The organism is Bacillus sp. OTU2372 (genome assembly GCF_038440275.1).
In the GTDB taxonomy this organism is placed as follows: Bacteria; Bacillota; Bacilli; order Bacillales; family Cytobacillaceae; genus Neobacillus; species Neobacillus bataviensis_B.
In genome coordinates this window covers 57,672-115,342 of the sequence record NZ_JASATK010000007.1, presented here as the reverse complement: position 1 = coordinate 115,342, position 57,671 = coordinate 57,672, and the positions used below count along the sequence as shown (strand labels likewise).

General features: G+C 39.7%; 56 protein-coding genes, 1 riboswitch and 3 other annotated features (2 of these 60 cut by a window edge). Of the genes, 48 read left to right on the top strand and 8 right to left on the bottom strand.

What is annotated here, in order from left to right:
- Both mdh and AAHB15_RS13695 read left to right on the top strand, forming a co-directional pair.
- Window positions 1-367, top strand: the 3' end of a protein-coding gene (gene mdh, locus AAHB15_RS13700) for a malate dehydrogenase (protein WP_335571941.1). 572 nt of this gene lie to the left of the window's left edge; 367 of the gene's 939 nt are visible here — the last part of the coding sequence; its start codon lies beyond the left edge, outside the window; it ends in the stop codon at window positions 365-367.
- Between the two features lie 85 nt (window positions 368-452).
- Entirely contained in the window at window positions 453-929 is a 477-nt protein-coding gene (locus AAHB15_RS13695; protein WP_335571940.1) for a MaoC/PaaZ C-terminal domain-containing protein, read from the top strand.
- Window positions 930-1,354: 425 nt separating this feature from the next.
- Here the strand turns inward: AAHB15_RS13695 and AAHB15_RS13690 are convergent, their stop codons facing one another.
- Window positions 1,355-1,651, bottom strand: a complete 297-nt coding sequence (locus tag AAHB15_RS13690) for a nuclease-related domain-containing protein (RefSeq protein ID WP_342042616.1) — start codon at window positions 1,649-1,651, stop codon at window positions 1,355-1,357.
- A gap of 196 nt (window positions 1,652-1,847) precedes the next feature.
- Here AAHB15_RS13690 and AAHB15_RS13685 point away from each other — a divergent pair, with 196 nt between their 5' ends.
- The 13 genes from AAHB15_RS13685 to thrS all read left to right on the top strand — a co-directional run bounded on the left by AAHB15_RS13685 (window position 1,848) and on the right by thrS (window position 17,113).
- The gene (locus tag AAHB15_RS13685; protein ID WP_098532766.1) at window positions 1,848-2,567 is read left to right on the top strand and encodes a response regulator transcription factor; all 720 of its coding nucleotides are present in this window, start codon (window positions 1,848-1,850) and stop codon (window positions 2,565-2,567) included.
- A complete protein-coding gene (gene pnpS / locus AAHB15_RS13680) occupies window positions 2,564-4,000 on the top strand; it encodes a two-component system histidine kinase PnpS (RefSeq protein ID WP_335571938.1) in 1,437 nt (478 codons plus the stop codon). Before AAHB15_RS13685 ends, pnpS begins: the two co-directional genes overlap by 4 nt.
- Complete coding sequence (polA, locus tag AAHB15_RS13675; RefSeq protein WP_342042615.1) at window positions 4,001-6,637, top strand: DNA polymerase I; 2,637 nt, start codon at window positions 4,001-4,003, stop codon at window positions 6,635-6,637.
- A 15-nt stretch (window positions 6,638-6,652) separates the two neighbouring features.
- On the top strand, window positions 6,653-7,480 hold the full coding sequence (gene mutM, locus AAHB15_RS13670; RefSeq protein ID WP_335571936.1) for a DNA-formamidopyrimidine glycosylase: 828 nt from the start codon (window positions 6,653-6,655) through the stop codon (window positions 7,478-7,480).
- A 206-nt stretch (window positions 7,481-7,686) separates the two neighbouring features.
- Window positions 7,687-8,322: a sporulation membrane protein YtaF gene (gene ytaF, locus AAHB15_RS13665; RefSeq protein WP_335571956.1), complete on the top strand. Its 636-nt coding sequence runs from the start codon at window positions 7,687-7,689 to the stop codon at window positions 8,320-8,322.
- A gap of 19 nt (window positions 8,323-8,341) precedes the next feature.
- Complete coding sequence (gene coaE, locus AAHB15_RS13660) at window positions 8,342-8,947, top strand: dephospho-CoA kinase (protein WP_342042614.1); 606 nt, start codon at window positions 8,342-8,344, stop codon at window positions 8,945-8,947.
- Window positions 8,948-9,122: 175 nt separating this feature from the next.
- Window positions 9,123-10,154, top strand: coding sequence for a glyceraldehyde-3-phosphate dehydrogenase (locus AAHB15_RS13655; protein WP_342042612.1), 1,032 nt, complete (start codon window positions 9,123-9,125; stop codon window positions 10,152-10,154).
- Window positions 10,155-10,322: 168 nt separating this feature from the next.
- Window positions 10,323-10,712, top strand: coding sequence for a hypothetical protein (locus tag AAHB15_RS13650; RefSeq protein WP_098532754.1), 390 nt, complete (start codon window positions 10,323-10,325; stop codon window positions 10,710-10,712).
- A 170-nt stretch (window positions 10,713-10,882) separates the two neighbouring features.
- Window positions 10,883-11,344: a transcriptional regulator NrdR gene (gene nrdR / locus AAHB15_RS13645; RefSeq protein ID WP_144564449.1), complete on the top strand. Its 462-nt coding sequence runs from the start codon at window positions 10,883-10,885 to the stop codon at window positions 11,342-11,344.
- 59 nt (window positions 11,345-11,403) lie between these two features.
- Window positions 11,404-12,801, top strand: a complete 1,398-nt coding sequence (locus AAHB15_RS13640) for a replication initiation and membrane attachment family protein (protein WP_335571933.1) — start codon at window positions 11,404-11,406, stop codon at window positions 12,799-12,801.
- A 10-nt stretch (window positions 12,802-12,811) separates the two neighbouring features.
- Entirely contained in the window at window positions 12,812-13,738 is a 927-nt protein-coding gene (dnaI, locus tag AAHB15_RS13635) for a primosomal protein DnaI (protein WP_335571932.1), read from the top strand.
- A 141-nt stretch (window positions 13,739-13,879) separates the two neighbouring features.
- On the top strand, window positions 13,880-14,761 hold the full coding sequence (gene ytxC, locus AAHB15_RS13630; protein WP_335571931.1) for a putative sporulation protein YtxC: 882 nt from the start codon (window positions 13,880-13,882) through the stop codon (window positions 14,759-14,761).
- 87 nt (window positions 14,762-14,848) lie between these two features.
- Window positions 14,849-15,095 (top strand) — a binding site (T-box leader).
- Between the two features lie 83 nt (window positions 15,096-15,178).
- Window positions 15,179-17,113, top strand: coding sequence for a threonine--tRNA ligase (thrS, locus tag AAHB15_RS13625; protein WP_335571930.1), 1,935 nt, complete (start codon window positions 15,179-15,181; stop codon window positions 17,111-17,113).
- A 77-nt stretch (window positions 17,114-17,190) separates the two neighbouring features.
- Here thrS and AAHB15_RS13620 read toward each other — a convergent pair whose 3' ends face one another.
- Window positions 17,191-19,407 (bottom strand): glycerophosphodiester phosphodiesterase family protein, encoded by a 2,217-nt coding sequence (locus AAHB15_RS13620; RefSeq protein ID WP_342042611.1) that lies wholly within the window; start codon window positions 19,405-19,407, stop codon window positions 17,191-17,193.
- 354 nt (window positions 19,408-19,761) lie between these two features.
- Window positions 19,762-19,894: a sequence feature (ribosomal protein L20 leader region), on the top strand.
- A gap of 126 nt (window positions 19,895-20,020) precedes the next feature.
- Here AAHB15_RS13620 and infC point away from each other — a divergent pair.
- The 4 genes from infC to AAHB15_RS13600 are packed head-to-tail and all read left to right on the top strand — an operon-like array spanning window position 20,021 to window position 21,473.
- A complete protein-coding gene (gene infC / locus AAHB15_RS13615) occupies window positions 20,021-20,539 on the top strand; it encodes a translation initiation factor IF-3 (protein WP_176541431.1) in 519 nt (172 codons plus the stop codon).
- A gap of 19 nt (window positions 20,540-20,558) precedes the next feature.
- Window positions 20,559-20,759 carry a 50S ribosomal protein L35 gene (gene rpmI / locus AAHB15_RS13610; protein ID WP_098532742.1) on the top strand — a complete coding sequence of 67 codons (201 nt, stop codon included), beginning with the start codon at window positions 20,559-20,561 and terminating at the stop codon, window positions 20,757-20,759.
- A gap of 36 nt (window positions 20,760-20,795) precedes the next feature.
- Window positions 20,796-21,155, top strand: a complete 360-nt coding sequence (gene rplT, locus AAHB15_RS13605; RefSeq protein WP_098532740.1) for a 50S ribosomal protein L20 — start codon at window positions 20,796-20,798, stop codon at window positions 21,153-21,155.
- Between the two features lie 57 nt (window positions 21,156-21,212).
- Entirely contained in the window at window positions 21,213-21,473 is a 261-nt protein-coding gene (locus AAHB15_RS13600; RefSeq protein WP_335571928.1) for a DUF1294 domain-containing protein, read from the top strand.
- A 6-nt stretch (window positions 21,474-21,479) separates the two neighbouring features.
- On the opposite strand, the gene AAHB15_RS13595 is transcribed toward AAHB15_RS13600, so the two are convergent.
- Window positions 21,480-21,866, bottom strand: a complete 387-nt coding sequence (locus AAHB15_RS13595) for a sigma-w pathway protein ysdB (RefSeq protein ID WP_335571927.1) — start codon at window positions 21,864-21,866, stop codon at window positions 21,480-21,482.
- 110 nt (window positions 21,867-21,976) lie between these two features.
- On the opposite strand from AAHB15_RS13595, the gene AAHB15_RS13590 reads away from it, so the two are divergent.
- A complete protein-coding gene (locus AAHB15_RS13590) occupies window positions 21,977-22,468 on the top strand; it encodes a dUTP diphosphatase (RefSeq protein ID WP_335571926.1) in 492 nt (163 codons plus the stop codon).
- Window positions 22,469-22,539: 71 nt separating this feature from the next.
- Window positions 22,540-23,625 carry a M42 family metallopeptidase gene (locus AAHB15_RS13585; protein ID WP_098532733.1) on the top strand — a complete coding sequence of 362 codons (1,086 nt, stop codon included), beginning with the start codon at window positions 22,540-22,542 and terminating at the stop codon, window positions 23,623-23,625.
- Window positions 23,626-23,701: 76 nt separating this feature from the next.
- Here AAHB15_RS13585 and sspI read toward each other — a convergent pair whose 3' ends face one another.
- Window positions 23,702-23,908, bottom strand: coding sequence for a small acid-soluble spore protein SspI (sspI, locus tag AAHB15_RS13580; RefSeq protein ID WP_098526887.1), 207 nt, complete (start codon window positions 23,906-23,908; stop codon window positions 23,702-23,704).
- Between the two features lie 121 nt (window positions 23,909-24,029).
- On the opposite strand from sspI, the gene AAHB15_RS13575 reads away from it, so the two are divergent.
- From AAHB15_RS13575 to pheT, 3 genes are all read left to right on the top strand, one after another.
- Window positions 24,030-24,779: a TrmH family RNA methyltransferase gene (locus AAHB15_RS13575; protein WP_342042610.1), complete on the top strand. Its 750-nt coding sequence runs from the start codon at window positions 24,030-24,032 to the stop codon at window positions 24,777-24,779.
- Window positions 24,780-24,839: 60 nt separating this feature from the next.
- Window positions 24,840-25,145: a binding site (T-box leader), on the top strand.
- A gap of 71 nt (window positions 25,146-25,216) precedes the next feature.
- A complete protein-coding gene (pheS, locus tag AAHB15_RS13570; RefSeq protein ID WP_098526889.1) occupies window positions 25,217-26,254 on the top strand; it encodes a phenylalanine--tRNA ligase subunit alpha in 1,038 nt (345 codons plus the stop codon).
- A 54-nt stretch (window positions 26,255-26,308) separates the two neighbouring features.
- Entirely contained in the window at window positions 26,309-28,723 is a 2,415-nt protein-coding gene (gene pheT / locus AAHB15_RS13565) for a phenylalanine--tRNA ligase subunit beta (RefSeq protein ID WP_335571923.1), read from the top strand.
- Between the two features lie 45 nt (window positions 28,724-28,768).
- On the opposite strand, the gene AAHB15_RS13560 is transcribed toward pheT, so the two are convergent.
- Window positions 28,769-29,068, bottom strand: coding sequence for a 4a-hydroxytetrahydrobiopterin dehydratase (locus tag AAHB15_RS13560; RefSeq protein ID WP_335571922.1), 300 nt, complete (start codon window positions 29,066-29,068; stop codon window positions 28,769-28,771).
- A gap of 59 nt (window positions 29,069-29,127) precedes the next feature.
- The gene (rnhC, locus tag AAHB15_RS13555) at window positions 29,128-30,081 is read right to left on the bottom strand and encodes a ribonuclease HIII (RefSeq protein ID WP_342042609.1); all 954 of its coding nucleotides are present in this window, start codon (window positions 30,079-30,081) and stop codon (window positions 29,128-29,130) included.
- 150 nt (window positions 30,082-30,231) lie between these two features.
- Here rnhC and zapA point away from each other — a divergent pair, with 150 nt between their 5' ends.
- From zapA to AAHB15_RS13490, 13 genes are all read left to right on the top strand, one after another.
- Complete coding sequence (zapA, locus tag AAHB15_RS13550) at window positions 30,232-30,492, top strand: cell division protein ZapA (RefSeq protein ID WP_098526893.1); 261 nt, start codon at window positions 30,232-30,234, stop codon at window positions 30,490-30,492.
- 6 nt (window positions 30,493-30,498) lie between these two features.
- Window positions 30,499-31,041, top strand: a complete 543-nt coding sequence (locus AAHB15_RS13545; protein ID WP_098526894.1) for a CvpA family protein — start codon at window positions 30,499-30,501, stop codon at window positions 31,039-31,041.
- Window positions 31,042-31,125: 84 nt separating this feature from the next.
- A complete protein-coding gene (gene polX / locus AAHB15_RS13540; RefSeq protein ID WP_342042644.1) occupies window positions 31,126-32,841 on the top strand; it encodes a DNA polymerase/3'-5' exonuclease PolX in 1,716 nt (571 codons plus the stop codon).
- Between the two features lie 17 nt (window positions 32,842-32,858).
- Window positions 32,859-35,216 (top strand): endonuclease MutS2, encoded by a 2,358-nt coding sequence (locus AAHB15_RS13535; protein ID WP_335571920.1) that lies wholly within the window; start codon window positions 32,859-32,861, stop codon window positions 35,214-35,216.
- A gap of 20 nt (window positions 35,217-35,236) precedes the next feature.
- Window positions 35,237-35,644, top strand: coding sequence for a DUF350 domain-containing protein (locus AAHB15_RS13530; RefSeq protein ID WP_098526896.1), 408 nt, complete (start codon window positions 35,237-35,239; stop codon window positions 35,642-35,644).
- A gap of 434 nt (window positions 35,645-36,078) precedes the next feature.
- On the top strand, window positions 36,079-37,785 hold the full coding sequence (locus AAHB15_RS13525; RefSeq protein ID WP_335571919.1) for an AMP-binding protein: 1,707 nt from the start codon (window positions 36,079-36,081) through the stop codon (window positions 37,783-37,785).
- Window positions 37,786-37,974: 189 nt separating this feature from the next.
- On the top strand, window positions 37,975-38,559 hold the full coding sequence (locus tag AAHB15_RS13520) for a TetR/AcrR family transcriptional regulator (protein ID WP_098526898.1): 585 nt from the start codon (window positions 37,975-37,977) through the stop codon (window positions 38,557-38,559).
- 22 nt (window positions 38,560-38,581) lie between these two features.
- Window positions 38,582-39,355, top strand: coding sequence for an enoyl-CoA hydratase (locus AAHB15_RS13515; RefSeq protein ID WP_335571918.1), 774 nt, complete (start codon window positions 38,582-38,584; stop codon window positions 39,353-39,355).
- Between the two features lie 107 nt (window positions 39,356-39,462).
- The gene (locus AAHB15_RS13510; RefSeq protein WP_342042608.1) at window positions 39,463-40,236 is read left to right on the top strand and encodes an electron transfer flavoprotein subunit beta/FixA family protein; all 774 of its coding nucleotides are present in this window, start codon (window positions 39,463-39,465) and stop codon (window positions 40,234-40,236) included.
- Window positions 40,237-40,275: 39 nt separating this feature from the next.
- The gene (locus AAHB15_RS13505; RefSeq protein ID WP_342042607.1) at window positions 40,276-41,253 is read left to right on the top strand and encodes an electron transfer flavoprotein subunit alpha/FixB family protein; all 978 of its coding nucleotides are present in this window, start codon (window positions 40,276-40,278) and stop codon (window positions 41,251-41,253) included.
- 207 nt (window positions 41,254-41,460) lie between these two features.
- Window positions 41,461-41,775, top strand: a complete 315-nt coding sequence (gene trxA / locus AAHB15_RS13500; RefSeq protein WP_098526902.1) for a thioredoxin — start codon at window positions 41,461-41,463, stop codon at window positions 41,773-41,775.
- Window positions 41,776-42,062: 287 nt separating this feature from the next.
- On the top strand, window positions 42,063-43,835 hold the full coding sequence (uvrC, locus tag AAHB15_RS13495; protein ID WP_342042606.1) for an excinuclease ABC subunit UvrC: 1,773 nt from the start codon (window positions 42,063-42,065) through the stop codon (window positions 43,833-43,835).
- 66 nt (window positions 43,836-43,901) lie between these two features.
- A riboswitch (Lysine riboswitch) is annotated at window positions 43,902-44,079 on the top strand.
- A gap of 115 nt (window positions 44,080-44,194) precedes the next feature.
- Window positions 44,195-45,415 carry an aspartate kinase gene (locus AAHB15_RS13490; protein WP_342042605.1) on the top strand — a complete coding sequence of 407 codons (1,221 nt, stop codon included), beginning with the start codon at window positions 44,195-44,197 and terminating at the stop codon, window positions 45,413-45,415.
- Between the two features lie 131 nt (window positions 45,416-45,546).
- Here the strand turns inward: AAHB15_RS13490 and AAHB15_RS13485 are convergent, their stop codons facing one another.
- Window positions 45,547-46,026, bottom strand: a complete 480-nt coding sequence (locus AAHB15_RS13485; protein ID WP_335571913.1) for a YslB family protein — start codon at window positions 46,024-46,026, stop codon at window positions 45,547-45,549.
- 426 nt (window positions 46,027-46,452) lie between these two features.
- Between AAHB15_RS13485 and AAHB15_RS13480 the strand changes: the two genes are divergently transcribed.
- The 6 genes from AAHB15_RS13480 to AAHB15_RS13455 all read left to right on the top strand — a co-directional run bounded on the left by AAHB15_RS13480 (window position 46,453) and on the right by AAHB15_RS13455 (window position 52,885).
- Entirely contained in the window at window positions 46,453-47,064 is a 612-nt protein-coding gene (locus tag AAHB15_RS13480) for a succinate dehydrogenase cytochrome b558 subunit (RefSeq protein ID WP_335571912.1), read from the top strand.
- A 52-nt stretch (window positions 47,065-47,116) separates the two neighbouring features.
- On the top strand, window positions 47,117-48,868 hold the full coding sequence (gene sdhA, locus AAHB15_RS13475) for a succinate dehydrogenase flavoprotein subunit (protein ID WP_098526907.1): 1,752 nt from the start codon (window positions 47,117-47,119) through the stop codon (window positions 48,866-48,868).
- A 21-nt stretch (window positions 48,869-48,889) separates the two neighbouring features.
- Window positions 48,890-49,654, top strand: coding sequence for a succinate dehydrogenase iron-sulfur subunit (sdhB, locus tag AAHB15_RS13470; protein ID WP_342042604.1), 765 nt, complete (start codon window positions 48,890-48,892; stop codon window positions 49,652-49,654).
- A gap of 138 nt (window positions 49,655-49,792) precedes the next feature.
- Window positions 49,793-50,380, top strand: coding sequence for a class D sortase (locus AAHB15_RS13465; RefSeq protein WP_335571910.1), 588 nt, complete (start codon window positions 49,793-49,795; stop codon window positions 50,378-50,380).
- Between the two features lie 167 nt (window positions 50,381-50,547).
- Complete coding sequence (gene gerE / locus AAHB15_RS13460) at window positions 50,548-50,772, top strand: spore germination transcription factor GerE (protein ID WP_007087335.1); 225 nt, start codon at window positions 50,548-50,550, stop codon at window positions 50,770-50,772.
- Between the two features lie 256 nt (window positions 50,773-51,028).
- Window positions 51,029-52,885, top strand: a complete 1,857-nt coding sequence (locus AAHB15_RS13455) for a PAS domain S-box protein (RefSeq protein WP_335571909.1) — start codon at window positions 51,029-51,031, stop codon at window positions 52,883-52,885.
- A gap of 234 nt (window positions 52,886-53,119) precedes the next feature.
- Here AAHB15_RS13455 and AAHB15_RS13450 read toward each other — a convergent pair whose 3' ends face one another.
- Window positions 53,120-53,419: a HesB/YadR/YfhF family protein gene (locus AAHB15_RS13450; protein WP_335571908.1), complete on the bottom strand. Its 300-nt coding sequence runs from the start codon at window positions 53,417-53,419 to the stop codon at window positions 53,120-53,122.
- Window positions 53,420-53,662: 243 nt separating this feature from the next.
- Here AAHB15_RS13450 and AAHB15_RS13445 point away from each other — a divergent pair, with 243 nt between their 5' ends.
- The 5 genes from AAHB15_RS13445 to AAHB15_RS13425 form a co-directional block, all read left to right on the top strand.
- Window positions 53,663-54,112: a MarR family winged helix-turn-helix transcriptional regulator gene (locus AAHB15_RS13445; RefSeq protein WP_098526912.1), complete on the top strand. Its 450-nt coding sequence runs from the start codon at window positions 53,663-53,665 to the stop codon at window positions 54,110-54,112.
- Between the two features lie 16 nt (window positions 54,113-54,128).
- A complete protein-coding gene (gene racE, locus AAHB15_RS13440) occupies window positions 54,129-54,923 on the top strand; it encodes a glutamate racemase (protein WP_335571907.1) in 795 nt (264 codons plus the stop codon).
- Window positions 54,924-55,043: 120 nt separating this feature from the next.
- A complete protein-coding gene (locus tag AAHB15_RS13435; RefSeq protein WP_446715868.1) occupies window positions 55,044-56,105 on the top strand; it encodes a GerMN domain-containing protein in 1,062 nt (353 codons plus the stop codon).
- Between the two features lie 104 nt (window positions 56,106-56,209).
- Window positions 56,210-56,965 carry a ribonuclease PH gene (rph, locus tag AAHB15_RS13430; RefSeq protein WP_144564353.1) on the top strand — a complete coding sequence of 252 codons (756 nt, stop codon included), beginning with the start codon at window positions 56,210-56,212 and terminating at the stop codon, window positions 56,963-56,965.
- A 192-nt stretch (window positions 56,966-57,157) separates the two neighbouring features.
- On the top strand, window positions 57,158-57,671 hold the 5' portion of the coding sequence (locus tag AAHB15_RS13425) for an XTP/dITP diphosphatase (protein ID WP_342042602.1). The gene runs 98 nt beyond the window's last position; 514 of the gene's 612 nt are visible here — the first part of the coding sequence; it begins with the start codon at window positions 57,158-57,160; its stop codon lies off the right edge, out of view.

Here is a 57,671-nt window from a genome sequence, read left to right as displayed (position 1 = left end):
CTATGCGGGCGGTATTCCATTAGAAACGTTAATTTCTAAAGATCGTTTAGATGCGATTGTTGAACGTACTAGAAAGGGTGGCGGCGAAATCGTAAATCTTTTAGGTAACGGAAGTGCTTACTACGCACCGGCTGCTTCTTTAGTCGAAATGTGTGAAGCTATTCTTAAAGATCAACGCCGTGTATTACCATCCATTGCATACCTAGAAGGCGAGTTTGGCTATGATGGGATTTATCTTGGTGTTCCAACAATCCTTGGTGCAAATGGGATTGAAAAGGTAATCGAATTAGATTTAACTGCTGAGGAGAAGGCAGCATTAGACAAATCAGCCGAATCTGTCCGAAATGTAATGCAAGTATTAGTCTAATCATATTTTAGATTCGGGGATCACAAGCGGTCTCCGAATTTTTTTTATCAATAATGCGATCGCTTACATAAAGGGGGGTATTCTGATGTTATTAGGAAAAAAAAGAAAGCTAGGCCGAAGAATTGAAGAGATTAGTGTTGGTGAAAAGTTGTCAATAACGGAAAAAATTGAAGATAAGGATCTCCTATTATTCCTAGGACTGACTGATGATGCAAATCCACTTTATATACAGCATGATTATGCTACCCAAACGCCATTTGAAAGGCCGATCGTTCCAAGTATCATGCTAACAGGTATTATTACTTCCGCCGTATCAAAATATCTGCCCGGACCAGGCAGCTATATCTTAAAGCAAGAAATCGAGTTTCTTAAGCCTGTTTATCATTATGGGACAGTTGAGTTTCTATTTGAGGTGGTTGCGGTGAAACGATCAGAGCATGTAGTGGATATTCATGTCGTAGGTGTAAATGAAGCAAATGTAACGGTGATTGATGGGATGTTAAAGGTGTGCCCGCCGCATCGGCTAGAGGATATCCATGGGAAGGCTTTGGATAATTTTTGAATTTGAGTTATGAACAAATTTCTTCATGGACAATCTTAAAAGAAAAGAGGTAATTGCGGTCAAAGAAAGAAGGTTTCATTGACCGCCGAGAAGAAAAAGAGGCCCATAAGGGAAAAGAAAAAGGGTTTCATTGACGGAGGGATAGATAAAGGGGATAAAAAGGTCAATGAAAAAGATCATTGACCTTCTTTTCAGAATAAGGGCCTGCAGGGTAAATGAATATATTCTAATTGCTCAACATGGAAGGTAAGTAGCCTTTATAATCAATGCATTAATAACCTCATTTATGCTGCTCTAAGATCTTCACTCAAAATAACGTAATTTTCTGTCCCCTATCGATTTAAAGTTCTTTTTAAGTATCCGTCGAATGATCTTTTTTGAATCAATTATTCCACACCACTCAAATACACCTTTTGTAGTAATCCTCATACTCGGAAATAATAACCGAATCTCCTCTTCACTTCAAAAAGATAAATAATCTCTTGAAAAAGAATCAAAATATCAATCTGAAAAAATGTATTGTTAACCTCAAGGAGTAAATCATTTAAAATTAAGCAATCACTTTGTAGTTGCTCTCTTAATAAATCAAACTGGACCTCCCCTTCAAAACCTTTCTCTTTATATAGATAGTACTTTTCCTGTTCCGATGTTAAATCCATTTGATTATTTAAGATCCTTAGAACCTTTAACTCTTCTGGTACAGAACGTGGCTTATATGCCATATTACACATCCTTTCTTTTACAAATACTATTGTATAAAACAAAAATGGCGAAGCCAGCGAGAATTGTGAATTCTTTGTAAATTTTTTTACATGAAAGCGGTCTTATTTAACAAATATCGATCTTAGCCCATAAAACTAGATAATCCATATTCCTTATAGATATAATGAGGGTATCTAGTAAAATGGGGGTTATTTGATGAAAAATAAAGTACTAGTTGTCGATGATGAACAATCAATCGTGACCTTACTTCAATATAATTTAGAACAGGCTGGATTTGAAGTTGTTACAGCTATGGATGGGGCAGATGGAAAACGATTAGCCGAATCGGAGTCACCTGATATTATTATCTTAGACTTGATGCTGCCAAACATAGATGGAATGGATGTTTGCAAACAACTGCGTCAACAAAATATTATGACCCCAATCCTCATGTTAACTGCAAAAGACGATGAGCTTGATAAAATTATAGGACTCGAGCTTGGTGCTGATGATTATATGGTCAAGCCTTTTAGTCCGCGGGAGGTCATCGCCCGCGTCAAAGCCATTTTAAGAAGAACACAAATCCAAACAGAAACAGCAGCCGTAGACAATGATCAAACAGAAGAGCAGATTCAGATTGGGAAATTAACGATTTACCCAGGAAAATATGAAGCCTTTTTCCAAGAAAATCAATTGGAATTAACCTTGAAGGAATTTGAATTGCTCCTTTATCTTGGACAAAATAAAGGACGTGTATTGACCAGGGATCAATTGCTAAGTGCTGTTTGGAATTATGACTTTGCAGGCGATACTAGAATTGTCGATGTTCATATTTCACACCTTCGGGAAAAAATTGAAGAAGATACAAAAAAGCCTGCCTACATTAAAACGATCCGCGGCTTGGGCTATAAACTGGAGGGACCTAAAGGAGAATGATCAAGTTCCGCTCAAGGACTTTCATTGCATTAATTAGTTTACTTGTGGTTGTTTTAATTGGATTAGGTATATTGCTTGGGCAATTTTTTAAATATAATTTTTTAGATACGCTGAATGATAAAATAAAAGTAGAAATCTGGTGGCTTTTATCGGCTGGTTTCGGCACTGCAATAATTGTCACTGTGATTCTTGGAATCAGGATTACCACAAGGTACACAAAGCCGATTAAAGAGGCAACCGAAGTGGCAATTGAACTTGCGCATGGTAATTATCGTGCCCGTACAACAGTGAATAGGTTAAATGATACTGGAATGTTAGGTTCTTCAATTAACATGCTGGCAGAAAATCTACAGGAACTCACCAAAGTTCGAGATATGCAGCAGGACCGCTTGAGCGCTCTAATTGAAAATATGGGAGCTGGTTTAATCCTAATTGACAGCAGAGGGTATATTAATTTAATCAACAAGGGCTATATTGATATTTTTCATATCAATCCGAGTGAGTATCTAAATAAACAATATTATGAAGTTGTTGAATATGAAGAGATTTGTCAGCTTATTGCGGAGGTATTTCGTACGGAACAAAAAGTAAGTAAGCAATTACATTTACCTTTGCAGATAGAAAGAAAATATTTTATCGTTTATGGGGTTCCAATCATCGGTGCCAACAATGTCTGGAAGGGTGTATTGCTCGTATTTCACGATATATCCGAAATCAAAAAATTGGAACAAATGCGTAAGGATTTTGTTGCCAATGTTTCTCACGAATTAAAAACTCCAGTCACCTCGATAAAGGGTTTTACGGAAACCCTCCTAGATGGTGCGATGAATAACAAAGAAACCCTTCAATCGTTCCTCTCAATTATATTAAAAGAAAGCGACCGGCTGCAGTCACTGATTCAAGACCTTTTGGAGCTTTCAAAAATTGAGCAGCAAGGCTTTCAGTTAAATATTCAGTCGATTGATTTATATTCTCTTCTTCAAGATGTCCTAAAACTTTTGGAGGGGAAAGCTAATACGAAAAAAATTCAGTTCGAGTTTCACTGTAAACTGAACCAAGTCCGAATAAAAGGGGATTTGGATCGATTAAAGCAGGTGTTTATCAATCTAATCAATAATGCAATAACGTATACACCGGCTGATGGGGTGGTTAGTATAAACCTGCTAGACAGTGATGACAAGGTGCGTATTTCTGTAAAAGATACTGGAGTGGGCATCCGTAAAGAAGATATTCCCCGGATTTTTGAACGATTTTACCGGGTGGACCGAGCGAGAAGTCGAAACTCTGGTGGTACAGGCCTCGGCTTAGCTATTGTGAAACATTTAATGGAAGCCCATCACGGGAGCATAAGTGTAAAGAGTAAATTGGGCAAAGGCAGTGAATTTATCATTGAACTGCCAAAAGAAGTGATTTTGAAGGATGGTGAAAGTTAAATGGATAAGAAAAAGCTTGTGCTGATTGATGGGAATAGTATTGCTTATCGCGCCTTTTTTGCGCTCCCATTACTTAATAATGATAAAGGAATACATACAAATGCGGTTTATGGTTTTACAATGATGTTGATGAAAATATTGGAGGATGAAAAGCCGACCCATATGCTGGTTGCCTTTGATGCAGGTAAAACGACGTTTCGGCATAAAACCTTTGGCGAGTACAAAGGCGGCCGGCAAAAAACACCGCCTGAGCTGTCAGAGCAGTTCCCGTTCATTCGTGAGCTGTTGGATGCCTACGGTATTTCAAGGTATGAGCTCGAAAATTATGAAGCAGATGATATTATAGGTACGCTTTCGTTGACGGCTGAAAAGGATGGCTTTGAGGTAAAAGTCATTTCCGGTGATAAAGACTTGACACAGCTATCCTCGCCGATCACCACTGTCGGCATTACCAGAAAAGGAATAACAGATATTGAGGAATATACACCTGAGCATGTCGCAGATAAATACGGCCTGATTCCAGAGCAAATAATTGATATGAAAGGCTTGATGGGAGATGCATCTGATAATATCCCTGGAGTTCCGGGAGTAGGTGAAAAGACCGCCATTAAGCTTCTTAAAGAATTTTCTACCTTGGAAAACTTATTAGATTCCATTGACCAGGTAAGCGGGAACAAGCTGAAGGAAAAATTAGCTGAATTTAAAGAACAAGCTATAATGAGCAAAGAACTTGCGACCATTGAACGGCAAGCGCCGGTAGGAGTGGATTTGGATACGATTGCTTATGAAGGCTATACAAGAGAAAAACTAATCGGCTTATTTAAAGAATTAGGCTTCAACTCTTTACTGGAAAAGCTCGGGGATGAACCAATCGAAACAGTGGAACATGTGCTTGAGGATATCGACTACGTGATTCCAGAAGAAATTACGGAAGAGCTCTTTACTGATCTCAATTATTTCTATGTTGAAATGCTTGATGATAATTATCATTATGCCGATATTATTGGTTTTTCAATTGTGAATAAAAAAGGCCATTATTACTTGCCGACAGATCTAGCGTTAAAATCAGACGTTTTTAAAAAGTGGGCGGAGGATGAACAGAAAAAGAAAATTGTTTATGATGCCAAGCGCTCTGAGGTTTCTTTACGAAGATATGATATCCATTTAAAAGGAACTGATTTTGATATTCTAATGGCAGCATATTTGGTTAATCCATCGGAAAATATTGAAGATTTAGCCGCGATTGCCAAAAGGTATCAAATCCATAATATTCAATCAGACGAATCTTTTTATGGAAAAGGGGCGAAACGGAAGGTTCCTGAAACTGCAAAGCTTGCCGAACATCTTGTTCGAAAAAGCCTTGCCATGTCAGATTTAAGAGACAAACTCGAAGATGAATTAAGGGAAAATGAACAATACGAATTATTCGAGAAACTAGAAATGCCTTTATCGCTAATCTTAGCTGACATGGAATCTTGCGGTATTAGGGTAGAGCAGGATCGGCTGCAGATGATGGGGAAAGAACTCACACAGAGGCTCATTGAGATTGAGGAAAAGATATGTGAGTTAGCTGGTGAAAAGTTTAATATCAATTCCCCTAAACAATTGGGAGTGATCCTTTTTGAAAAATTAGGCTTGTATTCCTATAAGAAAACGAAGACTGGTCACTCAACATCAGCCGATGTATTAGAGAAATTAGCAGAGGATCATGAAATCATACAGTATATACTTTTATATCGCCAGCTCGGGAAGCTTCAATCCACTTATATTGAGGGACTGCTCAAAGTCATTAACCCAAAAACAGAAAAGGTCCATACAAGATACCAGCAAACATTAACAGCAACAGGCCGTTTAAGCTCAATCGACCCGAACCTGCAAAACATCCCGATTCGTCTTGAGGAAGGGCGGAAAATCCGGCAAGCATTTGTTCCTTCCGAAAAGGGCTGGGTCATTTTTGCAGCAGACTATTCGCAGATTGAATTGCGAGTGCTTGCCCATATAGCCGGTGATGAAAAGCTAATTGATGCTTTTAAGCACGATATGGATATCCATACGAAAACGGCGATGGAGGTATTTCATGTTGAAGAAGATGAGGTAACCTCTAATATGAGAAGACAGGCTAAGGCTGTAAACTTTGGAATTGTTTATGGAATCAGTGATTATGGACTTTCACAATCGTTAGGGATCACCAGGAAAGAAGCAGGACAGTTTATTGACCGTTATCTTCATACGTATCCAGGTGTTAAGGAATATATGGATGATATTATTCACTCTGCCCGACAAAAAGGGTATGTGACCACCTTAATGCAGAGGAGACGGTACCTTCCGGAAATTACTGCCCGTAATTTTAATTTACGGAGCTTTGCTGAAAGAACTGCGATGAACACTCCAATCCAAGGAACCGCCGCTGATATTATCAAAAAAGCTATGATTGATATGGACGAGGCCTTAAAGGATAAAGGTCTTCAAACACGTCTCTTACTCCAGGTTCATGACGAATTAATCTTTGAAGCTCCTGAGGAGGAGATTGAAATCCTGAAGAAATTAGTTCCTGATGTCATGGAAAATGCCCTTGAATTAAAAGTACCTTTGAAGGTTGACTATGCCTATGGCCCAACCTGGTTTGATGCTAAATAATAAGGAGGATCTACATTGCCGGAGCTTCCTGAAGTAGAAACCGTTAGAAAAACATTAAAACATCTAGTGCTTCATAAGGAAATTGCCAACATTACTGTCTATTGGCCTAAAATCATTAAAAATCCTGTTGAGGTGGAACAATTTATTGATGCCTTAAAAGGAGAAACAATCGTTGATATAGGCCGAAGAGGGAAATTTTTAATTATTTATACAGATCAATTTGCGTTGGTGTCTCATTTACGAATGGAGGGTAAATATGGTCTGTATCCAAAAGAAGAGCCTTTTGATAAGCACACACATGTGATTTTTCATTTTACTGATGATACCGAGCTAAGATATCGCGATGTGCGCAAATTTGGGACGATGCATCTCTATAAAAAGGGCGAAGAATTCGTACAGCCTCCATTGTTGGAACTTGGTCCTGAACCATTTTCGGAGGAGTTTACAAAGAAATACTTAGCTGAAAAATTAAAAAAGACTAATCGCAGGATTAAAACAGCCTTATTAGACCAAAAGTTGTTTGTTGGTCTTGGAAATATCTATGTTGATGAGGCTCTATTTCGTTCAGCTGTTCATCCTGAGCGGATTGCAAGTACGCTTAATGAAGAGGAAATATCAGTACTGCATGATGAGATTGTCGCGACCTTAAGGGAGGCGGTAACAAAAGGCGGCAGTACGATTCGTTCGTATGTAAACTCTCAAGGCCAAATCGGAATGTTTCAACTGGACTTATACGCATATGGAAGAAAAGGGGAAGCGTGTAAAAAATGCGGAACACCCCTAGAGAAAACCACTGTTGGCGGTCGGGGAACACACTATTGTCCGAACTGCCAGAGAATTTAATGTTTAACTTTGAAAACTGTCCAGCTCCAGCGCCTAGGGGCTCTTAGGTCTAAGCCAATCCGTCAAGAAGCTTAAAGAGCAACCTTCTCGCCGGCTCGTCTGTAGCCTTGCGCCCCTGTTCAAGGCGCTTCCGCTTTTCGTTAACATTGGATGGGCTCCTGCCATATACTATCGTAGTGATTACGGAGGAAGGAGCCCTAGACATCATGGTTCAGTTATTCTCACTTCTTATATTAGCTTTCGCTCTCAGCCTTGACAGCTTTAGCGTTGGCTTCACCTACGGGTTGAGGCAAATGGTTATGCCGCTTAAATCCGTTTTAATTATAGCTACCTGCTCGGCGGTCTCATTAATGATAGCCGTGTCAATCGGACATGGTCTGGAAAAGATACTATCACCGAAACTAACGGCAAGCCTTGGAGGGATCATCTTAATCGTCCTTGGTGCCTGTGTATTGTATCAGTTTTTTCGGCCTGAGAAAGAAAAAGAAGAGCTAACACAAGAAAAAACCATCGTTAACTTTGAAATCCGCTCTTTAGGAATCGCCATAAACATCCTAAAAAAGCCGATGTCTGCCGATTTTGACCAATCTGGAACCATTACAGGGATCGAAGCCTTAATGCTTGGCTTAGCCTTATCATTAGATTCTTTTGGTGCAGGGATTGGAGCAGCCATGCTTGGGTATTCTCCCTTTTCCTTAGCCTTTGCGGTCGCCGTCATGAGTTCTCTATTTGTTCTGTTAGGAATCAAAAGTGGCACATTTTTCCATAAATTTGACTGGATTCAAAAATTCACCTTCTTACCAGGAGTCTTATTAATCATCATTGGAGTTATGAAGTTATAAACCCAGAAAGGATTAGAACATGTCACTAGTTATTGGGCTAACAGGCGGAATTGCCAGTGGAAAAAGTACAGTTTCAAACATGTTGAAAGAAATGTCAATCACAGTTATCGATGCAGATGTAGAAGCCCGCTTAGCAGTAATGAAAGGTGAACCTGCTTATAAGAAAATAATTGCCGAATTTGGCGAGGGTATTCTTTTAGAAAATGGAGAAATCGACCGGCAAAAACTTGGCGCGATTATCTTTCATCAAGCTGACAAACGGAAGCGATTAAATGAAATCTCCCATCCGGAAGTAAGACGAAGAATGCTTGAACAAGTGGAGATTGCCAAAAGGAATAACGAAGAGGTTGTGGTCTTGGATATCCCCTTATTATTTGAAAGTAAACTAACCGCAATGGTTGAAAAAACGTTACTGGTTTATGTGGACATTGACATCCAATTGCAAAGATTAGTGGAAAGAAATAACCTAACCATCACAGATGCAGAAGCAAGAATCAGCTCTCAAATGCCCTTATCAGAAAAAATCAAGCTTGCAGATGCTGTAATTAATAATAATGGAACACTCGAAGAGACAAAGCAACAGCTCTTTACGGTATTAGATAAATGGGGCTTAAAACAAAAATAATCTATTGGAGAAGGCTTTAGCCTTCTTTTTTTGTTTAGAAAATGGTGTATCTGCACCTATTTAAAATTAATAAAAAAATTCCGCTATTTAATGATCACAATCAAACCTAAATATGTTATACTAATTACAACAATACTAGTTAATAGTATAACACTAATTCGGAAGGGGCCGTAAAATGAAAGCGAGAATTGCCATTAATGGATTTGGGAGAATTGGGAGGATGGTTTTTAGAAAAGCAATCCTTGAAAGTAATCTTGAGGTTGTAGCAATAAATGCGAGCTATCCGGCAGAAACATTAGCTCATCTAATTAAATATGATACAAATCATGGGCCATTTCAGGGGGATGTCATCCCTTTAGATAAAGAATTAATTGTCAATGGTAAAAGAGTTAAACTTATAAATAATCGTGTGCCTGAGGAATTACCATGGAGAGAACTTGGGATTGATATTGTTATTGAGGCAACGGGAAAATTTAATTCTCGTGAACAAGCTGCACTACATCTTGAAGCAGGCGCCAAAAAGGTTATTTTAACAGCACCAGGCAAAAATGAGGACGTTACCATTGTAATGGGAGTAAATGAAGATAGGCTTGATCTCACTCAGCATGATATTATCTCCAATGCCTCTTGTACTACAAACTGTCTTGCTCCCGTTGCAAAGGTGTTAGATGAAAAATTCGGTATTGAGTGTGGTTTAATGACAACCATCCACTCTTATACAAATGACCAAAAAAATATTGATAATCCACATAAAGACTTACGGAGAGCCCGTTCATGTGGACAATCTATCATTCCAACAACAACAGGGGCAGCCAAGGCTATTTCATTGGTACTGCCACAATTAAAAGGAAAACTCCATGGGATGGCATTGCGTGTGCCTACGCCAAATGTTTCGTTAGTGGACCTAGTGGTGGATTTAAAGTGTGATGTCACACTAGACGATATTAATCAGGCATTCTTAGAAGAAGCAAATGGCTCATTAAAAGGGATTTTGGATTTTACAATGGAACCTTTAGTATCTGTAGACTTTAATACAAACTCCCATTCTGCTATTATTGACGGCCTTTCGACGATGGTGATGGGAACGAGAAAAGTGAAAGTCTTAGCCTGGTATGATAATGAATGGGGCTATTCATCCAGAGTGGTCGATCTTGCCCTTTATGTGGCAGAGGGAATCGCCAAAATGTCGAAGGTGAAAGTCAGCTAACCATTTTTCCCAATCATTTATAAAAATGCTGTCGTTTGACAGCATTTTTTTAGTGGTTTAAAATAAAAAGCAACAAGAGGTGTACCAAATCGTACACCTCTTTTTATATTTTTATCAGAATGTTGTAAAATAGATAAAAAAGGAAGAATCCTGGAGGGTATGGCTACTATGGTGAATATTTTTACACGTTTTAAAAAACAAATCGAAACTTCTGATCGAAATACGGAAGACTCTTTAAAAACGCACTATTATAAGGCAACCTTTAATCAATTGTTTCAGTCTGTAGAAAAGTTATTTCATGATGATGCGGATTGCCGGGTAACTACAGTATCTAAAGATCATGGGGAGATTGCTGTTGAAATTAATAAACCGATCCCTTGCTTTCTTGTTGTAACCATTGTTTCTGTCAAACCATTGGAAACGGCAGTAGATTTTAATATTTCTTCCGAGAGTTTTTCCATCCTAGGCATGTATCCTCAGTTGAAAAAGAGGATTGAATCCTATTATGAAAAGATTAACAAACTACATAACCTTGTCGAAATAAGAAAAAACTCGTAATCCCCTACTTGTGTTAAAGTCTGCTTTTTTATAAGATAAACTTAAGGATTTTGTTCGGGATTATAGGCATGTTTTTTAGAAAAATATGAAACGTATCACGCCTTTGTCTTCGCCCCTTTGGGGGAAAACCAGTGGCAAGTTCTTTTATTCAGATTTGGAGTTGATTAACAATGAAGTGCCCTTCATGTCAAAATTACGGTACACGTGTGCTTGATTCCCGGCCTGTTGATGAAGGACGTGCAACACGGAGAAGAAGAGAATGCGAGGAATGCGGTTATCGGTTTACTACTTTTGAGAAGATAGAAGAGATTCCCCTGATTGTAGTGAAAAAGGAAGGAACAAGAGAAGAATTCAGCCGTGATAAAATCCTAAGGGGCCTGATTAAGGCGTGCGAGAAACGCCCTGTTGCTTTAAAGGAGTTAGAGGATATTACGCATGGAGTAGAGAAAGACCTTCGCAGCCAGGGCATTTCGGAAATCAAAAGTGAGGCTGTTGGCGAGATGGTTATGGACAGGCTTGCGCATGTAGATGAAGTTGCCTACGTACGATTTGCTTCCGTTTACCGCCAATTTAAGGATATCAATGTATTTATAGACGAACTAAAGGAATTAATAAAAAAGGAAAAATCGTAAAAGGAGCTAAAAATTTTGGCTCTTTTTCTTAATTTATACAGGGGAAGGGTTGAATTGATATGGCGCAGCATTGGCAGGAAATTCTTCCGATCGACCGTTATATGGTAGCAGCCGGAGGGCTGCTGCATGAATATGATCGGAAAGTGCTGACGTTTTTATATCAGCCTCTGATTGGGTCAACTTGCTTAAGTTTGTATATGACGCTTTGGGCAGAGCTTGAGGAAAATCGTCTTTGGTCAGAATCATCCACACACCATCTATTAATGAATCTCATGGGAATGAATTTAAAGGAAATTTACGAAGCACGCTTAAAGTTAGAGGGAATCGGGTTAATCAAGACCTTTGTCAAGACAGTTGATGAAGAGCGTTCCTTCATTTATGAGCTTCAGCCTCCTTTAAATCCGGAGCAGTTCTTTTTAGATGGAATGTTGAATATCTATTTGTTCCGAAAAATTGGGAAAAACCATTTTTCCCGGCTGAAACGGTTTTTTACTGATAAACAAAAGCCAAAGGAAGATGAATTTCAAAATGTAACAAAGGCATTCCAGGATGTGTTCGCCTCGGCCACACTTGGGAGCATGCAATATATCCAAGATGTTTCAGGGGAATTACAAACTGAAGAGGATGAACAATTTATTGGCCGTCAGGAGCAAAAGGGGATTCAAATGGATGTCGATACTTTTGATTTTGGTCTGCTAATGGCCGGATTAAATGAATCGCTTGTACCTAAAAAGGCATTAACGAAAAAAGTGAAAGAAGTCATTAGTAATCTTTCATTCCTCTATAATATTAATCCGATTGAAATGAAAAATTTAATTCTCGATGCTATTAATCCAAATAATGATATCGATCTCGAAGAATTACGAAAAGCAGCAAGGAACTGGTATCAATTTGAAAATAATGAGCAGTATCCAAGCTTAGTAGAACGGACACAGCCGCCAAGGTACCGAGTCCAATTGGACGAGCCAAAGACGAAGGAAGAAATGTTGGTCCGTTCGTTAGAAACTACCTCTCCCGTTAAGGTATTTAGAGATGCTTCACACGGAATTGAACCATCTGATGCCGAATTGAAAATTATTGAAGATGTGATGTTCAAGAAGAAATTACTGCCTGGTGTTGTAAATGTTCTCATCCAATATGTCCTGTTAAAAGCAGATTCGAAATTTACTAAGAATTATGTTGAGCAAATTGCCAGCCATTGGGCGCGTAAGGAAGTTAAAACTGTAAAAGAGGCAATGGAATTAGCTAGAAGTGAACATAGTAAGTACCTTTCTTGGGATAAAGAAAAGAAAAGCAGAAAAGCCTCTAATAAAAAGCCTATTAGGACAGAGCTCTTGCCCGATTGGTTTGATAAAGAACCAAAGAAAGAACCTGCAGAAGGTCCAGAAGAAAAAAATCCTGATTTAGAGGCTAAAAAACGTGAAATCGAAGAAATGTTAAAAGCAATCGAAGATTAAGAGGTGACATATGGAAAAGATAAACCGAACACTAAAACGGATAGCCTCAAGTGAAAACTTTCAAAAACGATACGAAAAAATGCGACAAGAAACGCTTTCGCACCCTGCTGTTAAATCGTTTATATTGGAACATCAAGATGAACTGAACAAGGATTCAATCGAAAAAGGCTTAAATAAGCTATATGAGTACATTAATCAAAGTAAAGAATGTAATAAGTGTGAGAGTCTTGATGGCTGTATCAATATGATGAAAGGATACCACCCGGAGTTAGTATTAGTAAGAAATACAATTGATGTCCGTTATGAAAGATGCCCAAGAAAAATAATGGATGAAGAAAAAAGGAAAAATGAAAAGTTAATTAAAAGTTTATATGTGCCTAAAGATATTTTGAATGCTACGTTTGAGGATTTAGAACATGATGATAATCGAATCGATGCAATTCAAAAATCACTTTCATTTATTTTAAACTATGAACAAGGGAAGCCGGCAAAGGGTTTATTTTTATATGGAGAATTTGGAGTAGGGAAATCATATTTACTTGGCGCCATTGCTAACAAGCTGGCCAAAAAACAAATTTCCTCGATGATCGTTTATGTCCCGGAATTATTGCGAGAAATGAAAAGTTCAATAGCCGATTCCACCTTAAACGAAAAAATTGAGGCCCTGAAAAAAGAACCGATTTTAATGCTGGATGATATCGGGGCGGAGGCTATGTCAAGCTGGACAAGGGATGAGGTTCTTGGACCTATCCTGCAGTTTCGGATGCTGGAAAGCCTTCCTACCTTTTTTACGTCAAATTTTGATTTAAAAGGGCTCGAGCACCATTTAACCTATAGCCAGCGTGGTGAGGAAGAGAAAATGAAAGCCCGGAGAATTATGGAAAGAATCCGTACCTTGAGCCAGCCTGTTTTAGTAGATGGGCCGAATAGGAGATAATATTAGTATAAATGGATTGCCGGTACTTCCGGCGGTCCTTTTTTTTATTTAAATAACATTTCTGCGGCCTAGCGTACTTCTATTTTGGCCAAGTCCCCCATATACATTAAACAGAGATTTTTCTAAAAAGGGGGGATTTGGTTGGCGGAAATTATCTTCCAAAGCAAGAAGGATGCGAAGCGGTTTTATAACCACTTGCTAACGTATTTACCATGCATTTCTGATGAAAAAACTATTCTTCTAATAGAAGATCGACATATAGTACAAGTTCTAGATGGCAGCTTTTCTAATGAAATGTTTCAAAAGGTGAAAACAGCCTTTTATCATTTTATTACCACCGTGAAACGTAATGACTGGTTTCGAGATATTATTAAGAATCACTATTTTTTTCACAATGAGGAAGAACAACAGCAGATTATCGAAATTATTTATTCCATCCTGGAAGGTCAAAGAGAGGACCTTGCCGTTTTCTTAAAGGAAGCCAATAATGAGACGTCTTTTATTGAGGATGCAGTTGATCAAATTTTTCACGGAAATGTTTCTTTATCCTTCGATTCCTTGCTAAAATTTCGCTTGCGGCCATACCTGCAGATGCTCGAAGAATATGTAGAACTCGCCATTGATGAATACAAAATGGAGCAGGAATATCAAATGTTTATCCAAATGCTCCGCGACTTTTTGGTAAAGCGGGAGCCGAAAATGGCCACCCTTCATGTATTATTTGACGAGGAAATTACGTTTTACAATGAGGAGCTGGCAGAAATTAAACGGGCGGAATTAACGAGAATGATTGACCGGAAATTATTAGTCAATCATCCGGTTTATGTTGATTCTGTTTCAATCGCACCACTCTTATCAATTGCTCCTACGTCTATTTATCTTTACACGAATAACCCGGATGAGCCGCTGGTAAGAACAATCAAAAATATTTTTGAAGAACGGGTGACGATTAAAAATTATACTGCCCTAAGAAGTTTGAAAAAATTGACAGCGGAACCAGGGTCATCAGAAAATCATGCATAAAATCATAAAATAATGTCAATATTTAGTTTGATGTACCTTGCATTTTTAAAAGTAAATCATTATAATAACGTACATAGCAAATATGTAGTAAAAGTAATGATAAGGACAACAGTATTTCTTTACGGTTTTTAGAGAGGAAGACCACCGGCTGAAAGTCTTCTAACACGGAATGAATACTTACCACCTTTAAACTTCAACAGTGAATTTTTCTTTTTTAGAAATTAGTAATTGTTGACGGTCTACAGCCGTTACCTGACCAAAGTCATTTTTAATTGTATTTATTAAAAATGAAAAATTGGGTGGAACCACGTGTTAATCAAAACTCGTCCCTATTCCTAGGGACGGGTTTTTTTATTTTTTAAAGCAGCCTACAAGGGCATAATGTCCAGGGCGCAAACAATTAAAGGAGGAGTTAATATGTCAGATGTTGTTAAGATTTCGTTTCCTGATGGGGCAGTAAAGGAGTTCCCTAAAGGGACAACAACAGAAGATATTGCCGCTTCCATCAGCCCGGGCCTAAAGAAAAAGGCAATTGCCGGTAAATGGAACGGACAAATGGTGGATCTTCGCCGTCCTATTCTAGAAGACGGTTCTATAGAAATTGTTGTACCTGACTCAAATGAGGCGTTGGAGGTATTGCGCCACAGTACAGCACATCTAATGGCACAAGCGGTAAGAAGACTTTATCCAGATGTCAATTTAGGTGTCGGCCCGGTTATTGAAGGCGGCTTCTATTATGACATGGACCTTGATGTATCGTTAACACCAGAGGATTTGCCAAAGATTGAAAAGGAAATGGCGAAAATCGTCAATGAAAATCTTGAAATTGTTCGTAAGGAAGTCAGCCGAGCTGAAGCGGTACAGCTTTTTAAAGAAGCTGGAGATCCTTACAAGCTTGAACTAATTGAAGCGATTCCGGATGAAGAAACAGTAACAATCTATGAGCAAGGTGAATTTTTCGATCTTTGCCGTGGTGTTCATGTCCCTTCTACTGGAAAAATCAAAGAATTTAAGCTATTAAGTATTGCAGGTGCTTATTGGCGTGGCAACAGCGATAATAAAATGCTGCAGCGTGTTTACGGTACTGCCTTCTTCAAGAAGGAAGACTTAAAAGAGCATCTTCGTTTATTAGAAGAAGCGAAAGAGCGTGATCATCGTAAAATTGGGAAAGAATTAAGTCTTTTTACAAGTAACCAATTAGTTGGTCAAGGCTTGCCGTTATGGCTTCCTAAAGGGGCGACTATCCGCCGTGTGATTGAACGTTACATCGTTGATAAAGAACAGCGTCTTGGTTATGACCACGTGTACACTCCAATTATGGGAAGCGTAGATTTATATAAAACTTCAGGTCACTGGGATCATTATCATGAAGACATGTTCCCGATTATGGAAATGGATAACGAGCAATTAGTGCTCCGCCCAATGAACTGTCCGCATCATATGATGGTGTACAAAAACAGCATGCACAGCTATCGTGAGCTTCCAATTCGGATTGCGGAGCTTGGGCTAATGCATCGTTACGAAATGTCAGGGGCATTAGCAGGATTACAGCGTGTCCGTGGGATGACATTAAATGATGCTCATATTTTTGTCCGTCCAGATCAAATTAAAGATGAATTCAAACGTGTTGTGAATTTAATTCTAGAAGTATATAAAGACTTTAATATTAACGATTATTCGTTCCGTCTTTCTTACCGCGATCCGCAAGATACTGAAAAGTATTTTGATGATGATGCGATGTGGGAAAAAGCACAAAGCATGTTGAAGGAAGCAATGGATGATCTTGGTCTTGATTATTTCGAAGCTGAAGGAGAAGCAGCCTTCTATGGTCCTAAGCTCGATGTGCAAGTAAGAACTGCACTTGGTAAAGATGAAACATTATCAACTGTTCAATTAGACTTCTTACTGCCTGAACGATTTGACTTGAATTATGTCGGGGAAGATGGCAAGCAGCATCGTCCTGTTGTTATTCACCGCGGCGTTGTATCAACAATGGAACGGTTTGTTGCTTACTTGATTGAAGAATACAAAGGTGCATTCCCTACTTGGCTTGCTCCAGTTCAGGTTCAAGTGATTCCAGTTTCTCCTGACGCTCATTATGAATATGCGAAACAGGTTCAGGAACAACTGCAAAATGAAGGCTTCCGTGTAGAATTAGATGGCCGTGATGAAAAGATCGGTTATAAAATCCGTGAAGCGCAAATGCTGAAAATACCATATATGCTCGTTGTTGGTGACAAAGAAGTGGAAGACAATGCTGTCAACGTCCGGAAATATGGAGAACAAAAATCAGAAACAAAGCCATTTGTTGATTTCCTTGCAGGACTTCTAGCAGAAGTAAAACGCGGCTAAGCTTAGTTTGAAAAAATACCACAGCCTTTTTGGGCTGTGGTATTTATTTTGAAAATATTCATTTAGAACTCGCTATTTTAGTCCTCTAGCTGGAACGTATGAGTAAAATGTGTCTTCCCGTTTTCATCTTGGATTTCAACAGTAGCCTGCTTATTTGCAGGGTCCATCTTAAACACACCGAAGTTGAAAAAATTACCTTCTGCGTATAATCTTTCAGGGCCAAAGGTTGTGTCCAAGGTGCCAGGATTAATTTTTACTGCGCCGATTGGACCACTGATGAGCTCATTATAGTCCGTTTTTCCATCTTGATTGGCATCATATTTAATGATTTCCGCAAAATGGACATCGGTGGTGACGAAAAAGACGTTTTTAATTCCTTTTTCGATAATGAAATCTGAGATTTTTTTGAACTCGTTCTCATAGCCTGTTGGGTCATTTGGATTTACATTGTCCCCATTTGCCCATCCATCCCTAGCCATTGCTTTTCCTGTTGGTACGGAGATTGGCACGGAAGTCGCTACCAGTTTCACTTTTGCATCCGACTCGAGAAGCTGCTGCTCCAGCCATTTTAACTGTTCATCACCTAGCATCTGTTTATCCGGTCCGTCAGCCTGTGTGTTAGGTGAGCGGTAACCGCGGTTGTTCAGGATAATCATATCCATGGTATTACCCCAAGAGTATTTATGATAAAGCTTGTCCGCTGAACTGCGCTCACTTGAAATCGGCCAATAGTCCTTAAACGCTCTTAATCCGGTTGGAGTAAGCTCCTGAGAAGGACCTGAAAAGTCATTGGTCACTTCATGATCATCCCAAATCGAGAACGTCCCTGTATTTTGCAAAAGACTGCGCAAACCAGCATCTGTACGGTTTTCTTTATATTTAGCCCAGAAATCCTGAACTGTTTTAGAAGGAGGGTTAGGGACAGCAGGTGTTTTATTATCTGCATAAATGGTGTCCCCGCTGAATAGGAAGAAGTCTGGATTTAAAGCAGACATTGCCTTGAAAGATTTATATGGCGGAATCTCTCCCTGGCCGCCAGTATCTCCACCCCAAACCATTGTCATTGGCTTTAAGCTGTTTTCCTCCGGTGCAGTTTTAAAGGATCCGGTAACCCTATACTTACTGGAAAGTGCATGAGCACGATAATAATATTTTGTATCGGCTTTTAAACCGTTGACCTCTAAATTTACCGTAAAATCATCCTCTTTAGAAGCATGACTGGTTTTTACGATTGTATCATTTTTAAAATTGCTGTCAGTTGAAATTTCGAATTGGACTTCTGCTTCTCCATTTGTACGAGCCCATAAAATGGCTGAAGAATTGGTTATATCACCACTTGCCACTCCATGTGAAATAAATGGCTTTTTTAATAAATCGTCCAACAGGTCAGGATTATTTGTGAATTCTCCATCAACACCAAGAGAGAGCATGGATACCAAATCGTCCTGAGAATTTACGGTCCAAGGATGGACGAGAAGTTTGTTTTGATGAGCAGCCTCCATGAGTTTTGGAACAACAAGCTCTTTGCTAGGACCTACACCTGCAGCATAATCAGAGATTCTCTGCATCTCTTGGTACACATCTTTGCCTGCCAGCATGGTCCCGGTATAAAGCTGAATCAGCTTTACTTTAGGAGCGAGGGTTTTTAACTTCCGCAGGCTATCCTCGCTAAATGATTCAAGAAAAAGCTTTTCATCATCCAAGGCATTGGTTCTTTTTAAGATTTCGATTACTTTCTCTTCCATACCGGGGTATACGTTTGGTGCTTTTGTTTCCATGTAAAGACCGACTTTTCCGTTTCCGTGTTGTTTGACAAAATCTATTGCTTCTTCAAGAGTTGGGACCTTTTGTCCGATGTACTCTGTTTTTGCTTTGTCTGGATATGCTTTATTGAACCATGAGCCCGCATCAAGTCGTTTGATTTCATCAAGTGTAAAATCCTTAACCCTCCATGGTGCACGGTCCGGATAGAGGTCCTTTGCATTAGTTGTTCGTGCCAAGGTTTCATCGTGCATAGCGATTAACTGGCCATCTTTGGTCATTTGTAAATCGAATTCCACATAATCCGCCTTCATCGTCATTGCTTGCTTATAGGCTGCAAGTGTATGTTCTGGACCGTATGCAGATGCCCCGCGATGAGCAATAACGGCTACATCAGAATTAATCGGGCGTAATGTAGATTGTCCATTGTCAGTAGCTGTAGTTTCAATTGGGTGAGCAAATACGGCTAAAGGAGCAGCAGAAGTTACCGAAAATGACAAACAAGCAAGACTGGCGATCAAACCTTTTTTCATTTCATATTCATCTCCTATAAGTTTATGTATTTCAAACATAAAACTATAGGAGATTTGTAAAGTGGGAATTACTAGAATATTAATCTTCTGTAAAAGGAGTATAAACAGTACCTTTTACCTATCAAACCCGCCTGTCGACAGCCTTTCGTGGAAGATTGTTGATTTAATAGCTGGTTGATAATCATGAATGAACAAGAGCATTTGGAAAGGCTATAACAGCATTTTTAGAAAAAAACTATTGAATAATTTTTGGTTTCTTGCTACAATAAATTTCGTTGTCAAAGAAAAATAGTTCGTTTGACAAGGAATCTTAGCTATGATATAGTTACTAAGGTAAAATTGAATACTTATTTTTGGGAAAAGAAGAAGCACCCGCTTCTCACCTGATTGACGCTAGTTAAGCAGTTGGCAGGTTTTACGTGAACTTTTTGTTTATTACTTATGTTCTGTAAAGTGTGGGTGTATTCATCCGCACTTTTTTGTTTGTTTACTTAAGAAATAGCACTTTTAAAAGTAATTCATGCCTGTCAATCAAATTAGGGTGTCAAACAATAAGGTGATCTTATTCTTGTACCCAGACGTTGTATTCTTGATAAAACCTTGGAGGTGGCTAATTATTAGCAAAGATATGTTGTTAAATGAGGGCATCCGTGCTCGTGAAGTTCGTTTAATTGACCAGAATGGCGAACAATTGGGGATTAAAACCAAATTCGAAGCATTGGAAATTGCCGGAAGAGTAAATCTTGATTTGGTACTTGTTGCACCAAATGCAAAGCCTCCGGTAGCCCGGATTATGGACTATGGCAAATTCAAATTCGAGAATCAAAAGAAAGAAAAAGAAGCTCGTAAGAATCAAAAGATTATTACTACTAAAGAAGTTCGTCTAAGCCCAACGATTGATGAACATGACTTTAATACAAAGCTTCGTAATGCCATAAAGTTTTTGGAAAAAGGCGACAAAGTAAAAGCGTCAATCCGTTTCAAAGGCCGGGCGATTACCCATAAAGAAATCGGTCAACGTGTTTTAGACCGTTTTTCCGAAGCGTGCAAGGAAGTTGCAACGATCGAATCACATCCTAAAATGGATGGACGAAGCATGTTCCTAGTTTTAGCACCTAAAAACGATAAGTAATATAGGGAGGACTATTACAATGCCAAAAATGAAAACTCACCGCGGCGCTGCAAAGCGTTTCAAGAAAACTGGTTCTGGTCAACTTAAGCGTGACCATGCTTATACAAGCCACTTATTCGCTAACAAATCAACAAAAGCTAAGCGTAAGCTTCGCAAAGCAGGTCTTGTTTCAAAAGGCGATTTCAAACGCATTCGTCATTTACTAACTTACGTAAAATAATTATAAGTGATCGATTTATTATAGGAGGGAAATTCCATGCCACGTGTAAAAGGCGGTACTGTTACCCGCAAACGTCGTAAAAGAGTTCTTAAATTAGCTAAAGGTTATTACGGTTCAAAACATACATTATATAAAGTTGCTAACCAACAGGTTATGAAATCATTACAATATGCTTTCCGTGACCGTCGTCAGGTTAAGCGTGATTTCCGCAAACTTTGGATTACTCGTATCAATGCAGCAGCTCGTATTAACGGTCTTTCTTACAGCCGTTTAATGCATGGCTTAAAGCTTGCTGGTATCGAAGTAAACCGCAAAATGCTTTCTGAACTTGCAATTAGCGATGCAAATGCATTTGCTGAATTAGCAAATGTAGCAAAACAACAATATAACAAGTAATTTATAAATGCCATTCTCTTTGTGAGGATGGCTTTTTCTATAAAAGGGGAAAATGGAATGAAACTATTCTTTATAGCAATGCTTGTCATGAACTTAGTTGGCCTTTTGATTATGGGGGAGGATAAAAAGCGAGCCAAAAACCATCAGTATAGAATTAGCGAGAGGACACTCTGGCTTGTGGCGATCTTTGGCGGGGCGATTGGAACAACAGCAGGAATGCAAGCTTTCCGTCATAAAACAAAACATACATCCTTTAAACTTGGCTTTCCAATTCTTGCAATCCTAGAGTTTATTATCTTCTTAAAAATACTCATCTAGAAAGTATCATACACGGCTAGTCTGTAGAAATTCATTCACAGGACTTTTCCAATGGATTTCCGCATTCGGATATTTTTCAAGTATTTTTTCAGTTAAATAAACGAAGTCATCTTTGATAAGTCCTTTTAGTGCTGCGGTCTGATCGGGCCAAATCAAGATTGATATAACATCAAAGCTATCATCCTTTACACCCATATATTTTTCGCCAACAAACACTACGCCTTTATAGGTTACAAAAAAGTTTTTTCTAATATCTTCATCATCAAGAAATAAAAAACGTTTATGTTTACGTGCCGAATCAAGTTTTCGGGACGAATTGAATAATGATTTGATCCCCAAGTAAATGATTGATAAAAGTAAGAACAACAATATGAAACGCAGCAACCAAATCATGGCTATGCCCCCTGTAACCAACCTATTTTTACTTGTAATACGATTTGAGTAGAAAGAAGTTTCACCTATTTATCGTTTTAATATATTTTTCTAAAGAAGGAGTGCTGTTCATGGAATTAAAGAAACTTTTTCAAATGCAAAGGGCATTGGATTCCCATATTGAAGAAAAACACAAGCTTGAAAATGAGGATTTGTTTGACAGGAAGGTGCTTGCTTTATTGGTCGAAATTGGTGAATTAGCGAATGAAACCCGATGCTTTAAGTTTTGGAGTGTGAAACCCTCGTCACCCAAAGACGTGGTATTAGAAGAATTTGTTGATGGGGTTCACTTTATCTTGTCACTAGGGATTGAGTGCGGTTTTGATCAAGAGTCAATCGCTATAAAGAATCAAGAATCAGTAAGAACTGTGACTGAGCAGTTTCTCCATGTCTATGAATCCATTAATCATTTTCAAAAAAGTAAGGCTTTTGATGATTATGTAGAATTAGTGGAGTCATATCTAAAGTTGTCATCATTATTAGGATTTACGAATGAGGATATAGAAAAGGCATATTTTTCAAAAAACGAAGTAAATTATCAAAGACAACAAAATAATTACTAGCAGAAAATTTGTAGCGGGTCGAATTCGTTTTGTATAATTAAGGTTGTTCATACCTATTAGGGGGTTTAAGCATGGCGAAACTAGATGAAACATTAACAATGTTAAAGGACTTAACAGATGCCAAAGGTATTCCCGGCAATGAGCGTGAAGTGCGCGAAATAATGAAAAAATACATATCTCCATATGCCGATGAAATCACTTCTGATGGACTGGGCAGTTTAATCGCCAAAAAAGTTGGGAAAGAGGGCGGCCCCAAAATTATGGTAGCCGGCCATTTGGATGAAGTAGGCTTTATGATTACACAAATCGACGACAAAGGCTTCCTTCGTTTTCAAACAGTTGGCGGCTGGTGGGGACAGGTTATGCTGGCCCAGCGCGTAACGATTGTGACAAGAAATGGTGAGGTAACAGGTATTATCGGTTCTAAGCCGCCGCACGTTTTATCAGCAGAAGCCCGCAAGAAGCCAATTGAGATCAAAGACATGTTTATTGATATTGGTGCCTCAAGCCGTGAAGAAGCGCAGGAGTGGGGTGTTCGTCCTGGCGACATGGTTGTCCCATATTTTGAATTTACCGTCATGAATAACGAAAAAATGTTATTGGCAAAAGCATGGGATAACCGAATTGGCTGTGCGATTGCCATTGATGTATTAAGGCAATTACAAGGGGTGGATCATCCAAACGTTGTCTATGGTGTCGGTGCTGTTCAAGAAGAGGTCGGTTTGCGTGGTGCGAAGACTGCGACTTATAAAATTCAACCGGATATCGGTTTTGCTGTTGACGTTGGTATTGCTGGTGATACTCCTGGAATCACTGAAAGAGAAGCCATGAGCAAAATGGGGAAAGGGCCGCAAGTCGTGGTTTATGATGCTTCTATGGTAGCACATAAAGGTCTGCGTGACTTTGTCACGGATACTGCGGATGAGTTGAATATTCCATATCAATTCGAATCGATCCCTGGCGGTGGTACAGATGCCGGTTCGATTCACTTGACGCATAATGGTGTACCAGCACTTGCAATCACGATTGCGACTCGTTATATCCACTCACATGCAGCCATGCTTCATCGTGATGATTACGAAAACGCGGTTAAATTGATTGTTGAAGTCATTAAGCGTCTAGATCGTGAGACGGTTGATAAGATTACCTTTGAATAAAAGTTTGTAGTCCCTCGGTTAGTCTTAGCCGAGGGACTTTTAGAATAAAAAAGCCGCCAAATTGGCAGCCTGTAAATTACTTTACGCCTTTTTCAAGGGTTTCAAGCATTTCTTTCTTCTCATCTTCTGATGAATTTTGCCAAATCACTTCAAATAATACCCCAAGTCCTGGAAGCATCTTTTCTTCGCCACTTTGAATCGCATCAACAATGGTATCTTCTAATTGATCTTGAGTATTACCGGAAACGTTGTGAAGAATCGCATTTCTTAGGTTTAAGTTCATTTTAATACCCTCCTTTTGTTAACCTTCATTCACTATTATGATTTCTAGGTTTTGGTTTTATTATGTAATATATTTAGGATATAATGAGAAAATCATATGAGCATTCTAAAGGAGACCTGTTTTGAAATACATAGAATCTGTCAATAATCCTAAGGTAAAACAATGGAAAAAGTTACTGACAAAAAAAGAGCGCGATAAGAGTGGTACTTTTATAGTGGAAGGCTTTCATTTGGTTGAGGAGGCATTAAAGCAAGGCGAACAAGTTTTAGAAATCATTGTTTCCGATAAAGTAGGACTGCCTCCACGCTGGGATGCTGAATCTATTCCAGTTACATCGGTTACGGAAGAAATCTCTACCTCATTATCTGAAACGGAAGCACCTCAAGGGATTTATGCGGTTTGCCGCCAATCCAATCAAGAGGTTCAGAATGCCAAAACGCTGTTGCTAATTGATGCCGTCCAGGACCCAGGTAATCTGGGTACAATGATTCGTACAGCCGATGCGGCCGGGATTGATGCGGTTGTGGTGGGACGCGGCAGTGTTGATATCTATAACTCGAAGGTCTTAAGGTCAGCACAGGGAAGCCATTTTCATCTGCCAATCATTCGAGGAGACCTTCATGAATGGATTAACAAGCTTCAAGATAAAAATATACCGGTTTATGGTACAGCACTTGAAGGTGCATCAGCTTATACGGATATTTCTAGCGGTGCTTCGTTTGCCCTTATCGTTGGTAACGAGGGCAATGGTGTCGCCAAAGATCTACTTTCAAGTACAACCGCCAACCTATATATCCCGATTTTCGGGAAAAGTGAATCATTAAATGTTGCGGTTGCGACAGGAATTCTGCTCTATTATTTAAAAAAATAGGCGGAATACGTTTGACCTTTTGCAGAAAAACGTTATATAATAATGAACAATTGAAAAAAGTTAAAAACGATGACGGAGAAAAGTATCTAGTTATCGACCATTTTAGGGAGAAAGTGCCGTGACTGCAAGCACTTTTATGGTTCTAGATTAGAGAAGTTCACCTCCTGAGTTGGCATCGGGACCACAATATAAAAGCTGTAGCTTGATCGTAGATTACTGTCCAGCTACAGCGCAAGGGCGCTTCCGCTTTTCGTGTAAAGATGCATCGGCACAGGCCGTTATTCGAATGAAGCGAACACAATGTTTTTTTTACATAACGTGTGTTTACAAGGGTGGTACCGCGAATTAACAAACCTCGTCCCTTTCCAGGGATGGGGTTTTTTTGTTTTTTATGACTACCTAAAGTGACCAATTACCATTAAGGAGGAATAGATGATATGCAAGAACGATTAAAGGAATTGCAGGAAGAGGCTCTTCAAAAAGTTGAGCAGTCTGCCAACTTAAAAGAATTAAATGACATCCGCGTTGCTTACCTAGGTAAAAAGGGGCCGATTACAGAAGTACTACGCGGAATGGGGAAGCTTTCAGCTGAAGAACGTCCAGTCATGGGGGCACTTGTAAATGAAGTGCGTGAAATCATTGCTGCTAAAATCGAAGCCAAACAAAAAGGGTTAGAAGAAGCTGCCGTTTTAGAAAAATTAGCATCTGAAAGCATCGATGTGACCCTTCCAGGCAGTCCAGTCAGGGTTGGGAACCACCATCCGTTGACAAGAATTATTGAGGAAATTGAAGACCTATTTATCGGCATGGGCTATCAAGTAGCCGAAGGTCCTGAGGTAGAGCAAGATTATTATAATTTCGAAGCTCTTAATTTACCAAAAGGCCACCCGGCCCGTGATATGCAGGACTCCTTTTATATTACAGAAGAAATCCTTCTTCGTACCCATACATCACCAGTCCAAGCACGGACAATGGAAAAGCATGAAGGCAAAGGACCAATTAAAATTATTTGCCCTGGTAAGGTATACCGCCGCGATAATGATGATGCGACACACTCTCATCAATTCATGCAAATTGAAGGTCTAGTTGTCGGTGAGAACATCCGCATGAGTGACTTAAAAGGTACATTAGAGGTTTTTGCGAAGAAAATGTTTGGTGAAGATCGTGAAATTCGACTCAGACCAAGTTTCTTCCCCTTCACAGAGCCTTCTGTTGAGATGGATATTTCTTGTAAAATTTGTGGCGGCCATGGCTGTAATGTATGTAAGAAAACAGGCTGGATTGAGATTTTAGGTGCAGGGATGGTTCATCCGAACGTGCTTGAAATGGCCGGCTACGATTCTAAAAAGTACACTGGATTCGCATTTGGTATGGGACCTGAGCGAATTGCGATGTTGAAATACGGTGTCGATGATATCCGTCATTTCTATACCAACGATGTACGATTCTTAAAACAGTTTTCAAAACACGAGTAAAACTAAATGCTGAAGCCCCTAGGCGCGGAAGCTGAATAATAGGAGGTTGGCGACATGTTCGTATCATATAAATGGCTGCAGGATTATATTGATTTAACAGGCGTAACAGCAGCTGAACTTGCTGAAAAAATTACAAAAAGCGGTATTGAAGTAGAAGGCGTAGAGGTCCTTAACGAAGGCATTAAAGGTGTAGTTATCGGTCATGTCCTTGAACGTGAACAGCATCCAAATGCTGATAAATTAAGCAAATGTTTGGTAGATATCGGAGCAGAACAGCCCGTTCAGATTATTTGCGGTGCACCGAATGTGGCACAAGGTCAAAAAGTAGCGGTTGCTACAGTGGGAGCTGTACTTCCTGGTAATTTTAAAATTAAAAAAGCGAAGCTTCGCGGAGAAGAGTCTAATGGAATGATTTGCTCCCTTACAGAGCTAGGTATGGAAGGGAAAATCGTTCCGAAAGAATATTCCGAGGGCATCTTTGTTTTTCCGGCAGAGACGGAAGTTGGCGTTGATGCATTAGCACAGCTTAATCGCGACGATGAAGTGTTAGAGCTAAGTTTAACCCCTAACCGTGCTGACTGCCTTAGTATGCTAGGTGTTGCCTATGAAGTGGCTGCTATCTTAGGAAGAGAAGTTAAGTTTCCAGAAACAGATCTTGAGGCAACAAATGAAAAAGCAGCAGATTATGTAAAAATCAATGTGGAAGCAAAAGAGGATAACCCACTTTACGTGGCTAAAATCATTAAAAATGTAAAAATTGGGCCTTCTCCACTGTGGATGCAAACACGCTTAATGACTGCTGGAATTCGTCCACACAATAATGTAGTTGATATTACAAACTATATTTTATTAGAATACGGCCAGCCATTACATGCATTTGATTATGACCGTTTAGGCTCAAAGGAAATCCTTGTCCGCCGTGCAGCTGATGGCGAAAAATTTGTAACCCTTGATGATGTGGAACGGACTTTAACTGTCGACCACCTTGTCATCACTAACGGAACAGAGCCAGTCGCTTTAGCTGGGGTAATGGGCGGCGCTAATTCAGAGGTTACTTCAGATACAACTACTGTTCTTTTAGAAGCAGCTTATTTCAATGGTCAGACTGTCCGTAAAGCATCAAAAGATCACGGTTTAAGAAGCGAAGCTAGTGCTCGTTTCGAAAAAGGCGTGGATCCAAACCGTGTTCGTGCTGCGGGTGAGCGTGCAGCCTACTTAATGGCTAAATATGCTGGCGGTCAAGTGCTGGAAGGTACATCAGAGGTTGATACACTTACGGTTGAACCTGCAGTTGTTTCCATTACACTTGAAAAAATTAATCGTGTCCTAGGCACAGATCTTCAAATGAACGATGTAAAAGAAATTTTTGATCGTTTGCAATTCCCTGTTAGTATCGAGCAAGATACCATTACAGTTACGGCGCCAACACGCCGCGGGGATATCAAAATTGAAGAGGATTTAGTGGAAGAGGTTGCCCGTCTTTACGGCTATGACGATATTCCAAAAACATTGCCCATTGGTTCGACAACTCCCGGCAAATTGTCCTCTTACCAGAAGAAACGCCGTGTAGTTCGTCAGTATCTTGAGGGAGCAGGGCTGTATCAAGCTGTAACCTATTCTTTAACAAGTGAGGAAAAAGCTGCTCAATACGCCCTTGAAAAACGCAACCCAATTCGTTTGGCAATGCCAATGAGTGAAGAACGCAGCGTACTTCGTTTGAGTATCATGCCACAATTACTAGAAGTATTAAAATACAATAGTGCCCGTCAAAACGACAGCTTAGCAGTGTATGAAACAGGTGCTGTATTCTTATCAAATGGGGAAGAAACACTTCCGGTTGAAAATGAGCATTTAGCAGGAGCTGTGACAGGTTTGTGGCATAGCCATTCATGGCAGGGTGAGAAGAAGGCAGTTAACTTCTTTGTTGTGAAAGGTATTTTAGAAGGAATGTTTGCAAAGCTTGGCCTAGAAGATCGAATTGTATATGTTCAGGCGCAAGTAGAAGGTATGCACCCTGGCCGTACTGCAGAAATCAAGTTGGACGGTGTAAGCGTTGGTTTCGTTGGCCAAGTACATCCAACCGTTCAAAAAGAACTGGATTTAAAAGATACCTATGTATTCGAACTTTCTTTACAATCAGTTCTTCAAGAAGAAACAGCACCATTACAATACAACAGCATCCCACGCTTCCCAACGATCACAAGAGACATTGCCCTAGTGGTAAACAGAGAAACGGTGTCAGGCACCCTAAAAGAGATTATTTTGTCTACAGGTGCACCGCTTCTACAGGAAGCTGTGGTGTTTGATTTGTATGAGGGTGAAAGAATGGAAGAAGGCAAGAAGTCGATTGCTTTCTCATTAAAGTATTTAGATCCTGAACGCACATTGACGGATGAAGAGGTAACGAAGGTCCATGAACGCGTGCTTGAAGCCTTAAAAGAAAAGGCTGGAGCCGTGCTTCGAGGATAATAATATTAAAAGCAAAAAGAGTATCTGTGCGATACTCTTTTTGCTTTATTTTCCTTTATATTTTTCATAGAGAACATCATAATTTTCCGCTAACACCACATCCAAATCCGTCAATCCCCCGGCATTCCAAGAAGTAAGCCTGAGAGTCACTAATTTATAATCAATTGCAATAAAAGGATGATGATTTTTTTCTTCAGACAGCTCGGCAATTTCATTTACAAGCGCTACCCCGCTCAAAAACTCCCGAAAACGATATTTTTTAACAATGAATTTACCGTCTAATTTCCATCCTGGTAATGCATCCAAAGCTTGATCAATTTCCGTTAAACTTAGCCTTTTTGCCACTCATACCCCTCCAATTGCCATTTACTATTACTCTATTCTACGGCCCTCATCCTAACGACTTAGTTCCGTTTTTTATTTACAATGGCGATTGCCTTGTCGGTGTTGGCAAAGTGAAGTTTTACGAAGGAAGGAAGGCACTCTCGCCCTTTACTCATAATCAGCTTGGCAGCCGCTACATCCACCTGTGCCCCGGCACCCTTTGGAATTTTAAAACCCGCCGCCTCACTAAGCTTATCAATATATTGAATAAACGCATATCGTGCCAAGATACTAGCCGCAGCAACCGCTAAATGAATTCCTTCTGCTTTGGTACTAAAATAAACATCCTGATTGGCGATCGCCTTCTGCCCTTTTAAATGCTGAAAATAAGTACTAGGCTGGACAAATTGGTCAATTAAAATCGCCTCCGGTTTCACAGGTGATATCTTCTCCAACACATTTAAAATGGCCTGATTATGAAGCAATGCCTTCATTTTACCTTGGGACATTCCCGAACCTTGTACCTGATTATACTTTTCATTTTTCAGAGTCATCAAGCTAAAGGGAACTACATCCTTAATAACCTTAGCAATTGATATTATTTTTTCATCATTCAAATCCTTTGAATCACGTACACCTAATTCTTTTAATAACGGAATATCTTCTTTTCTGACATAGGCTGCTACCACTGTAATAGGACCAAAAAAGTCACCCGTTCCCACTTCGTCAGAACCGATGGCCGACATCCCTCCAATACCTGCAGGAAGGTCACCTTTTGCCACAGACTTCCCTTTCGCAGCAGAAGGTTTTTTACTTGAAGCACCCGCAGCACTGCTGCCCCATTTCCTGGCCTCTGATTCACTATCATTCCCTTGAAACAAGACTTTCCCGGACTTATAGGCCGTAATCATACAGGAGGGGGTTTTTGCTGCAAACACACTTCCAGGAATATTTTTATCCAAAAGCTGCTTTGCATAATAGTTTTTCAATTCATTAATCTTCGACATTTCTAAATTAAGAACAACATTTCCCACTAAGACACCACATTTCAATAAATTTTCTTGCTATGTTTAAAAAAAACAGGATAAATCCAAGGCCTGTTTCATTTTCGATTTGTTTGACTTTTCGACTTATATACGTTCGTGTTATAGTATAGAGTAGGATTCTGGAATGGAGGCTTTACGTTGTCAAATTTACAAAAACATAAAACAACCGTTGCTATATACGGCCAGCAATACGTCATAATGGGTACGGAAAGTCCAAGTCATGTACGACTTGTGGCATCGTTAGTTGACGACAAAATGCGCGAAATTAGTTATAAGAATCCCACTCTAGACGTAAATAAACTAGCTGTTCTGACTGCGGTAAATGCAGTCAATGATTATATTAAATTAAAAGATCAGTTAGAGCGGCTGCAAGCAGAACTACAAAAAGAAAAGGACTAAAAAAATATGTTGGGTTTAGCTATTATCATTTTTCTCATTATTGGATTCTTTGTTGGACTTAAAAGGGGGTTTATCCTTCAGCTTGTTCACCTAATAGGTTTTATTATTGCATATGTGGCCGCCACTTCCTACTATGAAGAACTTTCAACAAAACTCATATTATGGATTCCCTATCCAAACTTCGGTGATGCCACAGGTTTAAAAATTTTAACAGATTCAAATGATATGCAGAGTGCTTTTTACCGGGCGATTGCCTTTGTTATTATCTTCTTTGCTGTAAAAATATTGTTTCAAATCATCGGCTCTATGCTCGATTTCATTGCCCATTTGCCGGTCTTAAAACAGCTGAATGTATTAGCTGGGGGCATATTAGGCTTTTGTGAAGTCTATTTACTTATCTTTATTTTATTATATATTGGAGCCTTAATTCCAATCGGATTTATTCAGGATGCACTCGATCACTCCTCATTGGCGAAAGCAATTGTGAATCACACGCCTATCCTTTCACAGCAAATTAAAAGCTTGTGGATTGAATATACAACTGCTTGAACTTCTCTGTAGCAGAGGAGTTTTTCTATTCATGCCATAAACTAAGATAAAATGAAAATGCTAAACAGAGGGCAGGTGTTTATGATGGAAGTTAATAAAAAAGAAGTAATTCGCTTATTAGAAACCATTGCGATTTATATGGAATTAAAAGGTGAAAACCCATTTAAAGTTTCCGCCTTCCGCAAAGCGGCAAATGCGCTAGAAACAGATGAACGTGTCTTAACGGAAATTGAAGACTTTACCAGCATTTCTGGGATTGGCAAAGGGACTGCCACTGTAATAGATGAATACATAAAACAAGGAACATCTACAGTCTTAAAGGAGTTAAAGGAAGAGGTTCCAGCTGGTTTAATCCCTTTGCTGCAGCTCCCGGGTCTTGGCGGAAAGAAGATAGCCAAGCTCAATAAGGAGCTGGGAATTGTAGATGTTGTCAGTTTAAAAGAAGCTTGTCAAGCTGGCCAGGTGCAGGCCCTTGCCGGATTTGGCAAGAAAACAGAAGAGAAAATCTTAAGTGCCATCGCCAATGTGGGAACAAGGCCTGAACGGCTTCCACTGGCGTACATGCTTCCAATTGCCGACCAAATCGAAGCCAAACTGGCAGAAATGCCGGATATTATTCGTTTTTCTAGAGCGGGAAGTTTAAGAAGAATGAGAGAAACAATTAAAGATCTTGATTTTATCATTTCGACAACCCAACCGGAAATGGTCCGCGAGCACCTGTTGAATCTACCGCAAATAAAGGAAGTCATCGGTGCAGGGGATACAAAGGTATCCATTGTCTTGGATCTTGATTATGATGTCTCTGTTGATTTCCGCCTCGTCAAGCCGGAGGAATTCATTACTACGCTGCATCATTTTACAGGTTCAAAGGATCATAATGTCCGGATGCGTCAGTTGGCCAAAGAACGCGGTGAAAAGATAAGTGAATACGGTGTTGAAAATGTAGAAACAGGGGAGATTCTTACTTTTTCATCAGAAGAAGAATTTTTTAAACATTTTGATCTGCCGTTTATTCCGCCGGAAATTCGCGAGGACGGAAAAGAAGTAGAGCAATTCTCGGCGTCTGAAGAATTGATTGAGCTTGCAGATATTAAAGGTGATTTGCATATGCATACCACCTGGAGTGACGGGGCTCACTCGATCGAAGAAATGGTGAATGCCTGCCGGGCGAGAGGCTACCAATACTTAGCTATTACAGACCACTCGCAGTACCTAAAAGTAGCAAACGGTCTAACACGTGAGAGATTGCTAAGGCAGAAAGAAGAAATTAAGAAATTAAATCAAAAATACGATGATATTCTGATCCTATCGGGTGTAGAGATGGATATTTTACCTGATGGGACATTAGACTTTGATGATGAGTTATTAGCAGAAATGGATTTTGTGATTGCCTCCATTCATTCGGCTTTTTCCCAACCAAGGGAAAAAATTATGGAACGGTTAAAGACGGCATTGGAAAATGCTCACGTCGATTTAATTGCCCATCCAACTGGCAGAAAAATTGGCCGCCGGGAAGGCTATGATGTCGATGTTGATTTATTAATCCAACTGGCTAAAGAGACCAATACAGCATTAGAATTAAATGCAAACCCTAACAGGCTCGATTTAGCAGCAGAATATTTACGAAAAGCCCAAGAAAACGGCGTTAAAATTCTCATTAATACCGATGCCCATCAATTGGATACTTTAAAGCATATGGAAATCGGTGTTTCGGCGGCCAAAAAAGGCTGGATTAAAAAGTCTACAGTGATTAATGCATTAGATAAATATGAATTACTTGAATTTTTACATCATCGATAGAAAAGGAGGGAAACTCCATGCACGAAAGAGCTTTGAAGGTTTTGGAATTTACAAAAGTAAGAGAACAGCTATTCGAACATGCCTCTTCCTCACTTGGAAGAGATAAAATTAAAAATTTAGTCCCATCGACGGATTTTGACGAAGTGGTAAGGCTCCAAGCAGAAACGGATGAAGCAGCAACCGTCATTCGTATTAAAGGGAATGTACCGTTAGCAGGAATTCATGATATTCGAGCCCATATTAAACGATCCGTGATCGGCGGCGTTTTGAGCCCCCATGAACTGATTCAAATTGCAAGCACCATTCATGCGAGCCGCCAAATGAAGCGATTTATTGAGGAATTAGCCGCAGACAGAACAGAACTGCCAATCTTAGTGGAACAAGTCGCAAATATCATTCCGCTCACGAACTTGGAGCAGGATATTAAACATGCGATCGATGAAAGTGGAGAAGTTTTGGATAGTGCTAGTGATTTGCTGCGATCGTTAAGGCATCAGCTTCGGTCTAATGAGTCGAGAATTCGTGAACGGTTAGAAAGTATGATTCGTTCGTCAAATGCTGCTAAAATGTTATCCGATGCGATTGTGACAATTCGAAATGACCGGTTTGTTATCCCGGTAAAGCAAGAGTACCGCGGCCATTATGGCGGGATTATTCATGATCAAAGTTCATCAGGTCAAACCCTTTTTATTGAACCGCAGGTTATTGTCCAATTAAATAATCAACTCCAAGATATTCGTGTCAAGGAACAGCTTGAAATTGAAAGAATCTTAACAGAGCTGTCCGCAAATACAGCCGAATACGAAAGTGAACTCAAGGTAATTGTCGATATTTTGTCCAATTTAGATTTTGTTTTTGCAAAAGCTAAATATGGTAAAAAAATAAAGGCTTCCATGCCAATTATGAATGATGAAGGAAGAATTACTTTATATAAAGCCCGTCATCCGCTCATTCCGATTGATGAAGTAGTTCCCAATGATATCATGCTCGGAAAAGAGTACACAACAATTGTGATAACGGGTCCCAATACAGGGGGTAAAACGGTCACCTTAAAGACGCTTGGCCTATGCTCGTTAATGGCACAGGCAGGCCTTCAGGTACCGGCCTTGGACGGCTCGGAACTCGCCGTTTTTGATTCAGTCTATGCCGATATTGGTGATGAGCAGTCGATTGAACAAAGCTTAAGTACCTTTTCGTCCCATATGGTTAATATTGTCGATATTTTAAACCGGGTCGATTTTAACAGCCTAGTCTTATTTGATGAGCTAGGGGCGGGAACCGATCCACAAGAAGGTGCTGCCTTGGCGATCTCGATTTTAGATGAGGTTCACAAACGCGGGGCAAGGGTCATTGCGACGACCCACTATCCGGAATTAAAGGCGTATGGTTATAATCGCGAGGGTGTATTAAATGCCAGTGTGGAATTTGATGTTGAGACATTGAGCCCGACGTATAAATTATTATTGGGAGTACCCGGCCGGAGTAACGCTTTTGAAATTTCGAAACGGCTTGGTTTAAACGAAAGGGTCATTGAAACAGCCCGCTCGCATGTAAGTGAAGACACTAATCAAATTGATAAAATGATCGCCTCTCTTGAGGAAAGCAAACGCCAAGCTGAGCGCGAACAAGAAGAAGCACGCGACTTTTTAAAACAAGCGGAAAAGCTTCATCAAGATTTACAATCGCAAATGATCGAGTTTTATGATAAAAAAGATACAATGCTTGAAAAAGCAGCGGAAAAGGCCGCTGATATTGTGGATGAGGCGAAACAAGAGGCTGAGAAGGTTATCCGTGATTTGCGAAAAATGAGAACAGAGAAACATGCGGAAATAAAAGAACATGAACTCATTGATGCAAAAAAGCGGCTTGAACAGGCAGCACCGGAAATCAAAAAATCCGCGAAATTAACAAACACCAAATCTAAAAAACACACCTTCATGCCTGGGGATGAGATAAAGGTCTTGACCTTTGACCAAAAAGGAACCCTGCTGGACCGTGTTTCAAACAATGAATGGCAGGTTCAAATTGGTATTTTGAAGATGAAGGTCAAAGAAAAGGATATGGAGTACTTGAGTACACCAAAACAAGTGGAAACCAGACCAATGGCGATCGTAAAAGGCCGAGATACTCTAGTTAAACTGGAATTAGATCTCCGTGGGGAAAGGTATGAGGATGCCCTTTTGAAAGTAGAAAAATATATTGATGATGCCCTTCTGGCAAGTTATCCTCGTGTATCAATCATCCATGGAAAAGGTACGGGGGCCTTAAGACAGGGCGTACAAGAATATTTACGAAACCATCGTTCCGTTAAGAAAATCCGCTTTGGAGAAGCAGGAGAGGGTGGTTCAGGGGTAACCATCGTCGAATTTAAATAATATTTCCGGGGAGAAACGTAATGGACCAGTTTTGGGAGAATAGATATATTCAAATAGCTGCATATTACAGTGTTGTAATTTTATGTATGGTTGTCTTTTTAGCTGTGTTTGAAGTAGTGACCAGATATAAAAATTGGGAAGAAATCAAAAAAGGAAACCTGGCAGTGGCAATGGCAACCGGTGGAAAAATACTGGGGCTGGCCAACATTTTCCGAGCATCTATTAAGGACAATAATTCCTTACTGGAGATGGTTGGCTGGGGTGTTTACGGGTTTGTCCTGCTGCTTGCCGGCTATTTTATCTTTGAATTTTTAACGCCTAAATTTAAGATTGATGAGGAAATTCAAAATGATAACAGAGCGGTTGGTTTGTTGTCGCTGATTATCTCAATTGGGTTGTCCTTTGTGATTGGTGCAGGAATTTCGTAAGGGGAGAAAATATCAGTGGAGACATTAGCTAAAGTACTGCTGGGATTGTGCGGTTTGTTTTTACTTATAGGCATTATATATATGGTGTTTTTTGCATAAGATCAATCATCGCTGAAGTAATTTGGCGATGATTTTTTTTATACTCTAGGAAATTATAGATTTACTACTTGTGGATAACTTTTTACAGGTTTAGACACGTCCAGCTCCAGCGCCTAGCCCCTCGAGGTCATAAGCCAATCCGTCCAAAAGGTTAAAAAGCAACCTTTCGGCCGGCTCGTCTTATGCTTGTCGGGGCTGACCAAGGCGCTTGCGCTTTTGTTCCTAAATGGATTAACCCTCATAATTGCAAAGTCTCATTGTCTATAACTAATCGCTGTAATATAATAGAAGAGAGTTTATAATTTTTATCATTTATGATAAAAAGGAGGTTATTTATGTTGGAGTCAAAACCCTGGTTGGACCTTTATCCAAAGGAAATTCCCGCCACACTTGAATACTCCAGAGAACCCGTACAAGAATACTTAATAAACGCAGCCAGAGAGTTTCCTGAGAAAATAGCGATTCATTTTATGGGAAAAGAAATGACGTATAAACAACTTTATGAAGAGTCACTCAGTGTTGCCAGTTATCTACAACAATCTATAGGCATTCAAAAGGATGAGCGGGTTGCCATTATGCTTCCTAATTGTCCGCAAGCTGTAATCAGTTATTTTGGTATCTTAATGGCAGGCGGAATCGTCGTTCAAACCAATCCGTTATATACGGAACGAGAGCTGGAGTACCAAATGAAAGACTCCGGTTCAAAAGCTATTATCACCATGGACATTCTTTATCCACGAGTCACAAAAGTTATGCCGCAGACTAATTTACAACACGTTATTGTAACCGCTATCAAAGACTACTTGCCATTTCCTAAAAATCTTATTTATCCCTTCATCCAGAAAAAGCAATATGGGATTGTTGTAAAGGCAAAACATGAAGGAAACTCCCATTTGCTCACCGAAATTGTCAAAGCAAATTCAACAGAATTGATCCAGCATGATTTTGATCCAGAGGAAGATATTGCCTTATTACAATATACTGGAGGGACAACCGGTTTTCCAAAAGGAGTCATGCTGACCCATAAAAATCTGATTGCCAATACTTGCATGAGTGAAGCCTGGTTATATAAATGTACACCCGGTGAAGAATCAGTTTTGGGAATATTGCCGTTCTTCCATGTTTATGGAATGACTACGGTCATGATTTTATCGATTAAGATGGCCTATAAAATGATTTTATTACCAAAATTTGATGCCCTAACGACATTGAAAACCATTCACAAACAGCGCCCAACTCTTTTTCCAGGTGCGCCGACCATCTATATCGGCCTATTGAATCATCCTGATTTGAAGAAATATGACCTTTCTTCGATTGATTCCTGTATCAGCGGGTCGGCAGCACTCCCAGTGGAAATACAGCAAAAGTTCGAGGAAGTTACAGGTGGAAAGCTCGTAGAAGGCTATGGACTATCTGAAGCATCTCCTGTCACTCATTCTAATTTTTTATGGGATGTCCCAAGGGTAAAAGGCAGTATCGGTGTTCCCTATCCTGACACAGACGCTGTCATTTTGTCTGTTGAAACTGGTGAACCGATGCCAGTCGGTGAAATTGGTGAAATTGTGATTAAAGGACCGCAAATTATGAAGGGCTACTGGAATCGTCCAAAGGAAACAGAGGAAGTACTGAAGGATGGCTGGCTTTATACCGGAGACCTTGGTTACATGGATGAGAAGGGATATTTTTATGTAGTAGATCGTAAAAAGGACATGATTATCGCAGGAGGTTTTAATATCTATCCTCGAGAGATTGAAGAAGTATTATATGAACATCCAGATGTAGTGGAGGCTGTGGCTGCCGGTGTTCCTGATCCATATCGTGGAGAAACCGTGAAGGCATATCTAGTCTTAAAAGAAGGTTCCACTGTTACAGCTGAAGAAATGAATCAATTTGCAAGAAAATACTTGGCTGCTTATAAAGCACCTCGGGTTTATGAATTTAGAAAAGAACTACCGAAAACGGCGATAGGTAAAATATTAAGAAGAACACTTGTAGAAGAAGAAAAACAAAAAATAGAGCAAGAAAGCCAAAAACACGCCTAGCTTTTTAATTATTTTTTTTGAGCAGGAAGGCTTGTCCCACCACACTATTTTATATTACGATGAAGTGGTCAGTTTTTCTTGACAGCAGCTAATTTAAATTCTATTATAAAATTATGAATGATGATTCATTCATAATTTCTTTTTGTTTGTAAAGAATACAAGAAAGACTTCTTCAAGAGGGTGGACATTGTGAAAAAGAACAAACCGAAATATATGCAAATTATAGATGCAGCGGTAATCGTTATCGCTGAAAATGGGTACCATCAAGCCCAAGTTTCCAAAATTGCAAAGCAGGCAGGGGTGGCAGATGGCACCATTTATCTATATTTTAAAAACAAAGAAGACATCCTTATCTCTCTCTTTGAAGAAAAAATGGGCGAATTCGTGGAAAAAATAGAAGAAAAAATAGCAGGAAAAGTGACGGCAGAAGAGAAGTTATTAATGATGATTGAAACCCATTTCCAACTTCTATCGGATGATCACCATATGGCAATAGTTACCCAGCTGGAGTTACGTCAATCCAATAAAGAATTGCGGCTAAGAATTAATGCGGTTCTTAAAGGATATTTACAGGTCATCGAAAAAATCATTTTAGAAGGAAAAGAAACAGGGGAGTTCTCAAGTGATCTTGATGTTCGCCTAGCCCGGCAAATGATCTTCGGGACAATTGATGAAACAGTTACATCATGGGTGATGAACGAGGAGAAATATGATTTACTGGCCTTGGCATCTCCAGTTCATCGACTGTTGATCGATGGCTGTGGAAAAAGGTAAGGAATGAAAAGGGGGAGTTGCATTGGAATACTTAAAATGGTCATATCAGGATCGGATTGCCACAATTACCATCGAGCGTCCGCCAGCAAATGCACTTTCATCGGGTCTGTTAAGAGAATTATCTGCAGTTCTTGATGAAATCGAGCCAAACCGTGAGATTGGGGTTATTGTCATTCACGGAGAAGGCCGATTTTTTTCAGCAGGAGCCGATATTAAGGAATTTACGACTGTGACTTCATCAGTAGGATTTGCGAACCTTGGCAAGTTTGGGCAAGATTTATTCGATCGGATGGAAAAATTCCCAAAACCAATTATTGCAGCCATCCATGGTGCAGCTCTAGGTGGTGGACTTGAATTGGCGATGGCCTGTCATATCCGTTATGTAAGTGAAAATGCCAAACTTGGTCTGCCTGAGCTTCAGCTTGGGTTAATCCCTGGTTTTGCGGGTACACAGCGTTTGCCTAAATACATCGGTGTTGCAAGGGCTGCGGAAATGCTGTTTACTTCTGAACCTATTTCCGGTCTAGAGGCGGTTGAATATGGTTTAGCAAACCGTGCCTTCCCTGAAAGTCAGCTGTTAGATGAAGCTTATAAATTGGCAGGCAAGATTGCTAAGAAAAGTCCTGGTTCCATTCAAGCAGCCATAGAATTATTGAATTATGCTAAAACAGAGGAATTCTACGAAGGAGCCAAAAGGGAAGCTGAATTATTTGGTGAAGTATTTGTATCAGAGGATGCAAAAGAAGGAATCCAGGCATTTCTTGAAAAGAGAGAGCCTAGTTTTAAAGGGGCATAACTTCTAACGGCAGGCATCTGTCCAGAAGTTCCAATAAATTTTTTTGCGAAGTATTTTCTCAATCTTTCGAACTAAATTAATGTTTGAAATTTACTAGGAGGGAAACCATGAACATTTATGTATTAATGAAAAGAACCTTTGATACGGAGGAGAAGATTACCATTTCTGGAGGCAAGATTAATGAGGACGGTGCAGAATTCATTATCAATCCATATGATGAATATGCCATTGAAGAAGCGATTCAAGTCCGCGATGCCAATGGCGGCGAAGTGACTGTTATTTCAGTTGGAAATGAGGAAGCTGAAAAGCAATTACGCACTGCTCTTGCGATGGGTGCAGACAAGGCCGTTCTAATTAATATCGAAGATGATGTAGAAAATGGGGACCAATTTACCACTGCGAAAATTCTAGCCGAATACTTGAAAGCTAAAAATGCCGATTTAATTCTAGGAGGAAATGTGGCTATTGATGGGGGCTCCGGCCAAGTTGGTCCGCGTGTGGCCGAACTGCTTAACATTCCATATGTTACAACCATTACAAAGTTAGAAATTGATGGGGCAAAGGTAACAGTAACTCGTGATGTTGAGGGAGATTCAGAAATAATTGAAACGAGCCTGCCGCTTTTAGTAACAGCACAGCAAGGCCTAAACGAGCCACGCTACCCTTCGCTGCCAGGTATCATGAAGGCAAAGAAAAAGCCGCTTGAAGAATTAGAGTTAGATGATCTCGATCTTGAGGAAGACGAAGTTGAAGCCAAAACAAAAACAATTGAAATTTACTTGCCGCCTAAAAAAGAAGCTGGCAAGGTTTTAGCAGGCGATTTAAATGATCAAGTGAAAGAGCTTGTTCATCTTCTTCATACAGAAGCGAAAGTAATCTAATCCATTCACATAAAAATTGTCTTTCAGGAGGGTAATCGAATGTCAAGAAAAGTATTGGTACTAGGAGAAGTTCGTGACGGATCATTACGTAATGTTTCTTTCGAAGCAATTGCCGCAGCGAAAACAGTCGCAGAGGGCGGAGAAGTTGTTGGAGTTTTAGTCGGCGAATCTGTAAGCGCTTTAGGTGCTGAGCTGATTCAATATGGAGCAGACCGCGTTGTCGTTGTAGAGGACGGGAAATTAAAGCAATATACATCTGATGGTTTTGCGCAGGCCTTATTAGCAGTCATTGACCAAGAAAAACCGGAAGGATTAGTGTTAGGGCATACGTCCTTAGGTAAAGATTTAGCGCCGCGTATTGCTGGTAAACTTTCTTCCGGTCTTGTTTCTGACGCTACGGCTGTTGATGCGGCAGGCGGAAATATTGTGTTTACTAGACCAATTTACTCCGGAAAAGCATTTGAAAAGAAAATTGTGACTGATGGGCTGATCTTTGCCACTGTCCGTCCGAATAATATTGCACCATCCGTAAAGGATGAAAGCAGAACAGGTGAGGTCACTTCACTGTCTGTTGATATCAAGGACCTTCGAGCCATTATCAAAGAGGTGGTAAGAAAAGCAAGTGAGGGTGTAGATTTAAGTGAAGCAAAGGTCGTAGTCTCTGGAGGACGCGGCGTAAAAAGTGGTGAAGGATTTGCGCCATTAAAGGAATTAGCAAATGTATTAGGAGGAGCTGTCGGGGCTTCTCGTGGCGCCTGTGATGCTGACTATTGTGATTACTCCTTGCAAATAGGCCAGACCGGTAAGGTAGTTACACCAGATTTATATATTGCCTGCGGTATTTCCGGTGCGATTCAGCACTTAGCAGGAATGTCCAATTCCAAGGTCATTGTAGCGATTAACAAAGACCCAGAAGCTAACATTTTTAAAGTAGCTGATTACGGGATTGTTGGTGATTTATTCGAAGTCGTGCCACTGTTAACAGAAGAATTTAAAAAACTAAAAGTTCATTCGTAATAAACTAGAGCTTGGCCGGTTTACGAACGGAAATGCAGGTCAATACTAAAAAGCGGGCGGTGTATGGCTCGCTTTTTTACTTGGTTATGAATAGAATACTTACAGTAAAAAAGGGAAAATTATTTGCGAGACATATTATTAGCGTGATATGACAAACAAATGATATACTTTCCGTAGTATTCCAGTATTTTAAGGAGGTCAATATAAATGGCTATTTCACACGTAACAGATCAAAATTTTTCTGCTGAAACAGGTTCAGGTCTTGTGCTCGTAGATTTCTGGGCACCATGGTGCGGACCTTGTAAAATGATTGCTCCAGTTCTTGAAGAACTTGACGCAGAAATGGGCGAAAAAGTAAAAATCACTAAGCTTGATGTAGATGAAAACCCACAAACTGCTGCTAACTTTGGTGTTATGAGCATTCCAACATTGTTGGTATTAAAAAACGGCGAAGTGGTTGATAAAGTTGTCGGCTTCCAACCTAAAGATGCATTAGCAAGCGTACTAGATAAGCACGTATAAGTTAAAAAAGTAAGAACCTCAAGCTCTTAGGCCTGAGGTTCTTATTTTTTAAAAAATGAAATATAACTTTGAGAATTGTCCAGCTATAGCGCCTAGGGGCTCGGGGTCATAAGTCAATCCGTCAAGTAGGCTAAAGAACAGCCTTCTAGCCGACTCGTCTGTAGCCTTGCGCCCCTAAACAAGGCGCTTCCGCTTTTCTTTTTTTACAGAAGTCTCCTACTTCCCTTTATCGTAACTTTGCATTAGAATTTATAAGATATGATAGAAAAGACGGAGGAGTGGCCGGAATGAATGAAATTATTAAGCAAAAATTGACCCTGCTGCCTGATCAGCCTGGCTGCTACTTAATGAAAGACCGTCAGGGAACGATTATATATGTGGGGAAAGCGAAAGTGTTAAAGAACCGTGTTCGTTCTTATTTTAACGGTTCTCACGATGGGAAAACATTAAGACTTGTCAATGAAATTGAAGACTTTGAATATATTGTTACCTCTTCAAATATAGAAGCGCTTCTACTTGAATTAAACCTGATCAAGAAATACGACCCAAAATATAACATCATGCTGAAGGATGACAAAACCTATCCGTTTATCAAATTAACAGCGGAAAGACATCCGAAATTAATTATTACGAGAAAAGTAAAAAAGGATAAAGGGAAATACTTTGGGCCCTATCCAAATGTCGGAGCGGCAAACGAAACAAAAAAGCTGCTCGACCGAATTTATCCGCTGCGTAAGTGCTCTACCCTTCCTGATCGGGTCTGCTTGTACTACCATTTAGGACAGTGCCTGGCACCTTGTGTAAATGAAGTAAGTGAAGACCAATATAAACAAATGACGGATGAAATCACCCGTTTTTTAAATGGCGGCTATAAAGAAATTAAAAATGAGCTAACGGAAAAAATGACTACGGCGGCTGAAGAACTGGATTTTGAACGAGCTAAGGAGTTCCGAGATAAAATTGTCCACATTGAGACCATTATGGAAAAGCAAAAAATCACGATGACCGATTTTACAGACCGTGATGTGTTTGGATATGCAGTCGACAAGGGCTGGATGTGTGTTCAAGTCTTTTTTGTCCGTCAAGGTAAGTTGATTGAGCGGGACGTCTCGATGTTCCCAATCTATAATGAACCTGAGGAAGAAATCTTAACATTCCTTGGTCAATTCTATACAAAAGCAAGTCATTTTAAGCCAAAAGAGATCCTTATCCAAGATGAGGTCGATCTTCATTTGGCAGAGCAGCTGCTGGAAGTAAAGGTCCTGCAGCCACAAAGAGGGGCCAAAAAGGACCTGGTTAAAATGGCGATTAAAAATGCCAATATCGCCTTAAAGGAAAAATTTTCTCTCATTGAAAAAGATGAGGAAAGAACGATTAAGGCCGTTGAAAATTTGGGAGAGCTCCTCGGGATTTATACCCCGCACCGAATAGAGTCATTTGATAACTCCAATATTCAAGGGACGGACCCCGTATCAGCGATGGTTGTTTTTACAGATGGAAAAGCGAACAAACGCGAATATCGAAAATATAAAATAAAATCGGTAAAAGGTCCGGATGATTATGAATCCATGCGGGAAGTCACTAGGAGACGATATTCGAGAGCCCTAAAAGAAAATCTTCCGCTGCCGGATTTAATTATTATTGATGGCGGTAAAGGACATATTGAAGCCGTACGGGATGTTCTAGAAAATGAACTTGGTTTAGATATCCCGCTTTCAGGTCTAGTGAAGGATGAGAAGCACCGCACTTCACAGCTTCTCTATGGAAATCCGCTCGAAGTTGTCCCATTAGCACGGAATAGCCAAGAGTTTTATTTGCTGCAGCGAATTCAGGATGAAGTCCACCGTTTTGCGATTACTTTCCACCGGCAAATCCGCGGGAAAAGTGCTTTTCAATCATTACTCGACGATATCCCGGGAATTGGTGAAAAGCGAAAAAAATTATTATTAAAGCAATTTGGTTCAGTGAAAAAAATGAAGGAAGCTACACTGGAGGAATTTACTGCACTTGGTATTCCGACAAATGTGGCAGAAGAATTAATCGAAAAACTTCGTTCATAATTATTGTCATAAAATAATGAACATGCTATAATGATAAAAATTTAATCAGTCACTTTATCGTACTAAAGTGAAGGTAGAGGTGCGAAATTCAATAGTAATGATTCTGAGAAGGATGAGCTTCAATGAAGAATCATGAAAGGGAAGGTTCGCCGAAGTGAAGAAGGACTCATATCCTTTTTTTGCTGGTTCTGTATTGAAGAAATCCAGAATTGTCAAGACGGTGTCTTGGAGAGCTATCTTACGTTGTTTGTACAGGAATTTTTTTTCGTGTTCAAAAAGCAATGAGATGCCCTTCTCATTGCTTTTTTTTATTTTACTAGCATACTAGTTACAGCAAAATGGAAAGTAGGGGAAAAAGGATGGGTTTAGTTGTTCAAAAATTTGGCGGCACTTCTGTTGGAAGTGTTGAAAGAATTTTAAATGTTGCAGCATGTGTAAGAGAGGAGAAAGAGAAGGGCAATGATGTCGTTGTCGTTGTTTCTGCGATGGGAAAGTCAACGGACCAGCTTGTAAGCCTGGCCAAGGATATAACGAAAGAGCCTAGCAAACGAGAAATGGATATGCTCTTGTCTACAGGCGAGCAGGTGACCATTGCATTACTTTCCATGGCTTTACAACAACAAGGGCTTGAGGCAGTTTCCTTCACAGGCTGGCAGGCAGGAATCGTTACTGAACCTGTTCATGGTAATGCCCGCATTGCGAAAATCAATCCTGAGGCAATTCAAGCTCAAGTTTCTACTGGAAAGGTTGTCATCGTCGCGGGTTTCCAAGGTGTTACCGAGGATGGCGAAATTACGACATTAGGCCGCGGCGGTTCAGATACAACCGCAGTTGCTTTAGCAGCAGCACTAAAAGCTGATAAATGTGATATTTATACAGATGTAACAGGCGTGTTTACGACAGACCCAAGATATGTAAAAGATGCTAGGAAACTATTATCCGTTTCCTATGATGAAATGCTTGAGTTAGCCAATTTAGGCGCAGGTGTGCTTCATCCAAGAGCAGTCGAGTTTGCGAAAAACTATAAAGTACAGCTTGTTGTCAGATCTAGCATGGAAAAAGAAGAAGGAACAGTTATTGAGGAGGAAGCAACAATGGAACAAAATCTAGTGGTACGCGGTGTGGCATTTGAGGACGAAATTACAAGAGTTACCGTATTAGGTTTGACTAACTCGCTTACAAGTCTATCAACAATTTTCACCACTTTAGCCCAGAATCATCTTAACGTAGATATTATTATTCAAAGTACAACCGAAGCTGGAAGTGCTAATCTGTCATTCTCGATCCACACGAATGATCTATTAGAAACAGTGAAGGTACTTGAAGATAATAAAGCGGAACTTGGCTATGAACAGCTCGATGCAGAAAATAAATTAGCTAAGGTTTCGATTGTCGGTTCAGGAATGATTTCCAATCCAGGTGTCGCAGCGAAGATGTTTAAGGTTCTCGCTGAAAATGATGTCCAAATTAAAATGGTCAGCACCTCCGAAATCAAAGTATCAGCCGTAGTAGAAGAAAAAAATATGCTAAAAGCAGTTGAAGCCCTGCATGCAGCATTCGAACTAGGTCAACAACAATAAGATTGTATAGATAGTAAAAATAATAAAAATGATAAGAATAATAAAAATAATAAAAATGGTGTCAGGCACCGAAAGGTATGCTGACACCATTTTTATCACCGTTATAGAATAATTTGATAGGGGACCTGAATTTACTTGATGTAGTCTTTAATGTCCCATTTGACGGTGAATTGTACTTTGTTTCCTTTTTTGATGGGATGTTCGAAGGCTTCAGCGGCGACTTCCTTTTGAAGCTCCATTTGCTGTGCGAGAAAGCCTGCTTCAAGCTGAAAGAAATGCTCGGCCTTTGATTTTACCCGTGAAACAAGTATTGGGCTCACCAGTTCAATCTCAATCTCGTTTTTTGTTTCTTTTCTAATTTCCAGCTGGCCCCATGAGGCATTATGAAAAAAGGTAACAACCTCATCAAAATCAGCTAATGGGTATTTCCGCGCCAGCCGTTTGCCTGCCCAATATAATATTTCCTGTGTATCCTTGCCAAGAATCTCGGGCAGAAGGATTTCCCTAATTAATTCATATCCGAATATCGATACGGTGCGTGGTTCAGCTGTCTGTTCAGCTATATTTTCATCTGTGTTCAAACTTACATCGACAACAGTACTTTCTTTCAATATGCTTCCCCTCTTTCTATCATTCTATTATATACAATTTGAGGCGGATTTCAGTACCGTTTTATTTGTAATAAACAAATTATCGCGCAATATTTAATCCTATTTTTCATCATAATTATTATTTCCTATTAAATATAATTTCTAACAGTTAGATGTTGGAAATTGATTGAAGAATATTGTTGTATTACATAACAAAGGGCTATAAAACTCAACTGTTATAAAGGTCTATTACAATATCAATATATTTTAAAAATTTTCTATTTTTGCTAAAGAATCTGTATCCGTTTTCTTGACGCTCTTAAATGATGGGAGTAAAATGAACATGTCACATAATTGTCACAGTGATGACAATTAAGGATTTGTAAGGAAATATAAAAAGGTTACAGTAAAAAAGCACTTTTTAAAACTAAAAGGGGGGTAAAAATAATGGCGGGTAATCGTGAGTTTGTTAATCGCAGATTGCACTCATTACTAGGAGTTATTCCGATCGGAGTATTCCTGACGCAGCACTTAATCGTCAACCATTTTGTAACAGGGGGACCTGAATCTTTTAATAAGGCTTCAAACTTTATGGGAAGTCTTCCTTTCAAGATTGTCCTCGAAACAGTAATTATTTATTTACCGTTGTTATATCATGCAATCTATGGACTTTATATTGCTTTTACAGCAAATAGTAATGTTAATAGATTTGGTACTTTCAGAAACTGGATGTACTTACTTCAGCGTATCACAGGCGTCATTACATTGATCTTTATTGCATGGCATGTATGGCAAACACGTGTGGCAGCTGCATTAGGGACTGAAGTCAACTATGACATGATGCACAATATTCTATCATCACCATTTATGTTTGGTTTCTATTTAGTAGGAATTCTTTCAGCAATTTTTCACTTTGCCAATGGTTTATGGTCATTCTTAGTAAGCTGGGGTATTACGGTATCACCACGTTCACAACGTATTACTACTTACGTGACAATCGGTGTGTTTGTTATTCTTTCATTAATTAGTATTCAAACATTAATTGCATTTGTATCTTAATAGATTATAAGTCGGAAAAAATTGTATTTTGGATTAAAGGAGTGAGTCACGAATGGGTAAAGGTAAAGTGATTGTAGTCGGCGGCGGCCTTGCAGGCTTAATGGCTACTATCAAAGTGGCAGAATCAGGAACACCGGTAGAGCTTTTTTCGCTAGTTCCGGTTAAACGTTCTCACTCTGTTTGTGCCCAAGGCGGTATTAATGGAGCAGTAAATACAAAAGGTGAAGGGGATTCTCCGTGGATTCACTTTGACGATACCATTTATGGCGGAGATTTCTTAGCGAATCAGCCGCCTGTTAAAGCGATGTGTGATGCGGCACCTGGAATCATTAATCTTTTTGACCGGATGGGTGTTATGTTTAACCGTACACCTGAAGGTTTACTAGATTTTCGCCGTTTTGGCGGAACACAGCATCACCGGACAGCATTTGCCGGAGCAACAACTGGGCAACAGCTTCTTTATGCACTTGATGAACAGGTTCGCCGCCATGAAGTGGATGGCTTGGTTACTAAATATGAAGGCTGGGAATTCCTTGGTGCGGTTCTAGATGATGAGGAGGTGTGCCGCGGGGTTGTCTGCCAAAACTTAAAAACAATGGAGATCAAATCATTTGCTGCTGATGCTGTCATCATGGCAACTGGAGGCCCTGGGATTATTTTTGGAAAGTCAACCAACTCCGTAATTAACACAGGTTCAGCTGCATCGATCGTGTATCAGCAAGGCGCTTACTATGCAAATGGTGAAATGATCCAAATCCATCCAACTGCTATTCCTGGTGATGATAAGCTGCGTTTAATGAGCGAATCTGCACGTGGTGAAGGCGGTCGTATTTGGACATATAAAGACGGAAAACCTTGGTACTTCTTGGAGGAAAAATATCCTGCCTACGGAAACCTTGTACCACGTGATATTGCAACACGTGAAATCTTTGATGTATGTGTTCGTCAAAAGCTTGGAATTAATGGTGAAAACATGGTATTCCTTGATCTTTCTCACAAGGATCCGCATGAATTGGACGTAAAACTTGGTGGTATTATCGAGATTTATGAAAAATTCATGGGTGATAACCCACGTAAAGTACCAATGAAAATTTTCCCTGCGGTTCACTACTCAATGGGTGGACTATGGGTTGATTATGATCAAATGACAAGCATTAAAGGTTTATTTGCTGCTGGTGAGTGTGACTATTCACAGCACGGTGCAAACCGTCTTGGTGCAAACTCCTTGTTATCAGCTGTTTACGGCGGAATGGTGGCAGGACCAAATGTTGTTAAATATATCGAAGGACTTGAAAAGAGTTCAGATGCCATTTCTTCTACTGTATTTGACCGTCATGTGAAAGAACAGGAAGAAAAATGGAATAATGTTATGTCTTTAGATGGTACTGAAAATGCTTATGTACTTCATAAAGAACTTGGTGAATGGATGACTGATAACGTAACCGTTGTCCGTTATAATGACAACCTGTTAAAAACAGATGAAAAGATTCAAGAACTATTGGAGCGTTATCAAAACATTAATATCAATGATACATCGAAATGGAGCAACCAAGGGGCAGCTTTCACAAGACAATTACAGAACATGCTGCAATTGGCCCGTGTTATTACGATCGGTGCTTATAACCGGAATGAGAGCCGTGGTGCTCATTATAAACCTGATTTCCCTGAGCGGAATGATGAGGAATTTATGAAAACGACGATGGCTAAATTCGTTGATTCTAAAACTGCTCCAGCTTTCCATTACGAAGAGATCGACGTTTCGTTAATTAAGCCAAGGAAGCGCGATTACACAACAAAACATTAATAGAAAGGGGAGTAGGGAAGCATGTCTGAAAATAAAAACGTAACATTTATCATTACTCGTCAAGATAGCCCAGATGCTGCTCCTTATGAGGAGACATTCGAAATTCCATACCGTCCGAATATGAACGTTATTTCGGCATTGATGGAAATACGTAAAAATCCAGTAAATGCACAAGGGAAAACGACTACTCCAGTCACTTGGGAAATGAACTGCCTTGAAGAGGTTTGCGGTGCATGTTCAATGGTTATTAACGGGAAGCCTCGTCAATCTTGTTCGGCATTGGTTGATCAATTAGAGCAGCCAATTCGCCTAGCGCCAATGAAAACCTTCCCTGTTGTCCGTGACCTTTCAGTTGACCGAAGCAGAATGTTTGATTCGTTGAAAAAGGTAAAAGCATGGATTCCAATTGATGGAACTTATGATTTAGGACCTGGGCCTCGGATGCCGGAGAGAAAACGTCAGTGGGCATATGAACTTTCTAAGTGTATGACCTGCGGTGTATGTTTAGAAGCTTGTCCAAATGTGAATAGTAAAACAAACTTCATGGGACCAGCTGTATTTAACCAAGTTCGTTTATTCAACGCTCATCCAACAGGCGAAATGAACGCGGCTGAACGTTTAAATGCTTTTATGGAGGATGGCGGTATGCAGGGCTGCGGTAATTCTCAAAACTGCGTACAAGCTTGTCCAAAGGGAATTCCAATTACTACTTCTATTGCAGCGGTTAACCGAGCTGCAACCATGCAAGCCTTTAGAAACTTCTTCGGAAGCGACAGCGGTAACTAAAATTATATTGAATCTAAGAGACCTTCTTTTCTGTTTAGGAAAGAAGGTTTTGTTTTATAAAAAGCAGAAGTTTCATTAGTCCATTCTTGTCACTTTTTGATATACTTGAACAAATGACCTAGTAAAAGGCAGGTATTCATGGTGAAAACAAAATTCTCCTTTTTTCTAATTATCATTGGCCTCATTTTCGTGGGTGCCGGTGTTTGGCAATATGCTCATACAAAAGTAAAATCCACTACGGCTCTCCAGCAAGCGAAGGAAATCATCAGCCAAAAACAGCCGGTTGCTGCGGATAAGAAGAGATTAGACAACAGTACTCCTCCCACAACAGGAGACACCATAGGAATTCTAAGCATTCCAAAAATTAAAGCGGAGTTGGCCATTGTGGAAGGGACAGACCCTGATGATCTTGAAAAGGGAGTAGGCCATTATAAAGGCTCTTATTTTCCGGGTGATAAGGGGCAAATCGTTTTGTCGGGCCATCGCGATACGGTTTTTCGAAAATTAGGCGAGTTAAAAATAGGTAATCATTTAAAGATTCAGATGCCGTACGGGAACTACACATACGAAATCACTCATACTAAAATTGTTAAATCAAACGATAAAACCGTTATTACCTTACAAAAACAGCAGGAAGAATTAATCCTGACAACGTGTTATCCGTTTCATTATGTTGGAAATGCACCAAAACGATATATCATTTATGCAAAAATAATTGGCTCCTAAACAAAGGATAATAAAAAGTTGGAATAATTTTGTGATTATTTCATAAAAAACCCACTCCTTTAGGTTAAATATAGTCACTCCTTTGTATCGTTTACATAAGATATTGTGACTAAATATATACCCATCCCACGATACATTACTGGCGAAGGCAAGGAGGGTTACAATACTTGAAGGAGAATGATTATAATCACAAGCCATTACTCACCAAACGGGAAAGAGAAGTATTCGAATTATTAGTACAAGACAAAACAACGAAAGAAATCGCTGGTGAATTATTTATAAGCGAAAAAACAGTTAGGAATCACATTTCAAATGCCATGCAAAAGCTTGGTGTTAAGGGGCGTTCACAAGCTGTTGTAGAGCTCCTTCGAATGGGAGAGCTAGAACTTTAATAATGTGGCCGGCTTCCATTTGGAGGCCGGTTCATTTTTAGGAAAAAGTTTTTTTAGAAAAATAAAATCTGTTTTATCCACGGGTTGTTCTCTGTAAAAGTCCGGTGAATTCTTTCTTGTTGGGCTGGTTTGGAAGATAACATAAGTTAATGGAAAATAGTAGAAATCTATTGAAAGTTTTATCAGTAAAACTTACAATGAAAGTTAGAATGGTAATATAGGCATTATCATGGGAGAAAGGAACGGAAAGAGAAAGATGAACAGTCCTGTTGAAGCGATTAAAAGTGAAAAAAGAATGCTTTTATTAAAATATTTGGAAGAAAACCACAGCAGATATGAGACGCTATTTTCCTGCAATGAAGATGGCATTTTTGTATTGGATATAGAAGGGCATGTTGTTCAATCAAATCCGGCATTTCAACAATTAACAGGTTATTCACATGCGGAAACGGACAAGTTAAGACTTCAATTTCTTTTTCCAATCGACCATATCAATAAGGTGTTCCATCATTTTAGTAATGCAGTAGTAGGCCGTTTTTCAAACTTTGATACGAAAATCATTACTAACATCGGCCAAATCCTTGATTTAAATATAACGTTTATCCCGATCAGTGAAGATGACCAAATCGTCGGGGTCAGAGCAGTCGGGAAAGACATTACCGAATTAAAAAGAAAAAAGGAAGAAATAAGAAAAATTGAAGAGATGCAGCGTGTATTAACAGATAATATTTTAGATGTCATAGTGAGTACGAATTTGCAAGGGGAAATTGTTTACGTATCTCCTTCCTGTGAATATATTCTAGGGTATGAGCAAAATGAAATAATAAAAGAAAATTTATTATCATTTGTCCATCCAGATGATGTTGAAAAAGCTTATCAGAGCCGGAAAATGGTGCTCGACAGCCAAGAAAGTGGACGAGACTGCTACCGTATCCGGAAAAAAAGCGGAGAATATTTGTGGGTGGAATCGCTTTGTAAACCGATCATCGCCCATGATACCCTTCATGTTTTAGAGATTGTCAGTGTCATAAGAGATGTAACAGAACGGAAAAAGGGTGAAGAAGAAGCTAAAAGACGGGAAGAGACCTATCGCGATTTAGTAGAGCATTCACCTGATGCCGTTATTATTGCGAAAGATTCTGAGATTCTTTTTATAAATGATACTGGTGCTAGGTTATTTGGGGCAAAGGATAAAAAGGATATTCTAAACAAGTCAATCGGAGAAATTATTCATCCTGATTTTCACGAGATTGCTAGAGAGCGGGAAATCATGGTAATGGAAGGAACTATAACTGATTTTATCGAGTATAAATTGCTGCGTTTAGACGGCACACTCTTTGTTGCTGAAGTGAAAGGAATTCCTACTTTTTACCAAAATATCCCTGCAAGACATATCATCATACGGGATGTAACGGAACGGAAAAAGACGCACGAACTTTTGCTTAACTCCGAAAAATTGAACGTGGCAGGACAACTGGCTGCTGGAATTGCTCATGAAGTGCGAAACCCACTTACCGCAATCAAAGGGTTTCTTCAGTTAATGGAGTCTGAAGGTGAAGGAAATAAATCTTACTTCGATATTATTGAATCAGAAATGGACAGAATTGAATTGATCCTAAGCGAGCTTTTAGTCCTGGCCAAACCACATGAATTAAAATTTGGACCAATTGACCTCATCACCCTGCTAGAGAATGTCAAGACATTAATTGATACTCAGGCTGTTATAAATGGAATTCGAATTGAGACGAAATATAATTATCAAAATTTTACTATTAATAGTGATAAGAATCAGCTAAAACAGGTGTTTATTAATATTTTAAAAAATGCAGTTGAAGCCATGCCCCAAGGTGGATTTATCACGATTGAAGTAAAGCAGTACGGTTGTAATATGGTGAAAATTTTCTTTAAGGACACTGGATTTGGGATGTCACCTGAAATCCTAAAACGTGTGGGAGAGCCATTTTTTACAACAAAAGAGGACGGCACTGGACTTGGTATCATGATTTCTAAACAAATTATCGAAAACCATGGTGGAACGATCAACATTTGGAGCGATGAGCAGGGGACTATGATAGAAGTGATATTACCGATTGCGAGTGAAAGGCTCCATTAATAATACGTAGAAATGAAAACCGGCATCGAGTTAGGATGCCGGTTTTCATTAGGATTTTAGGGTAATGTAGAATGACTTTGAGAATTGTCCAGCTCCAGCGCCCTAGCAGCTAGTGTCCTTCGCGCTCCGCCCTACGATAAGTCAACATCGAATCGCTAACGCTCTTCGTGTTTCCTTTATCTCAGTTGGAGCGCTCCAGGCCATACGCCGCTGACCAGGGCGCTTCCGCTTTTCTTACCCTGGTAAGGTATAACTAAATTCTAATTCATCTACCTGTTTATTGTAATCCACAAAAAGATCATGTCCATTAAAAAACCATAAATCGGAGCCTTCAATAAAGAAAGTCAGACCTTCTTTTTCAGTCTTAACGCCCATGTCTATTGGCTCGTTATCGACGGTAAATGCAAGTGAAAACCCTTCTTGAACGGGGCTGCTTCCGTAAATTTTAACATAAAACCTTACTTTATCTCCTTTTTTCAACTCTACTTCATCCTTAAACCATTGTATGGCTGCAGTACTCAATCCTATTTCCATATTTTTCTCACCTTTGTTTTAAAATTCAGACATGAACATATTATGAACTAATCTGTTAAAATTAATTTATTATAGCATTTGATTCAATTAATAGCTTTTCAGGAGTGTTGAAAAAAGAGTTTCAGCTTGAAATTTTAGCAGAAAAAGTAGAAAATAAGTACAAGCTTTAAGACTTTCAGCTTGGTTCCGCGGTTATTATCTAGATTCGTCTTGAGGAGAAGCAAAATATAGGAGTGTATACAAATGGAACTCGAAAACCCACAAAAAGTTACAGTGGATATGATCGCTAATATTGAAAAAGACTTACGTTATATTTCTGGTATCATTAAGCAAAAGGGCAGGGAAATGTTAAGTCAATATAAAATTACTCCTCCACAATTCGTGGCCTTGCAATGGCTGTTTGAAGACGGAGACATGACCATTGGCGAGCTTTCAAATAAAATGTATTTGGCTTGCAGCACCACGACAGATTTGGTCGACAGGATGGAAAAAAATGTACTCGTTGAGCGGGTAAAAGATCCAAGCGACCGGCGTGTGGTCAGAATTCACTTACTAGAAGAAGGAAAAAGAATCATTGATGAAGTTATTAAGAAGCGTCAAGCATATTTGGAAGAGATGTTAAAAAATTATACGATGGAACAAATCTTACTTCTACAATCCAGCTTGAGCAAACTGCATCAAGAAATGCGTTAAAAAGAGGCGAGAATTTTTGAAACAACCAATTGGTGTTATTGATTCTGGTGTCGGTGGACTAACCGTTGCCAAAGAGATGATGCGGCAGCTTCCCAATGAGAAAATTATTTATTTGGGCGACACAGCGCGCTGCCCGTATGGTCCAAGATCACGGAAGGAAGTAAAAAGGTTTACTTGGGAATTGACCAATTTCCTATTAGAAAAAAATATTAAGATGCTTGTAATCGCCTGTAATACAGCTACCGCTGCTGCACTGGATGAAATACGCAAGGAATTACGGATTCCGGTTATTGGAGTTATTAATCCTGGGGCAAGAGCTGCCATTAAGCGGACAAAAAACTACCGGGTCGGGATAATTGGTACCATCGGAACAGTCAAAAGCGGGGCTTATGAAAAAGCTCTAAAATCGCTCAACAGCAGGCTTTTTGTCACTAGTCATGCATGTCCAAAATTTGTCCCTCTTGTTGAAAGCGGCGAATACGCCGGAGCAATTGCTGAGAGAATCGTAGATGAATCTTTACAACCGCTTTTGGATCAAAATTTAGATACCTTAATATTGGGCTGCACCCATTATCCATTGCTCGAACCCCTTATTAAAAATGTAATGGGTGAAAAGGTACATGTCATTAGCTCAGGGGACGAAACGGCACGAGAAGTTAGCGCTATTCTCCAATATAACGATTTGCTTGACACCTGTGAAGAAGAACCAGAGCACGAATATTATACAACAGGCTCTAAATGGATTTTCTCGAAAATTGCGTCCCAGTGGCTCGGCACCCATGTCGACAATGTAAATAAAATAAAACTTTAAAAGGAGCTCCCGGTTAGGGGCTCCTTTTCTAATGGGAAAAATTTTTTATTGGTTAAGGCGGTCTATTTTTTTTTAGGGCTCGTATACATGATAGTACAAACTGTCTTAGGGGGGAATTATGTGTTTAAAAATAAAGTAAAAATAATTGGTATGACTGTGTTAACTTCAACGGTTTTACTATCAGGCTGCGGATTGTTTAGCACCGAAACGCAGAAGAAAATTGATCCGCCAAAAACGGTTACTGTTAAGGAAGGAACGGTTCCGGTTAGTAAGGAAACCACAGTGAAAGAAAAAGAGGCAGCAAAAGACACGGTAAAAACTGAACTTTACTTGATTGATAAGGATGGCTATGTGGTACCACAAACTCTAGCACTTCCAAAAACTACTTCAGTAGCTAAACAAGCCCTTGAGTATTTAGTGGCAGATGGTCCTGTGACAAACATGCTTCCAAATGATTTTAGAGCGGTCCTTCCTGAAGATACAGATATATCGGTCAACATTAATAAAGATAATGGGGTCGCAACCGTTAACTTCTCAAAAGAGTTCAAGAATTATCAGCCAGAGGATGAGCAGAAAATCCTTCAATCTGTCACCTGGACGTTAACGCAATTTGATAATATTAAATCGGTCAAGCTTCAAATGAACGGCCATGACCTAAATGAAATGCCTGTCAGCGGAACACCAATTAGTGAAAATCTATCAAGGGCTACCGGAATTAATATAGATACTTCAGATGTCGCTGATATTACAAATACAAAACCGGTAACTGTCTACTATATAGGTGGTGAAGAGGGCTCTTATTATTACGTGCCAGTAACCCGCCGGATTAGCAATACGGAAAAGGACAATTATGCCGCGATCGTTAATCAATTAATTCAAGGACCAAGTGAGAAATCAACTCTTGTATCTGAATTTATGTCAGATGTGAAGCTTCTTGACACCCCTAAATATGAAAACGGTACGTTAACGTTAAACTTTAATAAAAATATTTATGACAGCTTTAAGGAAAAAGAAATCTCTCAATCTTTACTAGATACGCTCGTGCTGTCTCTAACGGAGCAGCAGGGTGTAGAAAAGGTTGCAGTCGAGGTTGAGGGGAAAGTAGACATTAAGAATGATAAAGGTAAAAAGGTGTCTGAACCAGTAACACGTCCAGAAAAAGTCAATACAGGTAGTTATTAAAAAAACATTTTTGTTATACTATATAATGACCATGAAAGAGGTTGGCTTCTTATGCCGCCTCTTCTTTATTTGAAAAAAAGTGATCAGCTTAAGGAGGAAATGATGTGCGTGTTGATGGAAGAGAGCCATTGCAGCTCAGGCCTATACATATTGAAACCAATTATTTAATGCATCCAGAAGGTTCTGTCCTTATTTCGGTCGGAAATACAAAGGTCATTTGTACAGCTAGTATTGAAGACCGGGTTCCTCACTTTATGAGAGGGGAAGGTAAAGGCTGGATCACGGCGGAATACTCCATGCTTCCAAGGGCAACGGAAACAAGAAACATTCGCGAATCCTCGAAAGGAAAGGTCTCCGGCAGGACGATGGAGATTCAGCGCCTGATAGGCCGTGCGCTTCGCGCGATTGTTGATCTTAGTGCGATTGGTGAGAAAACGGTCTGGATTGACTGTGATGTCATTCAGGCGGACGGAGGGACACGGACAGCCTCGATAACTGGTGCGTTTGTGGCGCTTACTCTGGCTCTAAATTCATTAGCAGAGAAAAGGTCATTTTCAAAGTTTCCAATTACTGATTATTTAGCTGCAACTAGTGTAGGGATCCTATCGGGTGGTAAGGTCGTGTTAGACTTAAACTATGCGGAAGATTCCAAGGCTGAAGTGGATATGAATGTAGTCATGACAGGGAATGGAGAATTTGTTGAGCTGCAAGGAACAGGTGAAGAGTCCACTTTCTCTTACGACCAATTACAAGGGTTGCTGCATGCCGCACAAGAGGGGCTCATGGAGTTATTTGAACAGCAGAAGGCAGCGTTGGGTGAGGATATTATTAAAAAAATCGAGAGTCGAAGGAAGAAATAAGTCGGTAGAATGAGTTTCCGCTTGGATGGATGAGTTAATTTGCTGATAAGTTGGGTTTACTGGCGGATAATAAGCGGAGTTAACTGGCGTATAAGTGATGTTTATTGGCGGATAACAAGATTTTACTGGTGCATAAGCTTAATTTACTGTCAAATTTTTAAAAAAACACTGTAATAAAATAGAGGCGATAATATGAAAGAAGTCATTATAGCGACTAAAAATAAAGGAAAAGCAAGAGAATTCGAGGAAATATTTTCCTCAAGAGGGATCACTGTTCGAACATTACTAGATTTCCCCGAAATACCAGAAGTGGAGGAAACGGGAACAACCTTTGAAGAAAACGCCATCCTCAAAGCCGAGGCCGTCTCTCACGCACTAAATAAAATGGTCATTGGCGACGATTCAGGGCTAATGGTTGATGCACTGGATGGCAGACCAGGAATCTTCTCCGCCCGCTATGCTGGTGAGCCAAAGAACGATGAGAATAACACAGACAAAGTGTTATTAGAACTAAAAGGTGTTCCTGACGAGAAGAGAACCGCTAGATTCTATTGTGCGCTCGCAATCGCGGTTCCTGGTCAAGAGACTAAAACGGTGTCAGGCACCTGTGAAGGCCGGATACTCGAGGAGCGCCGCGGAACAAATGGCTTTGGATATGACCCAGTTTTTTACGTACCAGAAAAAGGCCGATCAATGGCAGAATTAT

Coding starts and splice junctions, on each gene's coding strand:
- nrdR (WP_144564449.1), top strand. CDS start 10,883: ATGAAGTGCCCTTCATGTCAAAATTACGGTACACGTGTGCTTGATTCC.
- AAHB15_RS13490 (WP_342042605.1), top strand. CDS start 44,195: ATGGGTTTAGTTGTTCAAAAATTTGGCGGCACTTCTGTTGGAAGTGTT.
- AAHB15_RS13600 (WP_335571928.1), top strand. CDS start 21,213: ATGAAACTATTCTTTATAGCAATGCTTGTCATGAACTTAGTTGGCCTT.
- rplT (WP_098532740.1), top strand. CDS start 20,796: ATGCCACGTGTAAAAGGCGGTACTGTTACCCGCAAACGTCGTAAAAGA.
- AAHB15_RS13595 (WP_335571927.1), bottom strand. CDS start 21,866: ATGATTTGGTTGCTGCGTTTCATATTGTTGTTCTTACTTTTATCAATC.
- AAHB15_RS13455 (WP_335571909.1), top strand. CDS start 51,029: ATGAACAGTCCTGTTGAAGCGATTAAAAGTGAAAAAAGAATGCTTTTA.
- coaE (WP_342042614.1), top strand. CDS start 8,342: ATGTCACTAGTTATTGGGCTAACAGGCGGAATTGCCAGTGGAAAAAGT.
- AAHB15_RS13510 (WP_342042608.1), top strand. CDS start 39,463: ATGAACATTTATGTATTAATGAAAAGAACCTTTGATACGGAGGAGAAG.
- pheT (WP_335571923.1), top strand. CDS start 26,309: ATGTTCGTATCATATAAATGGCTGCAGGATTATATTGATTTAACAGGC.
- AAHB15_RS13695 (WP_335571940.1), top strand. CDS start 453: ATGTTATTAGGAAAAAAAAGAAAGCTAGGCCGAAGAATTGAAGAGATT.
- dnaI (WP_335571932.1), top strand. CDS start 12,812: ATGGAAAAGATAAACCGAACACTAAAACGGATAGCCTCAAGTGAAAAC.
- thrS (WP_335571930.1), top strand. CDS start 15,179: ATGTCAGATGTTGTTAAGATTTCGTTTCCTGATGGGGCAGTAAAGGAG.
- AAHB15_RS13480 (WP_335571912.1), top strand. CDS start 46,453: ATGGCGGGTAATCGTGAGTTTGTTAATCGCAGATTGCACTCATTACTA.
- AAHB15_RS13465 (WP_335571910.1), top strand. CDS start 49,793: ATGGTGAAAACAAAATTCTCCTTTTTTCTAATTATCATTGGCCTCATT.
- sdhB (WP_342042604.1), top strand. CDS start 48,890: ATGTCTGAAAATAAAAACGTAACATTTATCATTACTCGTCAAGATAGC.
- AAHB15_RS13530 (WP_098526896.1), top strand. CDS start 35,237: ATGGACCAGTTTTGGGAGAATAGATATATTCAAATAGCTGCATATTAC.
- rpmI (WP_098532742.1), top strand. CDS start 20,559: ATGCCAAAAATGAAAACTCACCGCGGCGCTGCAAAGCGTTTCAAGAAA.
- AAHB15_RS13450 (WP_335571908.1), bottom strand. CDS start 53,419: ATGGAAATAGGATTGAGTACTGCAGCCATACAATGGTTTAAGGATGAA.
- pheS (WP_098526889.1), top strand. CDS start 25,217: ATGCAAGAACGATTAAAGGAATTGCAGGAAGAGGCTCTTCAAAAAGTT.
- AAHB15_RS13585 (WP_098532733.1), top strand. CDS start 22,540: ATGGCGAAACTAGATGAAACATTAACAATGTTAAAGGACTTAACAGAT.
- AAHB15_RS13525 (WP_335571919.1), top strand. CDS start 36,079: ATGTTGGAGTCAAAACCCTGGTTGGACCTTTATCCAAAGGAAATTCCC.
- AAHB15_RS13545 (WP_098526894.1), top strand. CDS start 30,499: ATGTTGGGTTTAGCTATTATCATTTTTCTCATTATTGGATTCTTTGTT.
- AAHB15_RS13445 (WP_098526912.1), top strand. CDS start 53,663: ATGGAACTCGAAAACCCACAAAAAGTTACAGTGGATATGATCGCTAAT.
- AAHB15_RS13590 (WP_335571926.1), top strand. CDS start 21,977: ATGGAATTAAAGAAACTTTTTCAAATGCAAAGGGCATTGGATTCCCAT.
- polA (WP_342042615.1), top strand. CDS start 4,001: ATGGATAAGAAAAAGCTTGTGCTGATTGATGGGAATAGTATTGCTTAT.
- AAHB15_RS13655 (WP_342042612.1), top strand. CDS start 9,123: ATGAAAGCGAGAATTGCCATTAATGGATTTGGGAGAATTGGGAGGATG.
- sspI (WP_098526887.1), bottom strand. CDS start 23,908: ATGAACTTAAACCTAAGAAATGCGATTCTTCACAACGTTTCCGGTAAT.
- polX (WP_342042644.1), top strand. CDS start 31,126: ATGGAAGTTAATAAAAAAGAAGTAATTCGCTTATTAGAAACCATTGCG.
- pnpS (WP_335571938.1), top strand. CDS start 2,564: ATGATCAAGTTCCGCTCAAGGACTTTCATTGCATTAATTAGTTTACTT.
- sdhA (WP_098526907.1), top strand. CDS start 47,117: ATGGGTAAAGGTAAAGTGATTGTAGTCGGCGGCGGCCTTGCAGGCTTA.
- AAHB15_RS13505 (WP_342042607.1), top strand. CDS start 40,276: ATGTCAAGAAAAGTATTGGTACTAGGAGAAGTTCGTGACGGATCATTA.
- AAHB15_RS13620 (WP_342042611.1), bottom strand. CDS start 19,407: ATGAAAAAAGGTTTGATCGCCAGTCTTGCTTGTTTGTCATTTTCGGTA.
- AAHB15_RS13690 (WP_342042616.1), bottom strand. CDS start 1,651: ATGGCATATAAGCCACGTTCTGTACCAGAAGAGTTAAAGGTTCTAAGG.
- AAHB15_RS13650 (WP_098532754.1), top strand. CDS start 10,323: ATGGTGAATATTTTTACACGTTTTAAAAAACAAATCGAAACTTCTGAT.
- ytaF (WP_335571956.1), top strand. CDS start 7,687: ATGGTTCAGTTATTCTCACTTCTTATATTAGCTTTCGCTCTCAGCCTT.
- AAHB15_RS13685 (WP_098532766.1), top strand. CDS start 1,848: ATGAAAAATAAAGTACTAGTTGTCGATGATGAACAATCAATCGTGACC.
- AAHB15_RS13535 (WP_335571920.1), top strand. CDS start 32,859: ATGCACGAAAGAGCTTTGAAGGTTTTGGAATTTACAAAAGTAAGAGAA.
- uvrC (WP_342042606.1), top strand. CDS start 42,063: ATGAATGAAATTATTAAGCAAAAATTGACCCTGCTGCCTGATCAGCCT.
- AAHB15_RS13640 (WP_335571933.1), top strand. CDS start 11,404: ATGGCGCAGCATTGGCAGGAAATTCTTCCGATCGACCGTTATATGGTA.
- trxA (WP_098526902.1), top strand. CDS start 41,461: ATGGCTATTTCACACGTAACAGATCAAAATTTTTCTGCTGAAACAGGT.